Raw genomic sequence first — 57,671 nt, forward strand, 5'->3', positions numbered from 1 at the left:
TTATTCCTCTAACCACTCGTGCTTAGAATAGATTTTACCGTGATAAACATCACGTTTAATAAATAAATAATTACTTAACATCGCCGATAATTTAAATAAAAGGAAGTCCCGATGAAGATTAATCTAAGCTCAATGGTTACGGAAAGTCGCAACCCTGCCAGTTCTCAAATTGACACACTTTCAACGCTGGATATGCTCATGGTGATCAACAACGAGGATAAAAAAGTCCCTTTTGCGGTGGAGGAGAAACTTCCTGAAATAGCCAAGGCGGTTGATCTTATTGCCGAGGCTTTCGCAAATGGCGGCAGATTAATTTATTGCGGGGCAGGCACCTCTGGGCGATTAGGAATTTTAGATGCTAGTGAATGCCCACCCACTTATGGTACACCACGAGAAATGGTGGTCGGCCTAATTGCTGGCGGAAATACCGCTATCCTACAGGCGGTTGAAAATGCCGAAGATAGCCGTGAAATGGGTGAGCAAGACTTACGTAACCTTCACTTTAATGCCCGTGATGTGCTCGTAGGCATTGCAGCCAGCGGACGCACACCTTATGTCCTCGGAGCAATGGCTTATGCGCGCGGAGTGGGCGCGACCGTGGCAGCTATTTCCTGCAATCAGGATAGCGAAATGAGCCAAGCGGCAGATATTGCCATCGAGCCACTGGTCGGCCCGGAAGTTGTCACGGGTTCATCACGGATGAAAGCGGGCACCGCACAGAAATTAATTCTGAACATGTTGACGACAGGCGCCATGATCCGCAGCGGTAAGGTTTATAGCAACTTGATGGTCGATGTCGAGGCGACAAATGCCAAATTAGTCCAACGCCAGGTCGATATTGTTGTCCAGGCAACTGAGTGTTCCCCCGCTGAGGCGCAAGACGCGCTCAATGAATGCAACCGCCACTGCAAAACAGCCATTATGATGATATTAAGTGGTATGTCTGCCAAGGAGGCGGGTGCGATCCTAAACAAGAATAAAGGGTTTATCCGTAAAGCACGGCAGGAGATTAAAGTATAACTATGGCGAAAATAACCGGCTCTACGATAGAACAGATTTTACTCTTCATTGGTGGGAGTAAAAATATCATCGTCTGTGGAAACTGTATGACGAGGCTGCGTCTCACCTTAAGAGATCGTCAGCTTATACAGCATGAAGACCTGAAGAAAATTCCTGGGGTCATGGGGGTGGTCAATGGCGACGACCAACTGCAAATCATCCTTGGGCCGGGCAAAGCCCAGACTGCCAGCGAAATGATGAATAAGGTTCTGAGTGCTGAACCACCGCCAGACAGTGCTGATGATGTTGACCTGCAAGTGCTGGCAAGCCAAACAAAACAGCAGATGAAAGCGAAACAGAAGAGTGCCGTTCATAATTTTCTGACCAAATTTGCCACCATTTTTACCCCGCTTATTCCGGGCTTCATTGCCGCAGGGTTACTGCTGGGGATAGCGACGCTGCTTCAGCAAACCCTGATATTAGAAGGTGTAACGCCATCCTCGTGGTTAGTGGGACTGATTGCTTACATGAAAGTGTTCAGCATCGGTTTATTTACTTTCCTGAGTATCCTAATCGGTTTTAATACCCAGAAAGCCTTTGGCGGGACCGGAGTCAACGGCGCGATTATTGCGTCGTTATTTATTTTACGCTACGTGCCAGAGGGGACCGTCGGCTATTACGCCGGGATGGACAACTTCTTCGGCCTAGTCATTGATCCGCGTGGCAATATTATTGGCGTGCTGTTGGCCTGTATGGCGGGTGCATGGATTGAACGGCAAGTACGGCGTTTTATTCCTGATAATCTGGATATGATCCTAACATCGACAATCACTTTGCTGATTACAGGTGCAATGACCTTTGTGGTTATTATGCCTTTGGGTGGCGAACTGTTTAAGGGCATGTCTTGGCTATTTATGCATTTGAATGGTAACCCTTTCGGCACCGCAATTCTGGCAGGGTTGTTCCTAATTGCCGTGGTATTCGGTATCCATCAAGGATTTGTTCCGGTCTATTTTGCTTTAATGGATGCGCAAGGATTTAACTCATTATTCCCTATTCTGGCGATGGCGGGTGCCGGTCAAGTAGGGGCTGCACTGGCACTTTATGCGCGCTCGCCCAAAGGCTCTGTCCTGCGCACGCAAATTAAAGGTGCCATCTTCCCTGGGCTATTGGGGATTGGCGAGCCACTTATCTATGGTGTGACGTTACCGCGCTTGAAGCCCTTTATTACCGCCTGTGTGGGTGGAGCGGTCGGTGGCTTCTTTATTGGGCTTGTCGCTTGGCTGGGGCTTCCGGTTGGCCTGAATACGGTATTTGGTCCATCAGGTTTAGTGTCGATTCCGCTGATGACATCAGCACAGGGGATCTTTGCCGGGATGCTGGTTTATATCGCCGGCCTGCTGATTTCGTATATCGCTGGCTTTATTCTGACCTGGTTTTTTGGGCATAAAAATATCGATTTAAGCTAATTTTTTATCGCAAGATCCAGATAATCTGGCCCAGTACGACAGGGCCAGATTATTTATTTAATCAGCTAAAATCTGTGATTAACGGCTTTTATACAGGTTATATCCCAACTGTTGGGCAATCGAAGCCACCATTTTTTGCCCACGCACGCTATTGCCAACCGGATCTAGTGGTGGCGAGAATGCGGCAATTCCCATAACCCCTGGAACTACAGCTAAAATACCGCCACCGACACCACTTTTCCCCGGTAAACCGACGGTATATGCCCAATCGCCCGAACTGCCGTACAGCCCTTCCATTGTCATCTCAGCCAAAATATATGGCATGTTTGAGGCCGTTAGCACTTGCTTTTTAGTCACCGGATTGATGCCATTGGCCGCAAAAGTTGCTCCCATCGTTGCCAATTCAATCGTATTGAACAAGGTTGAGCACTGACGGGTATAGACGTCGCAAGCTTCCATCGGATCGCAATACATCGCTTGTGCAGAATAGAGTAGCCAGGCAATAGCACGATTATGAAAATTGGTGGTTTGTTCTGAATGGTTAACTTCATCTGAAAGTGAAATCGGCGCACCTGCAAGTTTCTGTTGGATATCCAGAATGCGCGCCCAACGATTTTCTCGATCACTGGCCTTAATCACACTGACCGTAGACATTGCGCCCGCATTAACCAATGGCGACAGTGGCTTGCCATTGTGTAACTCCAACGCGATGACCGAGTTAAACGGCAAGCCGGTAGGATCGGCACCAATCTTGTCCTGCACCTCTTGTGGGCCAATATCTTCTAAGGCCAACGCGAGAGAACACACTTTCGAAATAGACTCTAAGGCAAAGCGAAAATCAGCATCACCTTGCGAGATAATATCGCCATCGACAGTAACAATTGCCACCGCAGCAAGTTGGCTGGGAACACTGGCCAGATAGGGAATATAACTGGCATTCTCCCCCCCTGAAAGGGTGGAGTATTGCGAATAAGCATTCTTAACTGTTTGATTCAAATGAGCTAAGTCAATAGTCATAACACTGACTCCAACACTTAATGTCATTGAGCAGGGGGCTAAAGCCACCCTGCTTAGAGAAAGGAAGGAAATTAATTTTTTGGTATATCCGCTGCCGGGGATTTCGTGGCAACAGATGCCGTCACGTCACTGGTATGGGCTGCCGATAAATTTTGCAATCCAGGGTGTCCATTCTCTGCTTGCCAAGTAAAGGGGGCAAAATCACTGTTTTCATCACGCCAGTGAGGTTTGCGCACAAGGTAAATCAAGAATGGCAGGACAACAAAGAACAAGGTGGTGGCGATCAAAATGCCAACATATTCCGTTGGACTACCGACCGAGATTTGGCTGGGTGGAATAAAGCTAAAGACGAAAGCCAGAATAGAGCCAAGCAACCCGGCCCCACCAATAATCCACATCCCAATAGTGCCACCGGGAATATGGTACGGACGTGGCCGATTCGGCTGACTGTAACGCAGGTAAATTGCCGAACCAAACATCAGCATGTACATGATGAGATACAAAATAACGGTCAATTGGCTCATTATTTGATATGCCGCCTGTACCGAAGGTAAAACTACAAACAGAATGGCCAGCAGAGTCACCAATAATGCCTGTAACAATAGGATATGTGTCGCCATACCATTCTGATTAGTATGTTGCCACCAGCGCGGTAAATAACCCGCTTTAGCCACAACCAGCAAACCAGAAGATGGGCCTGCGACCCAGGTCACTACCCCCGCTAATACCCCAATAGCCAATGCAAAGGCGACAATCGGCCCCAACCATTCCAGACCAGCCCACTTAAACATCGCGTCATAAGCGACTAACAAGCTTTGCGTCAGGCTAATATCCGACTGAGGAATAATAAAGGCGATAGCCAGAGTCCCTAATACGAAAATAAGCACCGTTCCCACGGCTGATAACATAATGGCGAGCGGGTAATTTCTGTTGGGATTATCCACGTCCTTAACATGGATGGCATTCATCTCCATACCGGCATAGAACAAGAAAATACTGGCTGCCAGTACCACGTTATCGAAATTGGTAAAATCCGGTATGACCTGACCCCAGCTCAATTCAATTTGTGGTGCTCCACCGCCAAATAGATATGCAAATCCTAATACAATCAAAATGATCGCCGGAATAATAGTCCCTATAATACCGCCCCATTTTGAAACTTTGGCGAATGTCTCCACCCCTTTAAAGGCAATAAAGGTGGCTAACCAATAAATAAATAGCACTATTCCTAACACAAAGAATTTATTGGCAGATAGGGCCTCATCCCAGCGTTGTTCAGGGCCAATAAAAGCCAGTGAGACTGCGGCAAATGTCAGTGCGGTAGGGAACCAAACGGTGACCTCAATCCACAACATAAACATGGCAAGAAAGGCCAGACGTGGACCAAAGGCCTCGCCAACCCAGCGAAACACCCCACCTTTTTCAGGCCAACCAGTGGCCAATTCCGCCGCAACCAACGACACCGGAATTAAGAAAAATACCGCAGCAAAAAGGTAGTAGAAGATTGAACTCAAGCCATATTCAGCCTCAGCGGGTAATCCCCTGAGGCTAACGACAGCCACGATATTCATAATCGCCAATGTTGCGATACCTAGTTTTTTTACCGGGACGGCTTTCTTGGCGGTACTTGAGGCAGTATTTGACATAGTTTATCCACCTTATTCACGGCATGACGCCGCCTTGTTTTAAAGGCTCATAATCAGAATAAGAAACAACCGTCTTAGGTATGACTAAAACTATTCTGGCTAGCCTCGCCGCCAAGGGATGGATGTTCACTGAGGTATTTCAGTGATGATTTAAAATCGTCTAATAACAGTGCGGCAAAGTCCATTTCGAATCCACGACGGCACATAATGCGCATAACCACCACATCGGACATGCCACCACTCAGGGTAAATGCCGGGACTTGCCAGCCACGTAGTCTTAAACGTTCAGAAAGGTCATAGAGGGTATAGCCCGTTTTTGCGCCCTCTTTAACACGGAAACATATTGCAGGAATTCCCTCATAGGGGCCGCCACTACAATAAAACTCATATGGCCCCAGCGGAGCAATTTCTTTTGCCAGAAATTCCGCCACTTGATAACAGGCACTTTGTACCTTGGTATAACCTTCACGGCCTAGGCGAATAAATTCGTAATATTGGGAGATAACCTGCCCCGCCGGACGCGAGAAGTTAATAGCAAAGGTGCCGACCTGGCCGCCGAGATAATCAACATTAAATATCAATTCTTCAGGCAAAGCCGCAGCATCACGCCAAATAACCCAACCGCAACCTAAGGGGGCTAAACCGAATTTGTGTCCAGACGAACTGATTGATTTCACACGTGGTAAACGGAAATCCCACTCGATATCAGGCGCAACAAAGGGGGCTAAGAAGCCGCCACTCGCCGCATCGATATGCATATCGATATCAAGGCCTTTTTCTTTGTGCAACTTATCCAATGCATCATGCAGCGGTTTAGGGAACTCATAGTTGCCGGTATAAGTCACACCGAAAGTGGGCACTACGCCAATAGTGTTTTCGTCACAGGCATCCACCATACGCTGCGGATCCATAAATAATTGCCCTGGAGCCATTGGGATTTCGCGCATTTCTACATCCCAGTAACGAGCAAATTTATGCCAACAGACTTGTACCGGTCCACAGACAAAATTAGGCTTATTTGTCGGTTTTCCCGCCGCTTCCATTTTCTTGCGCCAGCGCCATTTCATGGCCATGCCGCCCAGCATGCAAGCTTCAGAAGAACCTATGGTATTCGTTCCAACTCCTCGTCCATCCTTTGACTTAGGTGCATTCCAGAGATCCGCCATCATGTTTACGCAGCGCAAATCTATCGCCGCCGACTGTGGATATTCCTCTTTATCAATCCAGTTTTTATTTATCGAAAGGTCCATCAGTTTGTGGACGTTATCGTCATCCCACGTCTGACAAAATGTCGCGAGGTTTTGTCGCGCATTACCATCGAGAAATAGCTCGTCACTGATGATTTGAAAAGCAATATCTTCGCGCATCTCTTCTTTAGGAAATTTTTTATCTTCCGTCATATTACGAATCGCTTGGGAACCAAAACGAGAATCCAGTAACGCCGAACGGTATTCATCCACAGATTTTCTAGTCATTTCCAGCCCCTATCCTAATTGAGGAAAAAATTTCAATTAAAAGTCAGTGAAATCAAATAACTATAAAAGGTAAGATTATTATTGAATTAATTTAGCCATTTAAAAAAAATGCCGGCACAGAACCATTATGATTTCACGTGATAATAAAAAGTTAGCACTGATAAGAAATTGTGCCACCATAAATATAAATATATCTTTTTTATAGACAGATGTTTTTCATATTATTTACTACCAAAGTCCATTTATTCGTCGCTGTATAACCAATAATTTTCGTTCAATCATTGACTAGTCATTTTCACTTGAGTGATTGTATTAATTGGAGAGATTATTAATATAAGTGACTGTGATCAAATACGTTATCCGTCGAAAACGTATTCAGAAAAGAGGGAATAATCTCACTGACTTTGCCTTAAAGCATCAATAGTGGCTGTCGGCATAGATATCACCGATTTTAGGCTATTTTCAATCCGTTCAATGATGGCCATTCTCGGCCCAGAAAGCCATCCATCGCAGCTGTAAAAACGCGCCTCAGCATTTGCCAGTGCCTCTTGGTTATCAAAGGCGCGCATCAGGTAATAAGCATCTGGATCATGGAGCGAATTTCCATAAGCAACAACGTCAATCCCCTCCCTGGCATGTAAGGGAATACTAATTTCTCGCATGATTTGATGAAATTCAGCGCCACTCCCCGGTTTCAACGTATATTGCAGGATTTCCAGTACACGGCAGTCCATTTCATTTCCCCTATAATTCCGCTTTTATTGGCATTTTAATAAAAATTTATCATCCCATTACCATGCTGTGTTTCCACCTCATGTACAAGAAATATTCCACTGTCTAATCATTTGAATATCATAAATTTTATTTATATATTAATGATGCAACCTATACTCATGAGAGTTATCGATAATTGAGTTCAGACAATACAGGAGTCATCGTCATGCTGAATATAGATCGGAAATACCTTATGGGCCTTGATGAAGGAACCTTAAAAAAACAACGACTTATTATGCAAGTCATTGCTATTTTACTGCTATTAGGTGGGATTTTTTGCCTGATTAACCCGCTGGCATCCGGTGCGGCCTTGAGCATGATCATCGGTATTCTACTGCTACTTAGCGGTATTGCGATGATAGTCGGGATGATAAGTAACCGTTCTCATAATCTCTGGCCAATGGCCACCGGTATTTTGCTGGGTGTGGCATATATAGTGATGGGATATGTATTCATTAGCAATCCTACTGTTGGGATGATAAGTCTAGCTATTGTGCTTGGTGTCCTGTTTGCCTTTGGTGGGGTGATGCGGCTAATCACCGGTTTTAGAACTTGGGGATTGCCTGGCGCATGGCTGCAAATTTTGCTGGGCGTGCTTGATCTGGTCATCACCTATTTGCTAGTTAGTGCTGGGCCATTAATGTCAATCACGATGGTAACGACATTGGTCGGAATTGAAATGTTATTCAGTTCATTTAGCTGCTTTATGGTCGCGAGCTTATATAAACGTAATTCATAACTCCCTACCCTGAGCGGTATCTCTGTTCACGGTACCGCTTACATGTAAATACTTTCATGTTATAACCCATTATTAACACTCACTCCGCCAACAATCACTGTGTTCTCAGAATAATGCTCTCATTTATTCTCTAAAAATAGCGATGGGCTATGTTAAATTCAGTCATGGTTATTAAAAAACCGATACTAAATAGTCGATTTAATTTATATTCCTATCAAACCTACTTCCGCTAATTTTGTTATTTACACTGAGCTATCGATTAATGGTGCTAGCAGATTTATAAAACTGCCGACTTAATTTAATACTACCATTCAGTTCTTTGTTATATTTCCGGCTTAGCTTAATACTATATTCTCCTATTGGTTTGGAATTCTTATGCCATGCTAGGTTCAGAGAAGGTATTTCCAGCAACAGAGAAAAAAGCCAGTAGCTCTTTAGCCCCTGCAATTTCAAGCATGAAGAGTATATAGTCAGGTTTTATCCTTCGATGAGATACGTTATGTCCCGTAGTCAACGCCTGCTTGATTTGATTCAAATTCTACGCCGCCATCGTTATCCGGTTACCGGCGCAGCGTTGGCGGATGAACTGGCTATCAGTGTGCGGACACTTTATCGCGATATTGCAACTCTACAGCAACAAGGGGCTGATATTACAGGTGAACCTGGATTGGGGTATGTGCTGCGCCCTGGCTTTATGCTACCGCCATTGATGTTTTCCGAAGAGGAGATTGAAGCTCTGGTTCTAGGATCACGCTGGGTCAGCCATCGTGGTGACTCACAGTTAAGTGCAGCGGCACATAATGCTTTGGCCAAAATTGCCGCAGTGTTACCTGCAGATTTACGCGATGAACTCGATGCCTCGACACTATTGATAGGCCCAGTGGGGCATATGCCTGATAGTGAGCTGGCACTGCCAACATTGCGCCGCGCCATCCGCAGCGAGCGGAAGGTTGATATTAGTTATCGGGATCTGAAAGGTGTTGAATCTAGCCGCCGTATCTGGCCATTTGCCATTGGTTTTTTTGAACAAGTGCGCGTGGTGATCGCCTGGTGTGAACTGCGCCAAACCATCCGTAATTTTCGTGCAGACCGCATCAGTGCCATCACTCTGACTGAACTGCGCTATCCCCAGCGCCGGCACTTGTTATTAAAACAGTGGCGTGAAGCCGAGGGTATAGAGGATCAATCGCTGTAGCTCGCATCACCAAAACTATCTCAATCTTAAAATCTATCGACATCTTAAAAACAAAAAATTTTAATCTCTCACCAATCACTACTGACAGAAACTGTCAGTAGGCCCCGTTAGGATAGAACTCAGCTAAGCAATATTAAGCGAACACACTGAGTATCCATCTGATTATATTGGGGTAAAACTATGACAGATCCAAATTTCATCATCTTATACGTTGATAGTCCGACCAAAAGTGCTGCATTTTATGGTGACCTCCTCGCCAAAGAACCGGTGGAGTTACACCCCACTTTTGCCATGTTTGCTCTGGATTCCGGCGTAATGCTGGGGCTCTGGTCCAAACATACCGTCGAACCGGCCGCGACAGCCAGCGGTGGGGGTGCTGAAGTGGCTTTTGCCTTGGCAGACAAAGCGGCGGTGCAATCTTTATATGATGACTGGCAACAGCGCGGGTTACCTATCCTACAAAGACCTTTACAGATGGATTTTGGCTATACCTTTGTGGCGTTAGACCCTGATGGCCACCGCCTGCGGGTATTTGGTGATTAATAGCCCATCATTCTGATAAACGGAGGGAATATGTCCTGCATAGATATTCTCTTCGTTCAATACTGCAAAATCTCTCTCCCTCTGCTCATGTCATATTCATGACGGCTATCACAATCAGCACATTGTGATTTCCCAAGCTGCACTGCAGCGTCTAAATTTGAATAAAAAATCTCATCCGACCACTTGGCTTAATCTCGTCAGGGCGGCAGAGAAATAACAATATTGGAGACTGCAATGTTAGCGTACCCTCACCTGCTCGCCCCCCTTGATCTTGGCTTTACCACCCTGAAAAATCGCGTCTTAATGGGGTCGATGCATACTGGATTGGAAGAATTACCAGATGGCCCACAGCGTTTGGCTGTGTTCTATGCCGAAAGAGCTGCTGGGGGTGTCGGCCTGATTGTCACCGGTGGCATCGCGCCTAATAACCAGGGTGTCGTCTATCAAGGTGCATCCGTGCTAAATGATGCGGCATCAGTACCGCACCATCAAATAGTCACTGACGCGGTACATCGTGCAGGCGGAAAAATCGCGCTGCAAATTCTTCATGCTGGCCGCTACAGCTATCAAAAACACCCCGTCGCCCCTTCAGCACTGCAAGCCCCCATCAACCCCTTTACCCCACAGGCATTAAGCGGCGATGAAGTGCTGCAAACCATTGCCGACTTTGCCCACTGTGCCCAACTGGCAAAACTTGCCGGCTACGATGGTGTCGAGATTATGGGTTCAGAAGGTTATCTGATTAATCAATTCCTGGCGGCCCGAACTAACCAGCGCCAGGACGAATGGGGTGGCGATTTTACCCACCGTATGCGCTTTGCGGTAGAGATTGTCCGGGCAGTTCGGCAAGCAACTGGGCCTGATTTTATCTTGATTTACCGCCTTTCTATGCTTGATCTGGTGGAAGAAGGCTCTAATTGGGATGAAATTGAACAGTTGGCACTGGCCATAGAACAGGCCGGGGCCACCTTGATTAACACTGGCATTGGCTGGCATGAGGCACGAATTCCGACCATCGCCACCATGGTGCCACGTGCCGGATTCAGTTGGGTGACCCGCAAATTGATGGGCAAAGTCCGTATACCGCTGATTACCACCAACCGGATTAATGACCCTACAGTCGCCGAGCAAGTATTGGCTGACGGCTGTGCGGATATGGTGTCGATGGCGCGTCCGTTTCTCGCCGATGCGGCATTTGTGCAAAAGGCAGCACAGAATCGGGCTGATGAAATCAACACCTGCATTGGCTGTAATCAAGCTTGTCTGGACCAGATTTTCGATGGCAAATTGACATCCTGCCTGGTTAATCCACGGGCTTGCCGTGAAACTGAAATGCCGATATTGCCGACTGAGTTTCCCAAACGATTAGCCGTGGTCGGCTCTGGTCCTGCTGGTTTGGCTTTTGCCATCACCGCTGCTAGCCGCGGCCATCAGGTGACACTATTTGATGCCGCCGCAGATATTGGTGGCCAATTTAATATTGCGAAACAGATCCCCGGTAAGGAAGAGTTCAACGAAACGCTGCGCTATTTCCGCCGTCAATTGGTGCTTCATGGTGTTAACCAACGGCTCAATACCTCCGTGCAGGCATCGCAACTGGCTGATTTTGATGAAGTGATCCTCGCATGCGGTATTCAACCCCGCTTACCGGACATCCAAGGTATTGAGCATCCGAAAGTGCTGACTTATCTGGATGTCCTACGCGATAAAAAACCAGTTGGTGAACGAGTCGCCATTATTGGTGCCGGCGGAATTGGCTTTGATACCGCGGAATATCTCAGTCAATCCGGTGATTCCAGTAGTCTGGACAGCTGCGCATTCAGCCGTGAATGGGGCATTGATCAACACTTGGCTCATCGTGGCGGTTTATCACCAGAAGGGCCAAAAGTGCATCCCTCACCACGGCAGATTTTTCTATTGCAGCGAAAAACCAGCAAGGTCGGAGAAGGCTTGGGTAAAACCACCGGCTGGATCCATCGCACCAGTTTGGCGATGCGCGGCGTGAAAATGCTCAACAGTGTCAGCTATGATGCGATTGATGATGAAGGATTGCATATCACGCGTGCAGAACAGGTCAGTTGCCTGCCCGTCGATACCATTATCATCTGTGCAGGTCAGGAGCCACGCAGAGAGCTGCATCAGCCACTACTGGCGATGGGCAAAACAGTGCATTTGATTGGTGGTGCTGATATTGCAGCCGAACTGGATGCACGTCGGGCAATTGATCAAGGGACGCGTCTGGCACTGATCATATAATTGATGATGGGAGAGACAGGGCTGGCAGAAACCACGCCCTGTCATTCATTGGGATTGCAGCAAGGTAGCAAGCTCTAACACCGCGGCAACCCCAAAGAGAAAGGATAATTAGAAATCGCTGTACGACATATCCAAACTCCCCGAACCACCCCCCTCAGAGCGAGATGACGCGGTTTTAACCGCTTTCAGCACCATAAACTTCTGGTTGGAATCGAGCGTCTCGCAGTTGCCAAACAGACGTTTGAGCTTATGGAAGTAGTCCAAATGGCGGTTCCCGACAATCATCAGTTCACCACCCACTTTCAGGCAGCGCTTGGCATCACAGAACATTTGCCAAGCCACATGGTCACTGACCGCATGCTGTTGATGGAATGGCGGGTTACATAGCACCAATTGCAGACTCTCACGTTCAACACCCGCCAGACCATGACTCACCATGAACTCACAGCGCGACAAATCTTGTGGGCGGTTATAAGTGATATTCAGCTCACTAGATGCTACTGCCATATATGACTCATCGACAAACAGCATTTCTGCCAGTGGGTTTTGCTCCAGCGCAATTAAACCCACCACACCATTACCGCAGCCCAAATCGGCTATTTTACCGGTCACATCATAGGGCAGGATTTCCATAAAGAAACGCGCGCCGATATCCAGATTATTACGCGAAAATACATTCGCGTGGTTATGGATAACATACTCGGTATTGGCCAGTGGCCAGTCAGTGGTTTGCGGGGCCTCTGTTGCTGGGATATCGGCCACTTCACAGTGAATCAGGCGCGCTTTTTTCCATGCCAGTGTGGTTTTGGTCGGCCCCAAAATTTTTTCAAACAATTGCAGAGTCGAATTATGCACATCACGGGATTTTGCACCGGCAATAATCACAGTGTCGGGTGCAACGACCCGGCGCAAAGCATGTAATTGATGCTCTAACAGTGCTAAGGCTTTAGGGATCTTAATCACCACCAGCTTAGGTGCTTGCGGCAAGGCATCCATACTGCTTAGCAATGTCACGGCGTCTTCATCCAGATGGTTTAAACGCAAATTGTGCGCCGTGGCCAATTGGCTCATATAGGAGTCACTGACACTAAATGGACGATGAGCGTGTAACGCACAAGCCAGCGTACCAAACTGATCATTAAATACCAGCACCGGACGGCCGTCGATTTCGCTTAAGTCAATGTTTTGTAGCAGATATTCATCTGCTGCTTCCCATGCCTGTAAGGTATTGGAATTTTCTTGAGGGGGAAAACGCTCAAGCTCAAGGCTTTGTGTCCCCAGTAAGAGTTGGCTCATCACCGCTCCTGAATAATAAATTTGGGCTGTTTATCCCCTAAAACGGGCGCTCAGTAAAATGTTTTTTTACTTAAAATGCCGTTTTATCGAAACCAAGGCAGATAAAAGGCGAGAAATGCTTGGAGTATGACAGGGAGAACGACCAGACAAACCGCTTAGGCATGTTTCATGAATTGCTTCTTTTCTCCCGGCACCAATCATTACCAAGCCTTATTTTCATGCTAACTCATTACTAATAATCTCTATTTTTGTTATCTCAACATAGAATAACTCGCTAGATAAATCTCGGTATTCGTTAATTCTTTATTATTACTTATTCGCAAAACAAATTAAATAACAAACCGTTTGTTATTTATATTTTGCTCCGGAATGTCAAAGCCACCAATATATTATCTTGATATCAAGTCTGCATTTTATAGCTGGAAGTAATAATAATCCGTAATTATAAAAACTTAGATATCAATTACCAGGAAGGTAAACCAAGAATGTCTATATCAAATCTTATACAACACTCTATTGACTCTCCCTCATTGCCTTATCGCCTGGCACCTTGCGCCAAAGCTATCAGTGTATTGTTATTGGTATTAAGCAGCCCTGCAGCATGGGCAAAGACTGATAACCAAAACCAACAAATACAGGAACAACAACCAAGACCATATGACGGTAGTTGGTATGAAATGGATCTAAGTAAGGCACCAGAAGAGCCGTTTATACGAGAAGAACATGATAGACCGCAACAACAACGACTGAAATCAACAGAGAAAAACACTAACCATTTGGCAGATATTCATGACAACGACCGACAAGAAGTGGGATATCCAAGCCCACCTCCAAGCCCATATCTACATGAAAGGCTCGCTCAGCCAGATTTGTCTGAAGCACAGGATCACGTTGAGCATGCAGAGACACTGCGACAGGCACTGGCACGGGTAGAGGAAGATAAATTGGTAAGTGGGGAACAGAAACGGGAATGGACTCAGAGAGTACAGAGGGAACGGGAATGGGCACAAAAGGAAAAAGAAAAGGCACAAAGGGAACGAGAAAAGACACAGGAAGGTGCACAGAAAGAGGCACGGAAACCGGGATGGCTATGGGCAGGGGCACAGGAAGAGATAGATGCGCCGAAAGAAGCAGAAGTAGGTAATGTACTCTATGCTGCGCCTGAGAGTGCCGCAGAGACGGTACGATCGGAGCGGGATAGCCTTGAACATGCACAGACACAACGACTGAAATCAACAGAGAAAAACACTAAACGTTTTGCAGATATGATTAAAGATGTATTCGATGGCAAACCATCTAAAGATGCATCAATGTTACTAACCGCTTTAAGCAATGATCTTGTACTAAGTACCACTAATGAAAAAGTCGACGATAAAGAAGATGCTTTACTCACTGGGCTAAATAGTCTTGTTACCGAAATTACTGATGTATCTAACTTAGCCTACCCCATAGTGGGTAATCTGTTCGCTGCTGAACCTGAGAGTACCGCAGAGGCAGCGGTTGAACCCAAAGCGGTTGAAAAAGCGCCTATCAGCTCTCAAAAAATAGCTCAGCCGCCGGCCCCTAGATTAGCCCCGCCCCCTAAACCCGCACCCATCATTAGCCATCATCCGCAAGCGGGTAACTATATTGCCAACCAACTCGCCACTCAGCAGATGTTTATGACTGATGACTTGCAATACCGTCTGGGTGAAAGGCTCTATACCGATCCCATCACCGGCGAAACCGACATCAGTAGCCTGTGGCTCAATACTACCGGTTCAAAAAACCGCTTTAGCTCGGGTCATGGTCAGTTGCATACAAAAAGTAGCCGCTATGCAGTCCAACTCGGAGGCACATTAAACAAATGGAGTAGCGGTGGTAATGATCAGGGGCTTTTGGGGCTGACTGCGGGTGTAGGTAAAGCCACAAACCATAGCCACTCCACATCATCTCATCATCAGGCGAATGGTTCAGTTGATGGTTATAACCTTGGTTTATATAGCATCTGGTATGCCGATAACCACAATAAAACCGGGCCTTATATTGACTTACTAGCACAATACAGCTGGTTCAATAACCACATTCAAGCCGCAAAAATCGCCACGGGTGCGAATTATAGGTCTTATCTGTTTACCACAGCATTGGAAACAGGCTACAAAGTTCAGTTGATCGAAACAGCAGATACTCGGTTCTTTATCCAACCTAAGGCAAAGGTGTCGTGGCAGCGCACTAGCGGGCTCCAGCATAATGAATCTGAAACCCAGGCTAGAGTTGACGAGAATAGCGCGGTGACAACCAAGTTGGGTATGCGTACAGCATGGGAGTTTGATATTGAAACCTTATCATCGACCAGAACCCTGCAAGTCAGCCCCTCATTTGAGGCTAACTGGATTTATAATCGTATGAATCCAGGGGTACAATTATCAAATATCTATATCACCCCAGAAAAGCTACAAAACAAAACAGAATTAGCGAGTGTCCATATTGCACCGCAAGGAACGCGTAATATTGCTGACCTCAAAGTGGGTATAGAAGCTAACATCAATAAAAATCTACTGGTGTGGACTCATATAGGCCATCAATTTGGCGGCCACAGCTACCGCGATACGCAAGCCACTCTAGGGGCTAATTATCGTTTCTAAACCAGCCATGACTGCGGTTACCCTCCTGCATTAAATCAAAACCCCCGATGTCAGTAGCAATGCTGACATTAGGGGTTTGTTTGAATCACCTGATATCTTCAAGTACGATAATGATTTTACCTAGAGCAAATACCCATGCCGGAACTGACCTATCTACAAGGTTATCCCGAACACTTACAGTCTCAAGTACAGCAACTGATTACCGAACAGCGGCTCGGGAATGTATTGCGCCAGCGCTATCCACAACCCCATGATTACAATACAGATAAAATGCTGTACCAATATACGGTTGATCTGAAGAATCAGTATCTGCGCAATGCTCAGCCACTCAGTAAAGTAGCCTATGACAGCAAAATCCAAGTGATGAAACATGCACTCGGCCTGCACACTGCGATTTCCAGAGTGCAGGGCGGAAAATTGAAAGCCAAAGCAGAAATTCGAGTCGCTACGGTATTTAAAAATGCACCCGAAGCTTTTTTAAAAATGATTGTGGTGCATGAATTGGCGCATTTGAAAGAGAAAGATCACAACAAAGCATTCTACAGTTTGTGCTGTCATATGGAGCCGCAATATCATCAGCTAGAGTTTGATACACGCCTCTATCTGACACACTTGGATCTGTTTGGCACCATTTACTAGCATCCAGCTTGTCTGCCCAATAGATTTCATCTTGCAGTAAGGCGACAAACAAGAAAGTCCCGATAAACCTGTTTAAGTGCGTGATTCGGGTCACCAATCTGCCGGGTAAGAAATCAATCCATGGCTCTGCGCGGCGTGATAATCTGGTAGTCCAACGTGTTTTTCTTCTGGGAATGGAGTTCACTATGATTCGCTTCGCTGTCATTGGCACCAATTGGATCACCGCGCGCTTTGTCGATGCTGCCCACGAAAGTGGCAAAATGAAACTGGTGGCTGTTTACTCTCGCAAATTGGAGCAAGCTGAACAGTTTGGCGAGGATTATAACGTTACTGAATGCTTTGATAATCTTGAAGCAATGGCAGCAAGTGATCAGATTGATGCGGTGTATATCGCCAGCCCGAACTCCTTACATTATCCCCAAGCTAAGCTGTTCCTCAGTCACAAAAAACACGTTATTTGCGAAAAATCGTTAGCTTCCAACTTGGCAGAGGTCGAAGCCTTGGTTGCCTGCGCCCGTGAACACCAAGTAGTGTTGTTCGAAGCCTTTAAAACAGCCTACCTGCCTAATTTTATGCAAATAAAGCAGTCACTGCCGCGAGTGGGTAAATTACGCAAAGCCTTTATCAACTTCTGTCAGTATTCTTCGCGTTATCAGCGCTATCTGAATGGTGAAAATCCCAATACGTTTAATCCGGCATTTTCTAATGGCTCGATAATGGATATCGGTTACTACTGTCTGGCCAGCGCCCTGGCTTTATGGGGGGAGCCAAAGTCCGTACTCGCGAGCGCGAGCTTACTGCCGAGTGGTGTTGACGCACATGGTACGGTTTGTCTGAATTATGGCGATTTTGATGTCGTTATCATCCACTCAAAAGTCAGTCAGTCCGATATTCCCAGTGAAATTCAGGGAGAGGATGGCTCACTGGTTATTGAAAGCATCTCTGAATGCCTCTCCGTGGCCTTCACACCACGCGGTAGTCATTCACAAGACCTGACGCAACCTCAGCATATTAATACTATGCTGTATGAAGCTGAGGTTTTTGCCAATCTGGTGGACAATAAACAGGTGGAACACGATGGTTTACAGCTCTCGTTGCTGACATCGCGTATTCAGACGGATATTCGTCGCCAGACCGGTGTTATTTTCCCGGCTGATACCCAGCCACTGGCTATATACCCAAAGTAATTGGCGTTGCAAGTCGGTAGCAAGTGAGCAAATCCTGATCAGCCAACCCAATTAAATGATTGAGTGACGAGTCTAACCGGGAGCAAATCTGAACACAGCTAATCCTCTGTATGGCTTTAAGTTAGAGAGGATAGTTAATATTTTGTTTCAGTGATTGACCCGCAGGCCGTTTTCAATTATTTTTGCGCGGCAAAGGGGAGTAACTTCATTGCCGGTTTGCCGTCATTACGGTGCGAAAGCACCCGGTTACCGGGCAACCTCATTAATGTTTCAGCACCTAATTTGGGCTTTTACATTAATAGAGTTGTAAGTGAGACCTTGCCGGAAGGCGAGGTTTGCTTGCAGCTCAATCATAGCGGCTGGCGTCTTCCGACGTTGGCCGTTTTGTTTTTATGAGGTTCCTTAATGATGAATACCGTGGGTACTCCCTTACTGTGGGGTAGTTTTGCTGTAGTGGTGACGATTATGCTCGCCATCGACTTACTGTTGCAGGGGCGCCGTGGCTCACAAACCATGACACTGCGTCAAGCCGCCTGTTGGTCACTGGTGTGGGTAAGCTTGTCTTTGCTGTTTAACGCCGGTTTCTGGTGGTATCTGGCCGAAACTGTCGGACGTGAAATTGCCGACAAACAAGCACTGGCCTTCCTTACCGGCTACCTAATTGAGAAAGCACTCGCTGTCGATAACGTCTTCGTCTGGTTGATGCTATTTAGCTACTTTGCTGTTCCTGCCAACTTGCAGCGCCGGGTGCTGATTTACGGTGTACTGGGTGCAATTGTACTGCGTACCATTATGATTTTTGCCGGCAGCTGGTTGGTGTCCCAATTTAGCTGGATCCTATACCTGTTTGGTGCCTTCCTCCTGTTTACCGGTATCAAAATGGCAATGGCAAAAGAGGACAATACGCCGATTGGCGACAAGCCGCTGGTACGTTGGATCCGCAATCATCTGCGCATGACCGACGAGTTGCATGGCGACCGCTTTACGGTACGCAAGAATGGCCTCCTCTATGCCACTCCGCTGGTATTAGTATTAATTTTGGTTGAATTGAGCGACGTGATTTTTGCCGTTGATAGTATTCCGGCCATCTTCGCGGTAACGACCGATCCGTTTATCGTTTTGACCTCTAACCTGTTTGCTATTTTAGGTCTGCGAGCCATGTATTTCCTATTAGCAAATGTCGCTGAGCGCTTCTCAATGTTGAAGTACGGTCTATCCGTTATTTTGGTCTTTATTGGTATCAAAATGATGATTATCGATCTATTCCATATCCCTATTGGTATTTCATTAGGAGTGGTGGCAGGTATTTTGGCTCTGACATTGATCATTAATGTCTGGGCAAATCATCGAGCGGACCGTCGTTTAGCAGCAGATAAGACTGCCAATAAATAGTTAGGTTAGCGGGACAATATAGTCTACGGGGTAGCCATTACCCCGTATTTATCTCGTCATACTTGCTATCAGCCAAATGTTATTACGATCACATAAATGTAAACAAAATGTTATGTAAATTTGATCTGCATTGTATTTTGCTGATTGCCTCTTTCCTGCTCAATAGATTCCCTTATACTGTCAAAGCAAACACACACAGTTACAAATAATATCAAGAGATTATCCAGTAGGCGTAATTGTTGTGGTCAGTTTGAACACGGACAGCGCGCAAGAACCGGAGCGTACACGTAGTACGTGAGGATTCTGAGCACTGCCCAAGTTCAAAATGGCAAATAAAATAGCCTTAATGGGTAAGCTCTTAGTTACAGGTGTGAGACACACACTGAGCCACGTTCCGGCTCATGCATTGATCAACTAAAAATAAAACAAGTTTAACTTGGGAAGAGGCGTCACTAGAAAACTATGGAAAAGACACAATCTGGTTTTATCGGATTTATTATCCGCGGCAGTTTGGTTAAACAGATCCTGGTCGGCTTGATTGCCGGGATTATTTTAGCCTTGGTCTCAACCCAAGCGGCACTGGCTGTCGGCTTGCTAGGCTCGTTATTCGTTGGCGCATTAAAAGCCGTTGCACCCGTTCTGGTTTTGATGTTGGTGATGTCCTCGATTGCCAACCATAGACAAGGCCAAAAAACCAGTATCCGCCCTATTTTGTTCTTGTATCTGTTGGGGACATTCTCTGCAGCACTGGTTGCCGTTGTGGTCAGCTTTATGTTTCCATCAACCTTGGTATTAGCCACCCTCAATGCGGATATCTCTCCGCCAACAGGGATTGTTGAAGTATTAAAAGGCTTGCTGAACAGTGTGATAGCGAACCCGATTAATGCACTACTTAATGCCAACTATATCGGGATTTTAGCTTGGGCTGTGGGGCTGGGTATTGCCTTGCGTCATGCCGCAGACACGACCAAATCCTTAATTACTGATATGTCAGATGCCGTTACCAAAGTGGTTCGCGTGGTCATCCGCTTCGCGCCACTGGGTATTTTCGGTCTGGTATCCTCCACCATGGCAGAAACTGGCTTTAGTGTATTGCTGGGCTATGTGCAACTGCTGGTGGTTCTGATTGGCTGTATGTTATTAGTCGCATTAGTGGTTAACCCACTGATTGTTTTCTGGAAAATTCGTCGTAACCCTTATCCGTTGGTGTTTGCCTGCTTGCGTGAAAGCGGCGTTACTGCCTTCTTTACCCGCAGTTCAGCAGCTAACATTCCGGTTAATATGGAAATGTGCAAGAAAATGAACTTGCACGAAGATACTTACTCAGTTTCTATTCCGTTGGGTGCCACCATTAACATGGCCGGTGCCGCGATAACCATTACCGTGCTGACACTGGCGGCGGTTCATACCTTAGGTATTGCTGTGGATCTGCCAACCGCCTTGCTGTTAAGTGTGGTTGCAGCAGTTTGTGCCTGTGGGGCATCTGGGGTTGCTGGTGGTTCGCTGCTGTTGATTCCGCTGGCTTGCGGCATGTTTGGTATTCCAAACGAAGTGGCAATGCAGGTGGTCGCTGTTGGTTTCATTATTGGCGTGTTGCAGGATTCTGCTGAAACTGCGCTGAACTCCTCAACTGACGTGCTCTTTACTGCCGCAGCCTGCCAGGCCGACGATGCCCGACTGGCAAATCCTGATCCGCTGGCGAACCGCAAAAACGCCTAAAGTTAATGGTCAGTCCAACTTGCGGGGGCTTCTGGCCCCCGTTTTTATTGGTTAACGTCTTCTTTCGCGACTTTCTTTTCGACCCTGAAAGGGTCTATCCCTTTTAATTGCAGGCGGCGGAAGCGGATAATATTAAAACCATTGAGTAGCAAGAAACTGCCCTCAATCAATGAACCCCCAATAGACCCCAACCAAACGTTATGGATAACCCAGCATACGGTGGATATCCACATCACACAGCGAGTTGTCAGCCCGGTGGTGCGAAACAGTGCCCAGGTACTGATTACCGTGCCAAAAATCGGCAATATTTCTACTGCGTGTTGCATGCGCCAGATCCCAAAACCCAGCGTCAGAATGATAAACACCATCATTGCAATATTACTGCGGGTTTTGGAGGCCACCAGATTACGCAGCGCATTAAGCATGGCACTGCTACCGGCGGCACTGGCTCCCATGAGAAAGAAATGGCAACCAATAATGGCGCTGTAGGCAGAAAGTTGAAGTCTAAAACGACGCTCATCACGGTTGAAGAACATGGTGATACCGACAAAAAATGCCAATACACCAATAGATTGAGCAAACCAATAGAAAGTCATGGTGGGTCCTGGTACGCACTGAGTCTTATATGATTAATAACACAAACGGCGCTTTATTCATAAAAAATAAAACACCGTTTCATATTAATCAAAAAACGTGACTTTTACAAGGTTACGCCACTTTTAAAGATCGCCAGCTCGCGGAAGTCATTCACTTCATTGCGTGCCGGTTTACCATTTGCAATCTCGACGATCAGCTCAACAAACTCCGTCAGCAGCGCGTCCATTGACGTGCCGTGAATCAGTTTGCCAGCATCGAAATCGATCCAATGGGGCTTTTTAGCGGCCAGTTCACTGTTAGTTGCCAGTTTCACTGTTGGTACAAAGCCGCCATAAGGTGTGCCGCGGCCAGTACTGAACAGCACCATATGGCAACCGGCACCGGCTAGAGCACTGGTTGCCACGGCATCATTACCTGGAGCACTGAGTAAATTCAGGCCGGGTCGTTGCAAGCGCTCACCATATTTCAGCACATCGACCACTTGGCTCTGACCCGCTTTTTGGGTACAGCCCAAAGATTTCTCTTCCAGCGTGGTGATACCACCCGCTTTATTGCCCGGTGAGGGGTTTTCATAAATCGGCTGATTGTGCGCAATAAAGTACTGTTTGAAATCATTGACCATACTAACGGTCTTTTCAAAGGTCGCTTCATCACGACAGCGGCTCATCAGGATCCTTTCTGCGCCGAACATTTCTGGTACTTCCGTCAGAACAGACGTCCCGCCATTGGCAATAACATAGTCGGAGAAACGCCCCAGTAGCGGATTAGCGGTAATACCTGATAAACCATCAGAGCCGCCACATTCCAGACCAAACTTCAACTCACTCAATTTGCCTGGAACTCGCTTGTCATTGCGCATCGTCTGATACAGAGCACGCAGATGCTCCAGACCCGCTTCAACTTCATCATCCTGCTGCTGACAGACCATAAAGTGCACGCGATCTTCATCTACTTTGCCCAACGTGGTCTGGAAAACGTCAACCTGATTGTTTTCACATCCCAGCCCGATCACCAGCACCGCGCCGGCATTAGGGTGGCGCACCATATTTTGCAGCATAGTGCGGGTATTTTCATGATCCTGACCCAGCTGTGAACAGCCAAATGGATGGCTGAACAGATAGACGCCATCAATGCCTTCAGCATCTTGTGTTTCTTTCAGGAAACGCTGCTGGATCTGCCGGGCAATACCATTGACGCAACCGACAGTCGGAATGATCCACAACTCATTGCGGATCCCAACGTCACCATTAGCGCGACGGTAGATTTGAACTTCACGATCAGCCATTTGCGGCGGCAAATCGCTAAACTCCGGCTGATACTGATACTCATCCAGATCGCTAAGATTGGTTTTGGCATTTTGCGAATGAATATGTTCGCCTGGCTGGATCAGAGTTAATGCATGGCCGATCGGCAAACCATACTTAACGATCATTTGCCCTGGTTCGATAGCCGTTAACGCAAATTTATGACCACGCACCACGGGCTGAGCCAACTTAACGCTAGACTCGCCGATTTCCAGAACTTCATCAGCGGCCAGGTCTTGCAGTGCGACAGCGACATTATCCAACGGGTGAATTTTTATAATACTTTGCATAGTTAAACCTTTAGCTGTATGTCGCGACGGCAGCTCTCATACCGCGATCAATGATAGTTTGCAGTTGCTCTGTTACTTGATTTGCCAGTTGCGGCACTGCGGTCAGATCCTGCCCCCAATGACCTGCATCAGACAGTACGCTGTTAACCAACTCAGCCAGCGCGATATCACCGTGTTTTACACCACTCCATAGTGTTGAAAAACGCTCCAGCCAATGGGCATCATCCTGCAGTGGATAGGTTTGACCATCACGCTCACCACGATAAAAGGCGATAAGTGCAGCCAGTGCAAAGGTCAGACGCGGTGGCAACTTGCCTTGCTGCTGCTGATAAGTCAGCAACTGAGGCAAAATACGAGTACGGAATTTTGTCATGCCATTCAAAGCAATAGATAACAACTGATGCTGAATAAACGGGTTGCGGAAGCGACTTAATACTGCCTGAGAGAATGACAACAGCTCGTCTTCAGGTAAATCCAAAACGGGAACAATCTCTTCAGTAATGGTTTTTTCTACAAAGCTGCTGATTTGTGCGTCGTCCATGGTCTGGCCGACAGTATCTAATCCAGATAGATAAGCGACCGGCACCAGTGCGGTGTGCGCGCCATTCAGAATGGCAACTTTACGTTCTTTATAGGGTTTGATGTCATCAACGATACGGACATTCAGATCTAATTTATCCAGACGAAGCTCTTGTGCCAGCTCTTTTGGCCCTTGAATAACAAACAGATAGAAATATTCGGCGGTATCCAGGAAGCTGTCTTGATAACCCAGTTCAGTTTGTAGCGCAGCAACTTCATCACGTGGGTAGCCCGTCACAATGCGGTCGACCAAGGTTGAACAGAAGGTGTTGTTTTCAGTCAACCACTGAGTGAATGCCGCTGGCAGTTGCCAATGGCTGGCATAACGCAGCACCAGTTCACGCAGTGCTTCGCCGTTATAATCGATCAGTTCACACGGCAGCAGCACCCAGCCTTTATCCGCAGCACCGTTAAAATGCTCAAAGCGTTCGAACAGCAACCGCGTCAATTTGGCCGGGAAAGAGCTTGGCGGCGCATCATTGAATTGGTCCGCTTCATTCCAAGCAATCCCCGCTTCAGTGGTGTTTGAGAACATAAAGCGAATATTGGCATCACGTGCCAGCGCCAGATATTCATCAAACTGGCGGTAGATATTAATTTCACGGTTCACAGAGCGGATCAGGCGGGATTCACGCACCGCTTCACCCTGCTCATTCAAACCACGGATCACCGCAGTATACAGACCATCCTGAGTACTGAGTGAAGGAGGGAAATCAGTATCGATCGGACGGATCACCACGATCCCGGCATTCAGGTCGGTATGCTCATTGAGTAAATCAATCTGCCAGTCGACAAAAGCACGCAGGAAGTTGCCTTCACCAAATTGAATGATTTTGTCAGGGTGGCTACAGCCAGGAAAGTCACGACGGTTCAGGGTTTGCATCAAGGTTCACCTCATAACGCATGCAGCCGTGGACCCATCATTACTGACAGTCCGTGCTTTGCAGACAATCCTTTCTTCGCAGAGAGGGCTTTACCGCAGCGCAGCCAAGCGTTAATTAAACAATAAGTTAAAGTTAAACAGAGCCGGTAACCGGCCCCGTTATTCGTTCTTTGGACATATCGCTAAATCGCTTTGGGCGATTACAGCTCGATGGCGAAATACTGCTTGGCATTATCAAAGCAGATGTTTTTCACCATGGATCCCAGCAACTCAATATCTGCCGGAGCCTCGCCGTCTTCGACCCAGCGACCAATCATCTGGCATAGAATGCGACGGAAGTATTCATGGCGGGTATAAGATAAGAAACTGCGGCTATCAGTCAGCATGCCGACAAAGCGGCTCAATAAGCCAAGCTGTGCCAACTGGGTCATTTGACGTTGCATGCCATCTTTTTGGTCGTTGAACCACCAGCCAGAACCAAACTGCATTTTCCCAGCAGCACCTTCGCCCTGGAAGTTACCGACCATGGTGCCGATCACTTCGTTATCACGTGGATTCAAGCAGTAAAGAATGGTTTTTGGCAGAGCATTACGCAGACCCTGAGCATCCAGTAGACGAGACAGAGGTTGTGCCAGCGGCTGGTCATTAATAGAGTCAAAGCCGATATCCGGCCCCACCAGATTGAACATGCGGCTGTTGTTGTTCCGCAGTGCACCGATGTGATACTGCTGCACCCATTCACGGCGGTGATATTCACCTGACAGGAAGAGCAACACTGCGGTTTTAAACTGAGCGGTCTCTTCAGCGCTTGGCTGATTACCAGCCAGACGACGCGCCAGAATAGCATCCAGAGTGGCTTCGTCGGCTTCACCGTAAACCACCACATCCAATGCGTGGTCAGAAACTTTACAACCGTGGGTGGCAAAGTGATCCATACGTTTGTTCAGGGCAGTACAGAGATCAGCAAAGCGGCTGATGGAGGTATCGGCGGCAGCTTCCAAACGTTGCATATAGTCGTTGAAACCCGCAGCTTCAATGTTGAAAGCTTTGTCCGGGCGCCAGCTTGGCAATACTTTAATATTGAAGCTACCGTCAGCAGCAATGGCTTTGTGATGGCGCAGGTCATCAATAGGATCGTCAGTGGTACCGACCATTTTGACATTCATCTGCTGCATGATGCCGCGCGCGGAGAAGTTGTCCTGAGCCAGCAATTCGTTACCGCGCTGCCAGATTTCTTCTGACGTTGCAGGGGATAGCAGCTTACCTGTAATACCAAATGGGCGACGCAGTTCAAGATGTGTCCAGTGATACAGCGGGTTGCCGATAGTATGAGGAACCGTGGCTGCCCAAGCTTCAAACTTTTCGCGGTCACTGGCATCCCCCGTACACAGACGCTCTGCAACACCATTAGTCCGCATAGCACGCCATTTGTAATGGTCACCTTTCAGCCAGATGTCATACAAGTTCTTAAAGCGGTAATTTTCTGCGATCTGTTCAGGGGGTAAATGGCAGTGATAATCATAGATCGGCTGATCTTTTGCATAGTCATGATACAGACGACGGGCGAATTCGGTGTCGAGTAAAAAGTCTTCGGTCAAAAACTGCGCCATATTGGGTTCCTCACTTGAGTACATCTTAGAGTACTGCTTTCTGTTATCGCGAAGTTATCACACCAATTTCATCTATCGTCCAGCATTTTTTTATAGATGGATATCGCAAAAATCTAACAAAAAGAACAAATACTCAACATTTATAGTCTATTTAGCCCCTTTCGGCACTAAGTCTGTCGGGTTCTATTATTCCCTAATTGAAAAGTGGTTTTTGTGATGTCACTCAACTTTTAAATCTGTATGACAAGTTATTGTTGCGTCGCCATCAGTCATCTCACCCGCAATGTTTAAACAAATGCGCTAATTTGGCTCAAATGGGATATCAAAGTGAGGCCGTACCAGCACTGCGGCCTCAAATAGCAAGGGCAAGGTCGTCGCTGATGGAACACATCGACAAATATCACTTACTACACACGGCTTAAGACCGAAGTGATATCGGGAGCAACAGCATTCTGAATACCCATCTCAGGGAGACAGGCTGTTGCGCCACTCGACCCAAAAAGGAGCATCAGGTACCACCGCATGCACAGCAATGTCGGATTGGACCAAATTGCGCCATGAAACGTGACGACAGGCTACGTTTCATGGCAGTAATCTTAGACTGGGAGAAAGTTATAAATGATGCGTAAAATTAAAGGCTTACGCTGGTACATGATCGCTTTGGTCACCGTCGGCACTATATTAGGTTACTTAACACGTAACGCTATTGCTGTTGCTGCACCAACGTTGCAAGAACAGTTACATATCACCACACAGCAATACTCTTACATTATTGCCGCTTATTCTGCTGCTTACACCATCATGCAACCGGTAGCCGGTTATGTTCTGGATGTCATGGGCACAAAAGTGGGCTATGCCATGTTTGCCATTATGTGGGCCATATTCTGTATGAGCACTGCATTGGCCAGTAGCTGGGGTGGTCTCGCTATCGCCCGTGGTGCGGTAGGTATGGCAGAGGCTGCTATGATCCCTGCGGGCCTGAAAGCCAGTAGTGAATGGTTCCCTGCGAAAGAGCGTTCCATTGCCGTTGGTTACTTCAACGTTGGTTCCTCTATCGGCGGCATGATTGCTCCACCATTGGTGGTATGGGCTATCGTGATGCACAGTTGGCAGATGGCATTTATCATCACTGGTGTGCTTAGCCTGATTTGGGCAATTGCCTGGTTAATCCTTTACAAACACCCGAAAGACCAGAAAAAACTGACTGATGAAGAACGTGAATACATCCTCAGTGGTCAAGAAGCACAGCACTCCACCGCTAACGCTAAAAAGATGTCTGCAATGCAGATTATCCGTAACCGTCAGTTCTGGGGGATTGCAATCCCACGTTTCCTGGCCGAGCCTGCCTGGGGGACATTCAACGCCTGGATCCCACTGTTCATGTTTAAAGCTTATGGCTTTAACCTGAAAGAGATCGCCATGTTTGCCTGGATGCCAATGCTGTTTGCCGACTTAGGCTGCATCTTGGGTGGTTATCTGCCACCGTTATTCCAGAAATACTTCAAAGTTAATCTGATTGTTTCCCGTAAGTTAGTGGTAACTATGGGTGGTCTGTTGATGATTGCACCTGGGACCATTGGTCTGTTCACCAGCCCTTATGCCGCTATCGCACTGCTTTGTGTTGGTGGCTTTGCGCACCAATCACTGTCTGGGGCACTGATTACCTTATCATCCGACGTTTTTGGTCGTAACGAAGTGGCAACAGCCAACGGCTTGACCGGTATGGCGGCCTGGACCGCCAGTACCATGTTCGCCCTAGTGGTCGGTGCTTTGGCAGATACCATGGGCTTCAGCCCGCTGTTCGCAGCACTGGCTGTATTTGACGTGTTGGCCGTCGTGGTCATCTGGACTGTTCTACAAAACCGCCCAGCCGTAGAACCGGTTATCAACCCGATTCAACAATCTCCGGCCGGACAGAATTAATCTGAATAGCCATTATTAACTCATCAGCCCGGTAATGATTTGCCGGGCTTTTTTTATCCATCCTCTTTGCACCTTATTTACCGCATTTTTTCCATCATAACTGTGATAGCAATGACTAGAACCCAATAGGGATAAGTGGTATAACAAGTCCAATTGTATCTCCTTCGGGATATCATGCCTTCCAGACAAAATGAGTCGCTAAATCTGCGACCTCAATTGATCCCAAGAGCCTTAATCATGGAATTCACAGAAACCAGACGGTTGTACCAGCAGTTAGCCGCAGAGTTAAAGCAGCGCATCGAAGCGGGTGTTTACCCGGTAGGCGATAAATTGCCTGCAGAACGCTACATTTCCGAAGAAATGAATGTCAGCCGAACCGTGGTCCGTGAAGCGATTATCATGTTGGAAGTGGAAGGTTACGTAGAAGTGCGCAAAGGATCCGGCATCCATGTGATGTCGAATAAGCAAAAGCACCTGGTGATGCCCAACCACGGCATTGAGTTCGCTACCGCGGGTCCTTTTGAGCTATTACAAGCGCGTCAGTTGATCGAGAGTAATATTGCTGAATTTGCTGCTACACAAGTGACTCGGCAGGATATTGTGCAATTAATTGAGATCCAAAAACATGCACGGCAAGAAGATCGTTTCCGCGACTCGCAGTGGGATCTGAAATTTCATGTGCAAGTTGCTTTAGCAACTCAAAATACCGCCATGGCCACGGTTGTCGAAAAGATGTGGAGCCAGCGGGTACATAACCCTTACTGGATCAAACTGCACGAACATATCGATGATATGTCGATCGAGAGCTGGTGCGAAGACCACGACAGGATCCTTGAAGCGCTGATGCGTAAAGATCCTTACGCCAGTAAACTTGCCATGTGGCAACATCTGGAAAACACCAAACAGATGCTATTCCGTGCCACTACAGATGATTTTGAGTTTAATGTGGACCGCTACCTATTCACTGAAAACCCGGTTGTTCATCTCGATATCCCCAGCGTAGCAAACAGACAGCAGGCGGACGAGGACACTAAGACGGACCCTTACCCTCTACAGCGATAATTCACAGGGAAGAGAAACCAGCGCTATTCTTTCTCTTCCCTGCAAGTTTATGCCGCTTTGTGGTCAGTAAATGTTGGGTTCTGTCAGCAAATGTCAGCATTAGGCCTTTTTTTAAACTAGCGCTTAAAAAACACTCAACTAGCCTCTATATTTCCCTGTTTCATATCTCGCTATTTTGCTAAAGTGGCAGCACTTTTTTATTCTGGTGATTGGGGAGCGAAACGCAAATACATGCGCTGGTTGTTTGCTCTGTTTATTGCAGTGTCGTGTTGGGTCGGTTCCGTTTCCGGCAGCCTACTATCGCCTATGCATTCACCCTCACCGGTCACCTTATTTGCACTTGACTGCCACTATTCCAGCCACACATCTTCATCCGTAAATGGGTTTTCGTCCTACCTGTATCTACAAAAGAAAAGTCTCTATTCGCAATTACGTTTGATGGGTGTCCCGGTCAAAAAAACTGCCATAAAGAATCGACTGGGTGCGACTAACTTTAGTGGATCGGTAAATCCTTCCTTGGCCAATAACAACTGGCTTAGCAACCCCTATCTGGCAATGTCTCGCAGTAGTAGGGCAGATGAAATCTACAAACAGCCGCGGCAATCACTGCCACTGCTGAAGTACTCCAACTGGATATTCCATGTATCGACACAGCAAAATCGTGTGGGTGGCTGGAAAGAGAGCAATACTCAATACAGCGGGATGCTTACCTACCACAATTTGGCGTGATAACGTCTTTGTTGAGTCATTGTCGAAGTCACTCAACAAGAAGTAAATTTACGGCTAGATATCAGCGAATTGGTTTGTTCTACGTGCCTTTTGGTACCTTTATCGAAACCATCGCTTAAACACGAAAAACCACCAGATACCGTTATTATCGTGTTTATATCCATAACGATGCATACAACAAACAATGACGTTTTAGGAATACCAGATGGATATCATTAAAGAACTCTTACATGCTCTATGGGCACAAGACTATGAGACGTTGGCGAACCCATCTCTAGTCTGGGCCATTTACATTCTACTGTTTGTGATACTTTTTCTGGAGAATGGTTTACTTCCAGCAGCCTTCTTACCTGGCGATAGTTTGCTGATTTTAGTCGGCGTATTGATTGCAAAAGGGGCGATGAGTTTCCCAGTAACACTGGTGGTATTAACGACCGCGGCCAGCCTTGGTTGCTGGGTCAGCTATATTCAGGGGCGATGGCTAGGGAATACAAAAATCGTGCAAGGATGGCTATCCCATCTACCAGCTCATTACCACCAACGTGCCCATAACTTGTTCCACCGTCACGGGCTATCCGCTTTGTTGGTTGGCCGTTTCCTGGCATTCGTACGCACATTGTTACCCACAATTGCCGGTCTTTCTGGCCTGAACAATGCTCGTTTTCAGTTTTTCAACTGGATGAGTGGCCTGCTTTGGGTCTTGATCCTGACCACTATGGGCTTTGCCTTTGGTAAGACCCCCGTATTCTTGAAATACGAAGATGAAGTTATGTTCGTCCTGATGTTGCTGCCGTTGGCACTCTTGGTGATTGGCCTGTTTGGTTCTTTATATGTGCTTTGGCGCAAAAAAAACGCGTCTCCCGTTGAAGATAAAAACAAAGGTAAACCAGAGTGATCAACCTCAGGGGCCGTTTTGGCCGCCCGGTCTGGCACTATCTTATTCTGCCAGTGACGGTTTTATTGCTGGCAGCGTTGCTGTTTACGCCTATCATCATGCGTACGGAGAGTGCGTTGAAAATTCGGCCTAATCAGCAAGGGCTGTCTTTACCCGATGGATTTTATCTCTACCAACATCTCGACCAGCGTGGGATTCGTATCAAAAGCATCACCCCAGAGAATGATAGCCTGGTGGTGAGCCTGGAATCACCAGAACAACAAACAGAAGCCATTGAAGTTTTGCAGGATATTCTGCCAAGTGGCTATGTGATTGTCTCGAGTGAGTCAAAAAAACGTCAGCGCTTATTGCCCGCGTTCAGAAATAACCTACAAAATGTAGGGTAATCTCCTCTGCGGGGAGTTATCTTCCCGCACTCATCCTTTCTTTATTACCCTTTTATTCTGCTGATATATGATTAATCTATAAAAAATCCCGTAGTAAACTTGGGTATCACATCATTCAGCGCTATGCTTAGTCATTCACGGCAGCCTATTTCCCCTGATTCTTGCTGTAAAAGGAAGCAATACTATGTTGTTACGTCGCTCTCTCCTGTTGGTGTTACCTATTATCGCTTTTTGTGGCGTCGCCCAAGCAAATGAATGCGACACCAAAGCTAAAGAAATCCAACAGCAGATTGATTATGCCAAACAGCATGGCAATACCCGCCGCGCCGCAGGTCTGGAAACCGCATTGAAAGAAGTGAAAAACAATTGCACCGTTGAAAGCCTGAAAGCTGAGCGGCAGGAAAAAATCAAAGAAAAGCAGCACAAAGTCACTGAGCGGAAACAAGAGCTAAAAGAAGCTCAGCAAAAAGGTGACGCTGACAAAATTACCAAGCAACAGAAAAAGTTAACGCAAGCACAAGCTGAGTTAAAACAAGCTCAGGCACAAAAGTAGCGACTCCCTATTTAAATACAGTTAAATACACAAACAGTGGATGATTTGGAATTTATTAGGATTATTAACCTATCAACTGCCAGAGAAATTCACTAGATTAGGTATTCACCTCAGTTATGTTAAGGAGCTATTACATGCCACAAGATAAAACCTCTGAACATTTGCGCGCTGAACTTAAGTCATTGGCTGATACTTTGGAAGAAGTACTGCAATCTTCGACCGATAAGCCGAAAGCTGAGCTAGATAAGCTACGAGCTAAGGCTGAAAGCGCGTTGAAAGACACACGCGAGCGTCTGAGTGAAACTAGCGATAGAATCGCTGCCCAAACCAAAGAGATTGCTGATAAAGCTGACACTTATGTCCATGATAACCCATGGCATGGCGTTGGTATCGGTGCCGCTATCGGCGTGGTGTTAGGCGTTCTGTTGTCTCGCCGCTAATTATGGCAGAACTCCCTCAAACTCAGGGCCCCGGTAAAGGGGTCCTCGATACGGTTCACCGCATCGCTACCATTGTCGTTGGCATGGTTGAAACCCGTGTCCGTCTGGCTGCGATTGAGCTGGAAGAAGAAAAAGCAACACTGATTCAGTTGCTGATGATGGCAGGGATCACTCTGCTGTTGACCGCTTTCGGTTTAATGAGCCTGTTGGTATTGGTGATATGGGCTATTGATCCTGCCTATCGTTTAATGGCGTTAGGATCGACAACGGCAGTGCTATTAGCACTGGCAATAATTGGTGTTATCTGGACTCTCACCAAAGCGCGCCGCTCCACTCTGCTAGGTTCAACCCGTAAGCAGTTGGAAACGGATCGCGAATTATTGGAGAAAGAGCGTTGAGCCGCCGTCAATTAGCACAGGAGAAAGCCGCATTGTTACGGGAGATCCAGCAGCAACGTCTGGATCTCGCTAACAGTGCTGCGCATTGGATTGAAGTCACCGCACCTTATGATCGTGGCTGGGCGAAAATCGTCGGTATGCGAAAATATTTGATGGTTGGCTCAAGCATTGTGGCGTTATATGGCATCCGCCACCCCAGTAAGTTAATCCGCTGGTCGCGTAGAGCGGTCAGTGTATGGGGCACTATCCAATTGTTTAAAAAAACTTTTTTACTACGTTAATGCCCACCAAGACTGTTCCGGTCACCGCTATAAACTGATAGTTAATACCGCCAGAATCTCACTCAGCCTGCTCTCTGCGGGTTCCCGCCATAAGCAGGCTTTTATCTTCTGTCACTTCAGTTTTTTTGATGAAAAACGACAGTTTTACTTGCTAACAACTTCTCAACTTCTCGACTAACATTCTCTCATCAACTCAGGATGTTTGCGGAAAAAATCTCCACAGACAACTACATACAGATATTTTTATATCCCATTAACGCCCGCAGATGCCAGGCATTAATACAAACAACTTTTTGGAGAAGTCGTCGATGAACAAATTACAAGATACTGGCCTGTTGGTAGCACGCATTCTGATGCCAATTCTGTTTATTGTTGCCGGTTACGGCAAAATGGGTGATGCCTATGCCGGTACCCAACAATATATGCAAGCCATGGGTGTCCCAGGCTTCTTCCTGCCACTGACTATTTTGTTGGAATTTGGCGGTGGTTTGGCAATTCTATTAGGTTTCCTGACCCGGACTACCGCGCTGTTCACTGCCGGTTTCACCATTTTGACCGCGTTGATCTTCCACACTAACTTTGCGGAAGGCGTTAACCAACTGATGTTCATGAAAAATCTGACCATCGCGGGCGGTTTCATTGTACTGGCTGTCGCAGGCCCAGGTGGTTTCAGTATCGACCGTCTGCTGGGTAAAAAGTGGTAAGTCTTTTTATATCTACTATAAATACTCAAAGTAAGTAGGGTGAGCCTCAAGGATGGGGCTCATTCATCCCGATGAGCTGACTCAGGTCAGTGACTCGGGTCAATGAGAGCTGCTAACAACGCTGCAGCTTCAAGTACGAAGGGGGTTTTATGGGACAACTCGTTGACGGCATCTGGAAAGACACTTGGTATGACACAAAATCTACCGGTGGTCATTTCAAGCGCAGTACCTCACAGTTCCGCAATTGGATAACTGCTGATGGTCAGGCTGGCCCACAGGGCAAAGCGGGTTTTAAAGCCGAGGCCCATCGTTACCATTTATATGTTTCTTTGGCCTGTCCATGGGCGCACCGCACTTTGCTTATGCGCACGCTGAAAGGTCTGGAATCACTGATCTCAGTTTCTGTCGTGCATCCACTGATGTTGGAAAATGGCTGGACGTTCGGTCATGATTTCCCTGCCGCCACTGGCGATTCGCTCTATCACCTCGATTATCTTTATCAGCTTTATCTCCGTGCTGATCCTCACTATAGCGGGCGCGTGACTGTTCCTGTGTTATGGGATAAACAGCAGCAAACTGTTGTAAGCAATGAGTCAGCCGACATCATTCGTATGTTCAATAGTGCTTTTGATGGTGTGGGGGCCAAAGCTGGCGATTATTATCCACCGGCATTGCGCCATGAAATTGATGATATCAATGGGTGGGTTTACGATCAGGTCAATAATGGTGTGTATAAAGCCGGTTTTGCCACCACACAAGCAGCCTATGACGAAGCCGTCACTATTTTGTTTGATGCCTTGGCTAACCTGGAACAGATTCTGGGTACACAGCGCTATCTGACCGGCAACCAACTGACAGAAGCTGATTTGCGTTTATGGACCACGCTGGTACGTTTTGATCCGGTGTATGTGACGCATTTCAAATGTGATAAGCGCCGTATCAGCGACTATCTCAATTTAACGGGTTTTCTGCGGGATATTTATCAGATGCCGGGTATTGCCGAGACGGTGGATTTCACTCATATCCGCCATCATTACTACCGCAGCCACGGCACGATCAATCCTTATGGGATTATCTCCATCGGCCCACAGCAAGACCTGCTGGAGCCGCATGGCAGAGATATCCGCTTTGCTTAATTAGGTTCCCAAACTAAGGCGCAGTAGCCGATCACTTATTCATATTGGCAAATAGCTTAGGAATTTCGCGTAAACACCACGATTTTGCCTCTCCCATACTGTCGCGACGCCACGCCATAATAATATCGGCTTCGCGACTGTATTCCGGCCCGACAACCCGCAAACGCCCGGCTTCAATGTCTTTCTCGACCATCTCATAAGGCATCGTCGCCACACCTAAACCGGCCAATAGCGCCCGCCGTTTGTCTTCGATGGTGCTGACAGTTAACCGCTGCTGTTTATCCAATAATTGCACTGTTAATACTGGCCGCTCACGGGCAGTATCGGCAACGGCAACACCACGGTATTTAACACGGGTTAGCTCCGAAAGAGGCTCTGGCTCCAAATGAATTGGGTGGTCGGGGCTGGCAACATAGACGCTGGTGACTTTGTACAGTTTACGGCTGTTAATCTCCGAAGATGCACGAAAATGCATATCTGGCGCAATCACGATATCCGCCCGCCCCTGTTCCAGCCTCTCCCATGCTCCGGCCAAAACTTCAGTAAAAATAGAAACCTGCGTATTCGCTTTCAATGCCAGCTTATCAACCAGAGGGAACAATTTCCAGGCTGGAGACAAGGCTTCACTGACGATGGTGATATGGGTTTCCCAGCCGCGGGCTAAAGCCTCGGCATCGGTGGTCAGCTTATCTGCGGCCTCCAGCAACACCCGCCCGCGATCCAATAGCATGCGGCCGACATTGGTAAACTTGGTGCGGTGCCCGGAACGATCGAATAGCACCACGTCCAGCTCTTCTTCAAGCTTTTGCATGGTGTAACTCAATGCCGAAGGTACCCGCCCTAATTCATCGGCTGCCGCCGCAAAACTGCCACGACGATCAATGGCATCCATCACTCTCAATGCTTCTAACGTTAGCGCCCGATCTTTACCCATCATGTTCTCAATCAGGAAATTTGAATATAGCGACCAGATTAACTGGCTAACAATCTGGCGTCCAGACGCTTACCATTTGTTTACACATTATACTCGTCATACTTCAAGCCGTAGGGGCGTTGGCTGCGCGTTCTCACCCCAGTCACTTACTCGAGTAAGTTCCAGGGGATTCGCACTCTTGCCGCCTACCTGCAACTCGAATTATTTAGAGTATATATCCACTAATTATGTACCCGATAGATTTCGGGTTGCAGGAAACCATTGTCATGATCACATGCAGAACAGCAAAACAGTGCGGGCAAGCTGACTTTGGTTGGCTTCAGGCGCGCTATACTTTTTCATTCGGCCACTATTTTGACCCGAAATTATTAGGCTACGCCTCGCTGCGCGTGTTAAATCAGGAAGTGCTGGCCCCCGGAGCATCATTCCAGCCACGCACTTACCCGCGGGTTGATATCTTGAACCTGATTTTACAAGGTGAAGCGGAGTATCGAGACAGCCAAGGTAACCATGTGCGCGGTAAAACCGGCGATGTGTTGCTATTTTCAACCCAATCTGGGGTCAGCTATAGCGAGCATAATCTGAGTACCGATAAGCCATTAACTCGCATTCAGCTATGGCTCAATGCCTGCCCTGAACAGGAAAGCCAACCTGCCCAGCGCATGTCACTGTGTACCCAGCCATTAAGGCTATTAGCATCCCCTGACGGTGAACAGGGCAGCTTGAAGTTGCGCCAGCAAGTGTGGATACATCATCTGGATTTAGCGGCGGGTGAGCAGTATACGATTGATTTGCATGGCCCAAGGGCTTATCTGCAATCTATTCACGGGACTGTCGCAGTGGAAGGCCCACAGGACAGTAACGCTCAGCGCCTAACCTGCGGTGATGGCGCTTTTGTGCAAGAAGAGCGGCATTTAGTGATTAAAGCTGAAACTCCACTGCGAGCATTACTGATTGATTTGCCTGCTTGATGAAATTCAGGGAGTATAAATTTTTATCTCCCTGATTAATATCATATTTTTACTATTTCAGTGACGCCATATCAATCACAAAGCGATATTTCACATCGCTTTTCAGCATCCGCTTATAAGCCTCTTCAATATCCTGAATATTAATCATTTCGATATCTGAAGCAATGCCGTGTTTAGCGCAGAAATCTAGCATTTCCTGTGTTTCAGCAATGCCACCGATACAGGAACCTGCCACCGAACGCCGCGCCAGAATCAGTGGCATGGTATTGATCATCGGGCTAAGATCCCCCAGATAACCGACAAACACCAGTGTGCCATCCACATTTAAGGTCGGCATATATGGATTAATATCATGTACATAAGGCACGGTATCGATAATCAAATCGAATTGCCCTTGCACTGCATCCATTTGCGCACTTTCGGTGGATAGCACAATGTGATGAGCGCCTAGACGACGAGCATCAGCTTCTTTACTGGGTGAGCGGGTAAAGAGCGTGACTTCAGCCCCCAGCGCATTCGCCAGCTTCAATGCCATATGGCCCAAGCCCCCCAGCCCGACTACCGCAACTTTGCTCCCTTTGCCCACTTTCCAGTGGCGCAGCGGTGACCAAGTGGTAATACCGGCACACAGCAGCGGCGCGGCAGCTTTGAGATCCAACCCAGCAGGCATTTTCAGCACAAAATCTTGTGATGCTACAATAGCTTGTGAATAGCCACCAAAGGTTGGCGTATGATCATGGCGGTCTACACCATTGTAGGTCTGCACATTACCTTCTTCGCAATACTGCTCCAGACCCCGTTGACAGGGTTGACACACGCGACAGGAATCCACCATGCAGCCAATCCCGGCGAAATCACCCACTTTGAATTTCGTGACATCTTTGCCAACAGCCGTGACTCGCCCCACCACTTCATGGCCGGGAACCAGCGGATAAGTGCTGAACCCCCAATCATTTCGCGCCTGATGTAAGTCAGAATGGCAAACACCACAATAGAGCACCTCCATCACCACATCATCCGGACGCGGGTCACGACGGGTAAATTCGAGTGGCGCGAGGGGAACTTGTGCTGACTTGGCAGCATAACCGAGAACTTTCATTGTCATGTTGTATCTCCGGTATTAGGACATTAAACCCAATAAATCTTAATGGTCAGATTGAATCTTCAAAATAGAGAGGGCAATTTGCTGGAACATCAAAGCTCTTGTTTAGTCGGACGGAATAATACTTCATTGATATCCATATCCTCTGGCTGACTGATGGCAAAGCCATTGAGGACGTATTAATAATATGCCCACTTTTCTGATCTTTCATATAAGGAAGTGCCGCAGTAATACCATAGAGAACCCTTTCGTTATTACTTCTGATACTGCTCATCGCTGACCTTTTCCATCCACTCAACCGGGCTGCCGTTGATAGATTCGGCGATAGCAATGTGCGTCATCGCAGTATCCGGTGTTGCACCATGCCAGTGCTTAACCCCCTCTGGGATCCAGATGATATCGCCTTGATTCATCTCTTTAATCTCGCTGCCCCACTCCTGAATCCAGCCGCGCCCTTGGGTAATCATCAAGGTCTGCCCCAATGGGTGGGTGTGCCAGGCGGTACGAGCGCCAGGCTCAAATGTCACCGTAGCCCCCCCGACACGGGCAGGCGGTATTGCCTGAAATGGCGCATCAATACGTACTTGACCAGTAAAGTAATTTTCGGGGCCTGGTTGAGAAGGTTGAGAGCCACTTTGGATAATTTTCACTTTGTCCTCCACATTGGCGAAAACCGCCGGACTTAACATGGACAAGATAACTGTAGACGCTGCGAGTAATTTCATCGTCATTCCTGCGCTAGGATTGGGCGGGAGCATCAGTATTTCGCTGGGCAAAAACGGCTTTAACCACTGGCACAGCAGACATGGCATTAGGCCAGCCCACATAAAAGGCCAGATGAGTCACCACCTCTGCGGCCTGCTGTTGGGTTAAACCATTGTCCATCGCTTTATTCAGATGGAAGGTCACTTGTGCCACCTGCCCCGTGGCAATCAATGCGCTAATGGTGATTAAGCTGCGATCCCGTGGTGCCAGTGCCGGGCGTAACCAAAGATCACGGAACAGCACATCAGTGGTATACATCACTAGCCCAGGGAACTGCTGGCTACCTACCGACTGCTCAACCGCATTGAGGCGCAACTGCTCGGCCGCTTGGTTAAGTGGCAGCAACTCAGCTTGCGCCGTTGGCAAAGAGGTTGTCGTAATATCCCGCTGTTGGAAGATATTCTGGGCGACAGTCACGGCTGACATGGCATTCCCCCAGCCGGAATAAAACGCCAGATGGGTAATAATTTCCGACAACTCACTGGCTTTCACGCCGTTATCCAATGCCAGATTGAATTGCTCGGCCATTAATGCCGTCTGATTACGGGCAATGATAGCCGCGACGGTAACCATGCTGCGATCGCGCGGTGAGAGCGCGGGCCGTTGCCAGAGATCCTCTTGCAATCGTTGGCGTTGATAGTTGGCTAATGCCGGAGAAACGCGGCTCAGCACCTCTGTGGTAGCAGCTTCGCCAGAACGGCCATTACCCGGTTCAGCCATTGCCGCGCCAGAAATTGCCATCGATAAAGAAAGTGCCGTCGTTGCTAAACATTTCATTGTTTTCCCCTCACGATAAATCTCGACTGAGTTTCGATGGGAAAAGTTACCGCCATTGCGTAGCGCGGACTAGATAGCAAAATACGAAAGGAGCTATGAGTAAAATTCATTAATCCAGCAACAGGGAGTGCGTGCTTATGACCAAACCAAGCAAAAAGCAGGTACCGTAATCTGGTGATGAAAACGGTATCTGCATAGAGCCGAGACAGATCACAGCCCAGTGAGTTTTTCCAATGCTTCAGGGTAGCGCTCGCCCGTTAACTTCACTTTTGCCGCCGCGTTATCCATTTCCTGAAGGTCAGCGGCCGTCAACTCAACATTGGCCGCAGCAATATTCTCTTCCAATCGATCTCGTTTGCGGGTGCCAGGGATCGGCACAATCCAAGGTTTCTTCGCTAATAGCCAGGCCAGCGCGATTTGCGCCGGTGTCGCGCCTTTTTGCTCGGCTACATCCTGAATCAAGGTAATCAACAACTGATTGGCCTTTAATGCCTCTGGCGTGAATCGTGGCAATGACCTGCGAAAATCATCACTGGCAAACTGGGTGGTTTCATTGAATTTGCCGGTCAGATAACCTTTTCCCAGAGGGCTATAAGGCACCAATCCAATTCCCAGTTCTTCTAGCATAGGAAGGATTTCCTGCTCAGGTTTGCGCCACCAGAGTGAATATTCACTCTGTAACGCAGTTACCGGCTCAATAGCATGGGCGCGGCGAATAGTCGCAGCTCCTGCCTCGGATAGTCCAAAGTGCTTAACTTTGCCTTCCTTAATTAAATCCTGCACTGCGCCAGCAACATCTTCGATAGGCACATTCGGATCAACCCGATGCTGATAAAACAGATCAATAACATCTGTTTTCAATCGTTTAAGCGAATCTTCCGCCACCTTTTTGATATGTTCAGGTCGGCTGTTCAAACCAACCCATTTTGACCCACCATTCGGATCTGCCTGGAAGCCAAATTTGGTGGCAATCACCACTTTATCGCGCAGCGGGGCCAGGGCTTCACCGAGCAGCTCTTCATTGGTGTAAGGCCCGTAAACCTCAGCGGTATCAAAGAATGTCACACCAAGATCCACCGCTTTGTGCAGCAGTGAAATCATTTCCTGTTTATCTGCTGCCGGGCCATAGCCAAAGCTCATTCCCATGCACCCTAAACCGATTGCCGACACAGTTAGATTGCTGCGACCGAGTGTACGTTTTTGCATTTCTCTACTCCTGTCTGTCACTACATGACATTCATAAACTGAATATCGGTTGCCGAGAAGGTAGCAAATGCTTGTGCCGAGAATTAGATGGATAAATGTGCATGAGTATATGAATTAAACTCATAAATTCAGTTAACCTTGGTGCTAATCGCCGCTACACAGCCAGGAACCCTGATGCTAAAAGAGAACTTTAATGATTTAATTTCATTCCTTGTGGTTGCCAGAGAACGTAGTTTTACCAAAGCTGCGGCCAAATTGGGGGTTTCCCAATCAGCGTTAAGCCACTCTATTCGCGGGTTAGAAGAGCGCCTTGAACTTCGTTTATTAACTCGCACCACCCGCAGTGTTGCGCCAACACAGGCAGGTGAAAAGCTAGCCAATAGCCTTGGGCCACGTTTTGCTGAAATTGAAAATGAGCTGGATGCATTGAGCGAAATGCGTGATCGCCCCGCTGGGAATATACGCATTACTGCTGGCGAACATGCGGTTGACTCCGTGCTCTGGCCGGTACTGAGATCGTTTCTTACCGAGTATGCGGATATCAATGTAGAAATTACTGTTGATAACACCTTAACCGACATTGTCGCAGGCCGCTTTGATGCAGGTATCCGCTTGGGAGAACAGGTCGCCAAGGATATGGTCGCCGTGCGGATTGGGCCGGATATGAGCATGGCAGTGGTCAGTTCACCGTCTTACTTGGCTAAATACGGCATTCCCACCATCCCGGCAGATTTACAAAATCATCGCTGCATCAATATGCGCCTGCCAACCATGGGTGGCCTTTATGCCTGGGAGTTTGAAAAAGAAGGGTGTCAGCTAAAAGTACGTGTTGATGGCCAGTTAACGTTCAACAGCTTACGCCAACGTATTGATGCCGCGACCATTGGTTTTGGTTTGACATTCGTACCAGAGGATTCAGTCAGAGCTGAAATTGCCAGCGGCAGTTTGGTTAGAGTACTGACCGAATGGTGTGAGCCTTTTCCAGGTTATTACCTTTATTACCCAAGCCGCAGACAGCATACCACTGCGTTCTCACTATTTATTGAAGCCTTGCGCTATCAGCATGAATGAAGCTATCCACAAGATGTGGTTAAGGATAGGGTTAAAGCTAGCTGTAGGAGGCATTAAAAGCTTAATAATGACGTCTTAATCGTTCATGTTCCTGCTGAATAAAGCGGCTATCCGATAAACGAAAGTCGAGGTAGAAAATACCATTGCGGTGAAGCGTATACGGGAGAGAACAAAAGTTGATGTATCCCATCATGTATCCCACTTAACGTGAAATGCAGACGGGATACACCAACTCGTTGTTTTTAAAGAAGAGTGGAGTTGACCGGTAAGGCAACTAGCCAAAAGAAAGGCCGTTTTCCGCTGCATTTACACGTAATTAAAGGTTAGCGTGTATCTCAGTTTGTATCCCATCATAGCAAGCTAATTGCTTAGATATACATAAAAAAATACCCTGCCAGCATAGCGCTCACAGGGGGCTGTTTGTACTCTTAGGTAACAGAGTCTTCGCTCCTACCGTTGGGGCTAATTTCTTTAGAAGTCTTAACTGTAATTTTAGCGCTTATACCGTAATGAGTTCACTAGCCTATCCCAAATTTCAATCATCTGAGCTTCACTATAACTCGTTTTTATATCATCATTACTTATCCCAATGGTTAACCATGGCTTGTTCGATGTCGCCCCGGCCTCATTGGCATAGAAAGTAAAGTCATAGGCAGGAATAACTTCATCCTCTCTGGTCACTGTATCTTCAAATTTTTGTTTACCACGAGATAACCATTCCTGTGATGGTATTCCGTCAGGCGATAGTTCGCCTTTTTTAATAGTGAACTGATTAGAGACCTTCATCGCCTCATCAATCTGAGCGCTTCGATTCAAAAGCGTGTCACTTGACCCAGAAAAAGTATTGTTGGTATATAACCCCAAAATAAAGTCATCATTCTTATAACTAAATGATACTTTTTCGCTATGCTTACTGCCATCATCCTTAATAAACCCATTCGGAATACACACACCGTTCCCTGTCGGAATATAATCATCCTTTCTACCGCTTAATCTTGATATCAGAGATTGCATTGCGGAAAGTTTAGCCTGTCTTGTATCGGTTTTAGCTTCGGTAAAGCCAGCTTCTAAATAGGATTTTTTTTCTTTTGCATATTTAGGTGATGACAAATCTAAAATATCGGTAGTGATGATAAATGCGACGTGATCTACATAAATATGAGCCTCTAACCTTCTAAAAGAATCTTGTGATCCTGGGCGATTGCTATCAAAAATAACGCCTTTTTCATCAGAGAGTCGAATCACTTCCTTTAGAACCGGTGAGTTTTCAGCGCTTGTATTCTGCTCTCGTAAAGCTTTCTCTCGCAATACAATTCGTTGCTTGAAGGCGGGAAAATAGAGCAATTTACTTTCGATTTTAAAGTCATCAATAAAAATCATGTTATGGAGCTGGTTATCAAATGATTGAGGAACATCAATCACATAACGGCCAATACATTGCGGTTTGGTTTGAGAAAATAAGCTGTCTATCACTGGATTGTCCTTATGAGAGAATGTCGATGCCATGACCGGAGAAAAATGAATCATGCCCATAATAATGAGAGGTAACACCGTAAGCTGTCGGGAGTTTTTCATGGGAAGGCTACCTCTTGCACCATTTTAACAATTGCTCTAAGGGTAAACTGAATCGCAGGTTTAGAATGTATGTCCTTTAAATTACTGACGTTATAGGCGCCCTGATGGTCAACATTGGTCGCAAGGACACTCTTGATACCGTTATAGTGGCGTATAATACTCAATGACTCTACAGGAACCGTGCCATCCCCCGGCGTCTTTGAAGAAATAAGCCGATAGACCTGAGAACGATTAAATTGCAACGGAATATCTCGATAATCATTCGGCAGTTTTTTATCACTCTCACGTATATCCTTAGGATATGTGACTGATGTTTTTCGCCATATTAACAAGCCGTCTGATTCAATTTTATTACCATAAAAGGCGTAGGTGTTGCGGTGATATCTTCCTTTTTCTAAGGTGGAGGTAAAAGGCTGGACTGTATCTTTTATCAGGGAAAAATACTCTTCCCAACGCACCTCACTAATAGCGTTATCTTTATCAATAATATTTGATTCATACAAACGCCACCATAGGGTTTTATTCAGGTAGATTTCAGTGAAGGGATCTTGATTTTTTGGTAGTTTTAAATCGCTGCCATCCACGTTACCGCTTTTAATGGTTAACCAGGGGGCACCGGAGATATATTTTTCTGAGGGCAGCAATTGGAGGGGAGCGGGTGCACGAGCTAATACCGGCATAAGTTCTTCAGCGGACTTTCCTAGCACAATACCCGCCATCCCTTCCTGTTTTGCCCCAATTTTCATTCGTCGATACGCAGCCGGAGAACCGAGGTCAGGAATAACCCCATGCACGATGCCCAATACTTTATTTTCACACCCATGAAAAGTTGCTTCTTCGGGCGGGTTCATCGCATACCGTGCAACCAGTCCCCCCATTGAGTGCGTCACGATAATGACTTTTTCTTGCCCCTCGGGAAATGGCATTCCGTGGCCGTGGTGATATCTATAGGTGTTAATGACTTTATCAATATATGTAACCAGCTCTCCAGCAGACGTTTTATTATCCTGAAGCCAGTTATAACCAAAGACATGAACCGGAAATAAAAACTTTTTAAAATGACTTAATTCGTCATCTGTCATCACTGATTCATTGGTGATCTCTGCACCTTTATCGTCAGCTAAACGTTTGTTCCTCAATTCACTTAATACACCATTTTTGCCATCGGTCTGTTTTGCCGCATTCATCATGACCTGCTGCCAATCATCCATCAGTGCGCCCTGAAAGACACTTAAAAACTCACCGTAGCTAAATGATAAAACTTCGCCCCAACCTCGTTCTTGCCGAGATTGAAACATTTTGCCATTAGCCGATTTTCCATCATCTGAATACTTAGAATAGATTTTTTTACTGACATTACCGCGGTTATCAACATTCGTCGTCTCTGGATTGAGCAGTTCTCGACGTTGATTACCATCTTTTCTAGCCCATTCTGCATACACACCGACTTCACTATCACCGCGCCAAATAGCTTTATCTTTTCCCTCTTGGCTAGACTTCAGATTTGACCCCATTACACCAGGGATAAATATGACGGGAATGACCTTAGTCGGCGGTTTGATAAAAATAGCTTTGGCATTCAATGAGCTATCCTGGCACAACACTTCATCCCAATATACTTTCCCATTATCGTCCCATTTAGGGAGGTGATAGGAAGTATGTTGGCACTCACCTGAGGCTAACGTTTTTTCATCTGACATCACGACATCCTTATCTCGGGTTATCCATAAGCCCAATAATTTAACGCAATTTACGACATGTTACTGTCCAGAAGACTCAAAAGCCTATTTGACGACGTTATCCAGCATATCTTTTATATTTCCCTTAGTAATTGATATCACCCGCGTTTTTTCGCCAAGTGCAAATTTTATAAATTTAAAATTCGCCTCATTATCTTTTTGCGTTTTAAGAGTCCATTTCTTTTTCTTAGCAGTAAATGCTACGAAATCACGCCAAGCCTCAACCAAAGTAAGTTGACTCTCGCTGTTGGAATCGTCAGCCGTTGGTACAGTAATATAAATAGGAACACTAGGTGTTAAAGGTGTTAAAGGTGTTAAAGGTGTTAAAGGTTTTAAAGACTGAACAATAGCGTCATAGTCTTTTAGGTTCTTGCTGAAGAAAGCGGTTCTGGCATCCTGCCACTGTTTGAGGAAATAATCATATTGTACAGAAGCTTCCATAAGCTGATTTGTCATCCCAGTAACATCAAATTGAGCACTGAAATAATCGGTTATATGATCATTGGTAAATGGCTTAGCTCCATTGTAAAAAGCACTCTCTAGGTGCTCTCCTGCGAACTCTGAGAATCCTTTAGCTAAATCTACAGGTATTGGCATATCTCCAGAGATAGACGCTTCCCTTGCCTCAAATTTAGTCCTACGGGCTTCTTCATAGATTTCAGTTTGAACTTCGAGTAGATATTCATCGATATCACTTTGTGTTAACTGTCTCATTTTTCTCACAATCGTCTGTAGCTGGCTATTTTCTATCCTACCAAGTTTCAGCAATGAAATGAAAAACATCTGTCTGGAAGTGAGAAATCTCGCCCTTTTTATCTCAGTACATGCCAAAGATGACTTAAAAAAGCGGCTATCCGATAAACGAAAGTAGAGGTAGAAAATACCATTGCGGTGAAGCGTATAAGGAAGAGAACAAAAGTTGATGTATCCCATCATGTATCCCACTTAACGTGAAATGCAGACGGGACACACCAACTCATTGTTTTTAAAGAGGAGTGGAGTTGACCGGTAAGCCGGGTTCTGTCGTGGACAATCATTCCTCTAGGCCAGCAATCACTCACTGGCTCAAGCAGCCTACCCGGGTTCAGTACGGGCCGTACCATGTGAACCCCTATTTGGCCTTGCTCCGGGTGGAGTTTACCGTGCCACGGACTGTTGCCAGCCGCGCGGTGCGCTCTTACCGCACCCTTTCACCCTTACCTGATCCCACTTACGTGGGCCATCGGCGGTTTGCTCTCTGTTGCACTTGTCGTAGGCTTGCGCCTCCCAGGCGTTACCTGGCACCCTGCCCTATGGAGCCCGGACTTTCCTCCCCTTCACCTGTCTCCCCCGAGAGGGACGGCAGCGAAGCGGCGACTGTCTAGTCAACTCCGCGGCGGATTATAGTCACATTACGGTTAAATGTCATCTTTCACCGACAACAAATATTTATCTCGGTGAATAATTGATTTTCACTTCAATACGCTGTGAGAATGTGAAGTTGATTACAGATAAGTTTAAAAAAATTATTTTAAGTCATATATATAGATAAGATTAATTAGCTAGCATTAAAGATAATGAGTGGCGCTATCGTGAAGGGTATCATTGGGGCGGGCACTATTGCGGCTGATAACATCACCTGAGGCTGGCTATCCGGCCTCAGGTGTTAGGGGCTTACTCTTCGTCGTCGCTCTGCTGTTGAAGGTCTTGTTCCAAAGCATACTTATAGAGTGCGTTCTTTTTCACACCATGGATTTCGGCAGCCAGTGCAGCCGCCTTTTTCAGCGGCAACTCTTTTTGCAGCAGGGCTAAAGTACGCAGTGCGGCGGCTGGTAATGCATCATCAGCCTGCACTTTGTGCCCTTCGACAATTAATACCATTTCACCACGGCGGCGGGTTTCTACTTCTTGAACCCAAGCCAGTAACTCACCCACTGGCGCACCGTGAATAGACTCCCAGGTTTTGGTTAGCTCTCTGGCCAGTACTACATAGCGTTGTGGGCCAAGTACGGTTACCATGTCCTTTAAACTTTCCAACAAGCGATGGGTTGATTCGTAGAAGATCAGTGTTCGAGGTTCCTCAATCAGCGCTTGCAGAGTATCCTTACGTCCTTTGGTTTTCGCAGGCAGAAAGCCTTCGTAGCAAAAACGATCTGAGGCAATACCGGCGGCAGACAGTGCAGTAATCGCCGCACAAGCGCCCGGTAATGGCACCACTCTGATGCCAGCTTCACGGCAACGGCGCACTAGATGGTAGCCCGGATCATTGATAAGGGGTGTTCCTGCATCTGAAACCAGTGCAATACTCTGGCCTTCTTGCAGTTTCGCCAGCAAATGATCGGCTTTTTGTTGTTCGTTATGGTCATGAAGTGCAAACAGGCGGGCGTTGATCGCAAAATGTTGTAACAGCAACCCTGTATGACGTGTATCTTCTGCCGCAATCAAATCAACGCCTTTCAGTACCTCTAACGCCCGGTGGGTAATATCCCCTAAATTGCCAATTGGGGTAGGTACCACATAAAGCGTAGATGCAGAAATCACTGCTCGATCTGGTTGATTCATTGTTTCATCCGAATTACCGATTTAATATTGAGCATCTTGAAAAAAACATCACTGGATACAGTATGCTTTCCTCAACATTCGTTCGTTCCAAAGCAGGGTTTATCCCTGTTGTTCTAGCTGCGTTGATACTGGCAGCTTGTTCAGGCAGAGATCCGCAGACGCCGCCACCGGTAAATATACAGGAAGAGGCAAGCGCTAACTCTGACTATTATCTACAACAGTTGCAACAGAGTGGTGATGATAACAAGGCTGACTGGCAATTACTTGCCATTCGTGCACTGTTACGTGAAGGGAAAATCCCTCAGGCAGCAGAACAGCTCGGCACACTACCAGCGAATCTAAGTGACGCCCAGCGCCAGGAACAGCAATTACTGACCGCTGAGCTGTTGGTGGCACAGAAAAATAACCCCGCCGCTGCCGATATTCTGGGTAAGCTGGACGCCACTCAGCTTTCAGCCAACCAACAGGTTCGTTTCTATCAGGCACAGATTGCTGCCAATCAGGGTAAAGCAACCTTGCCACTGATTCGCGCATTTATTGCTCAAGAGCCATTACTGAAAGATAAAGCACATCAAGATAATATTGATGGCACCTGGCAAGCCCTCGCCCAGCTCACACCACAAGAATTGAATAACATAGTGATTAATGCGGACGAAAATGTCCTGCAAGGCTGGCTGGATTTGCTGCATGTGTATCAAGATAACAAGCAAGATCCTGACCTACTGAAAGCCGGTATTAAAGATTGGCAAAATCGTTATCCGCAAAACCCGGCGGCCAAAAACCTGCCAACAGCATTAACTCAAATCAGTAACTTCAGCCAAGCCTCTACCGCGAAAATTGCTCTGCTGCTGCCATTGAGTGGCCCAGCAAAAGTGTTTGCCGATGCTATCCAGCAAGGCTTTATTGCGGCGCAAAATGGCCTTCCGGTGACACCAACTGCACCTGTGATACCTGATGCAACGGCAAGTACGGCTACCGATGGCAATGCCGCCCCAGTGACAGATGTTGCTCCAGTTGCAACCCCTGCACCTGTTGCAACCAGTCATGCACAGGTGAAAGTCTACGACACCACCAACCAACCGGTGGCAGCATTGTTGGCTCAAGCCCAGCAAGATGGTGCCACACTGGTGGTTGGCCCGCTGTTGAAGCCTGAGGTCGAGCAACTGAGTTCCACACCAAGCACCCTGAATATCCTGGCGCTGAATCAGCCAGAAGTCAGTAGCAACAGCCCAAATATCTGTTACTTCGCCCTGTCACCAGAAGATGAAGCCCGCGATGCTGCGCATCATTTGTGGAGTCAGGAAAAAAGAATGCCGCTGTTGCTGACACCGCGCGGTGCTTTTGGTGACCGCATCGCCAAGGCCTTTGCTGAAGAGTGGCAAAAGCAAGGCGGGCAAACAGTATTGCAGCAAAACTTCGGTTCAACGGCTGAGTTGAAACAAGCCATCAACAGTGGTGCAGGCATCCGCTTAACGGGTCAGCCTGTGGCTGTTTCGAGTGCTCCGGCTGCGGCACCGGCATCTGTGACTATCGCGGGCCTGACCATTCCAGCACCGCCAGTTGATGCGCCAGTCGTTTCAACCTCTGCCGGTGGTAACATTGATGCGGTGTATATCATTGCCACACCCGCTGAGCTGACACTAATTAAACCGATGATTGATATGGCCACCAGCACTCGCAGCAAACCGGCGCTGTTTGCCAGCTCACGGAGCTATCAAGCAGGTGCTGGCCCGGATTATCGCCTGGAGATGGAAGGCATTCAGTTTAGTGATATTCCATTGATGGCAGGGTCGAATCCAGCCCTGATGCAGCAAGCTGCGGCCAAATATGCCAACGACTATTCGCTGGTGCGTTTGTACGCCATGGGTATTGATGCTTGGGCGTTATCGAATCATTTTGCTGAAATGCGCCAAATTCCTGGTTTCCAGGTAAGCGGCACCACTGGCGACTTAACCGCATCGGCTGATTGTGTTATCACCCGTAAATTACCTTGGCTGCAATATCGTCAGGGTATGGTGGTACCGGCGGCGTAAAGTGATTAGGGTGATAGCCCTGCAAATTCAAAGATGAAGGGAATTTTCAAAGTCATTGGAGTTGCAGGTAGGCAGCAAATGAACACATCCCGATGAGCTTACTCAGGTAAGTGATTCGGGTGAGTGAATGTAGCTAACAACCCTGCAAATTCAAGGACGAAGGGAATATGAGCCAAAGGAACATTGGCACACACTATGAAAATCAGGCCCGCCGTTATCTTGAGCAGGCAGGTTTAATATTTCAGGCGGCCAATGTCACCTATCAAAGTGGTGAAATTGACCTTATTATGCGCGATGGTGCCACCTGGGTGTTTGTTGAGGTTCGCTTTCGGCGCAATGCCCTATTTGGAGGCGCTGCCGCCAGTGTCACCTACAGCAAGCAACAACGGTTACTCCGAGCTGCCGCTCTTTGGCTGGCACAGCGAGATGCCTGTTTTGCCACAACACCGTGCCGTTTTGATGTTTTTGCCATTACTGGCAGCCAGTTAGAATGGTTGCCGAACGCCTTCAATGCGGATTGATGATTTTTTTCCGGTTTAATACCGGGTTATTACTGAGTGGGTTAAATCAACGTGCTGGATAGAATCAAAGGTTGCTTTACAGAAAGTATTCAAACCCAGATTGCCGCGGCTGAGGCTCTGCCCGACGCCATATCCCGTGCAGCAATGACATTGGTTCAGTCACTGCTCAACGGCAATAAAATTCTCTGCTGCGGTAATGGGACTTCTGCGGCTAACGCGCAACACTTTGCTGCCAGTATGATAAACCGTTTCGAAACAGAACGGCCTAGTCTGCCCGCCATTGCTTTGAATGCTGATAATGTCGTACTCACCGCCATTGCTAATGACCGTTTGCATGATGAGGTCTATGCCAAACAGGTGCGTGCACTCGGTCATGCTGGCGATGTTTTGCTCGCTATTTCCACTCGTGGCAATAGCCGTGATATTGTGAAAGCGGTCGAAGCAGCAGTCACCCGCGATATGACCATTGTTGCCCTTACTGGCTACGATGGCGGTGAACTGGCTGGCTTGTTAGGTCAGCAGGATGTCGAAATCCGGATACCTTCGCACCGTAGCGCCCGGGTTCAAGAATTACACATGCTCACAGTGAATTGCTTGTGTGACTTAATTGATAACACTCTATTTCCTCATCAGGACGATTAAAGGAGCACGAATGAAGGTTGGTTATATTGTTGCCATGCTATTTAGCGCCCTGCTATTACAAGGCTGTGTTGGTGCCGTCGTTGTCGGCAGCGCGGCAGTCGCCACTAAATCCGCTACAGACCCACGCTCTGTTGGCACTCAGGTAGACGATGGCACACTCGAGGCCAGAGTCGTCAATGCACTGAGCAAAGATCAGCAGATAAAAAGCCAAACACGTTTTGTGGTCACCGCATATCAAGGGAAAGTTTTGCTGACTGGGCAATCGCCAACTGCTGAACTGTCTAACCGCGCCAAGCAAATTGCTGCGGGGGTTGATGGCGCCACGGAAGTGTATAACGAGATGCGCCTGGGTAAACCCGTCGATCTAGCAACCGCATCGATGGATACCTGGATCACCACCAAAGTCCGCTCACAGTTACTGACTGCAGACTCGGTGAAATCCTCCAATGTGAAAGTGACCACCGAGAATGGCGAAGTCTTCCTCTTGGGGCTAGTCACTCAGCAGGAAGGTCAATCTGCCGCGCAGATTGCCAGCCAGGTGAGTGGCGTGAAACACGTGACGACCGCATTTACTATCGTGAAATAAACTGACCGTAAAAATCGGCCAGTTTATGTGGATAGCATCAGATTTATTAAGGGATTAGAGCAATCTAAGCCCTTTTTTAATCGAGGGAATTCTCCTGAATGAACTCCTTTCCACCTAATTGGCGCATCTGGCGCAAAATCCACTGCTGGCGAGAAATAACATAATTTGACGGGGCATTAACCTTGAAACGATGTGGATTGGGCAGCACCGCAGCCAATAAAGCCGCTTCTGATGAACTCAATTTGCTGGCTGGTTTATTGAAGAAATGGCGAGATGCCGCCTCCACACCAAAAATACCGTCACCAAACTCGGCAATATTCAGATAAACCGTCAGGATACGCCGCTTGGTCCATACCAACTCAATACCGGCAGTCAAGCCCACTTCCAGTCCTTTACGTATCCAGCTTCGCCCGTCCCAAAGAAATAGATTCTTTGCCGTTTGTTGCGACAGCGTCGACGCACCGCGAATACGATTTTGATTGCGCTGATTATGAGATAATGCCGACTCAATGGCCCCCACATCAAATCCCCAATGCTCCGGGAACTTTTGATCTTCCGCCGCCATCACCGCCAGTGCCATATAAGGTGAAATTTCATCCATTGGCACCCAATCAGAATGTGCAATATAGGAGAAATCACCTGTCAGCCAGGCCCCAAGTTGCCTTTCAAGCATGACCATGGAAAACGGAACCGGTAGAAAAGCAAAAATCAAAATACCGGCCAACCAGAAAGCCACAATGCCAAGAACACCGCGTTTTCCCCAATACCAAAGCCAACCTAATCCACGCCTGACTGAAATCATTCGGTTAAATCCAGTACCTTCGCCACAAGTTTATCAATGCCTTTAGCGGCTTCAGAAATGGAACCAGCCAACATATAAGCAGGTGTAGTGACCACTTTATTTTCCTCATCAACCACCACATCATCGGCTGGACAAATCACATGTTCTCCACCCATAACTTCAATCGCATCAATGGTATCGGGATCGTTACCAATAGTCAGGCGAATTGGTTTGCCTAACAACTTAGGCAGCATCACTGGAGAAATACACATAAAACCAATTGGTTTACCAGACTTATGCATTGCTTGAGTTAACTGAGTTAAATCTGGATCTATCGTGCATTCAGAACCCTTAATTGCGAAATCACTGAGGTTCTTTGCCGCGCCGAAACCACCAGGGACAATAAGGGCATCCAACAGATCTGAATTAGCTGAAGAAAGAGGTTTTACCCACCCACGAGCAATACGCGCAGACTCAACTAAAACATTACGCTGTTCGGTTAATTCCTCACCAGTAAAATGATTAATAACATGCAGTTGCGGCTTGTCTGGTGCGAAGAATAAAACACGTGCTCCAGCACGATCCAATGCCAGCATTGTTAAGACAGACTCATGTATTTCTGTACCATCAAAAACACCACATCCACTTAGCACGACGCCCACAGTTTTCATCACACCTCTCCTTTGCCGACTCTGTCAATCGCTTAACCTGTTCTAGTGACAAAGACGTATCTCTATCACAAATTTTAATGAATCTTGTAACAAGAGCGCTTACATTTGCTATGTTGTTGCTTGTATGATGTATGGCAGAATCCTTAAAACCTGCGATTCCATTCGAAATCGAAATAATAGGCCCTAAGTAATTCGAGTTACACGAAGGCGGCAACTGAGCGAATCCCCAAAAACTTACATTGGTAAGTGACTGGGGTGAACGAATGAAGCCAACGAACATGCAACTTGAAACATGACGGGTATCGCAGGTTAACGATTTCCCTGGTGTTGGCGCAGTATTAGCGCACCCCGGCCTCGGTCGGGGTTATTTTTTTTCAGCTTCCGCAGCCCACTCACGTAGCACCTGAACATCATTACGCCATTCTGATTTTAATTCATCGACCCAATCTTGCACGTTGTCCCACCAAGCTGGCAGTGTCGGTGTCTGAATTTGCTGTGCAAGCTGTTGGATATGACGCAAACCAACCGAACCCGCGGCCCCTTTAATCTTATGCGCCTCTTCAGTAATGCCCTTTTGATCCCGCGCAGTCATATTTGAATCCAATACCGCCAAATAACCCGGCATCATTTGTTCAAACATTTCCAGGCTTTGATGAATCAATTGTGGGCCAACCAAATCGATATATTGTTCCAGCATCGCAGTATCAAGTAACGATTCATGGGTTTGCATCACTTTATGTTCCTGTTTTTTAGCGGAGGAAGAGGGCTTCTGATCCCAGAATTGCTTAATCATGGCCGTGAGTGCAGGCACAGACAACGGCTTGCTCAGCACGTCATCCATCCCAGCATCTAAATATTCTTTTTTGTCCTTAAGGACGTTGGCGGTCAGTGCCACCAATGGCGGCAGTGATTGATTATCGTAGTTCGCCCGAATCTGGCGGGCGATATCCAAGCCGCTCATATCGGGTAACTGAATATCCAGCAGCACTAAATCAAAATCATCGGGCTTGAACATCGCCAGAGCATCGTGGCCATTCATTGCCACCTCAACACTGTTACCCAGTTTCTCCAACACAGAGCGCGCCACGATGACGTTCAACTCGATATCTTCCACCAGCAAAACATGAAGGGCGGGCAGTGGCATGTCGTCGCCTGATGGCGTGGTAGAAACCGCATGCACGGCTGGCGCCTTGATGGTCAGGGTAAAGCATGAACCCGCCCCTTGGGTGCTTTTCACCGTGATATCCCCCCCCATACTTTGGGCCAAACGCTTAGACACTGCCAGACCAATACCGGTCCCCGTTGCCGGACGCCCACCGTTGCTGTCTTTAACCTGATAATACATGGCAAAAATCTTGTCCTGCTCATCTTCAGGAATCCCCATACCAGAGTCTTCCACTTCAAAAATCAGGCGGTCACTTCCTTCACGTCGCACCCGCACCACAATTTTACCTTGCTGAGTAAATTTCACCGCGTTGCCGATCAAATTCCACAGAATCTGGCGCAAGCGGGTGCCATCAGTAATAATCTTCTCTGGCAATGGCAACTGGGGCTCCATAATAAACTTCAGCCCTTTTGGCTGGACCAGCAAGCCAGAGAGGTTTTCCAGATCTGCCATAAAACCTGTAAAATCAATCGGTTGATTATCCAACTGAACTTTACGACGTTCTAGCTTATCCATCTCAATGATATCGTTAAAAATATTCCCAAGGGTGATGGCACTGACGTGAATGGTTTTCAGGTATTTCAGTTGTTCGCTGTCTAATTCAGTGTCTAACAGGATGCGGCTTAGGCCTACAATGCCATTAAGTGGCGTACGCAACTCGTGGCTGATTGTTGAGATGAAAGTGGTCTTATCCCTACTGGCATTCTCCAGCGCGTCCTGATAGCGCTTACGCTCGGTTATATCGCGGCCAAACCCCATCAAACCATGCCGCTTGCCGACGCGATCATAAAACGGCACTTTGCGCAGTTCAAAACAGGCTTTCCGGCCATCGGGATAAACCAGCCACTGTTCATAGGTCAGAGAAACGTTGTGGCGGAAAACTTTTTCATCCGTCTCCATGACTTTTTCAGCAATATCAGGTGCATAGACATCTTTCGGGGTCAGCCCGACCAACTGTTTCTCACTTTTACCAGTCAACAACTCCATTGCTCGGTTGCAGCCAGAAAACTCATTGGCTTCATTACGGTAATAAACCAGATCCGGGGAAGCATCCAAAAAAGATCGTAATAAGGCGGACTGCTGCCCTAGCTCTACCTGAGCCTGCTCACGGTGACCCATTTCTTCTTTTAGCTTGTCGACCACTTGCAGGTGAGCTTTCTCCGCTTTCTCACGTTCAACAATTTCCTGATTAAGTTGAGCAATATTTTCAGTCAGTTGATTATTCAGCTCCAAATCGCGATGACGCATGACTTCAAGTTTATCAACCAAGCGCGACAAGCGCTGACGCGACTCTTCCAACTGCTCAACCACGACCGACAAGAAATACACGGCCCACGGAGTTATCAGAAGACCGAAGAAAATTGAGCGCACTAAATCGAGAGTTTCAACCGAGCCACTCAAGACGAATGTCACCGCCATCTGAACCACCATGGCCAGCAACACCAGCACAGACGCCAATAGCAGTGAGAAGCGAACCAGCCCTAACTTAACCATTAAATCAACGTAATACTGGGCTAATACCCTGATTTGCTTCATAGCAACCCCTGTCTGTGTTTCCGGATATACCCAAAGTAGTTGAAGTTGCAGCTACCCCCCGTAATTTCAAGTACGAAGGATATAAATCATACCGTAAAACCAGAAAGAGATAAGGCGAGTTACCAAGAAGTGTGGAAAAGATTGCAAATCAAATAGTTTTAGAAGAATAAGTGCTCTATTGAGGTTGATAGTGATAGATATCCCCAATGGCAGACCCCTGTACTCCATATTTGAGTAAGTAATCATTCAGCTTATTCATGCCAGTCCATCGATTTTCACACCATAGTGGCGCAAGCAACGTTGGCCGACGGGCACTTGCCGAGATGCGGTGATAAACAATGTCAGCGGGCGTGTGGCGAATCATTTCACCGGCAGTGACGACATACTCCTCCAGCGCCAGCTCTGGTAAACGTCCGGCCCGCCAGGCTTTTGCCATGGTACTGCCCTCAACGATATGCAATGGGTGCAGTTTTAGGCCGTCAACACCGGTCGCGACAACTTTCTCCAACGTTTCCATGCCCTGCGCCTGATCTTCTCCAGGTAGCCCGACAATTAAATGGCAGCAGACTTTCAAGCCCCTGGCGCGCGCCCGGCGTGCTGTCTGTTGATAGCAAGCAAAGTCATGGCCACGATTAATACGTTTGAGGGTTTTATCATTCGCGGTCTGTAGCCCCAGCTCAAGCCAAACTTCATAACCTTGCTGATGATAGCCACTGAGTAAATCCAGCACAGCATCCGGCACACAATCAGGCCGGGTTCCAACACATAAACCCACAATGTCGGCTTCGGCCAAAGCCTGCTCATACATTACCGCCAAGGCATTCACTTCTGCATAAGTACTGGTATAGGCCTGAAAGTAAGCCAGGTAGCGTTTGGCTCGATTGGTTTTCTTGGCCTGCGCAGCGAGTTGCTGAGCAATACTCTGCTGCTGCATCTGTTCATCAGCAAAAGAGGCCACCTGACAAAAAGTACAACCGCCACGCCCCAGTGTTCCATCACGGTTAGGGCAGCTAAACCCGCCGTGTAGCGTGAGCTTATGAATTTTTTCACCGTAGCGGTGCTGTAAATCCGCACCAAACATATTGACTAATTGCTGCAACTGCATAATCTTATCGCTGCCTGTCAAAAAAATATTTATTACCCAAAGTCGTTGGAGTTACAGCAAACGAGCAAATACCGCTGAGCTGACTTAAGTCAGTGATTCGGGTGAGTAAGAGCCGCTAACACCGCTGTAGCTTCAAGAAAGAAGGGTAAGCCTACCCGCCAATGATGTTATGCGCGATGACAGAGATCAACTCCCATGCCCTTGGGTGCAACTTCGCATAACCATTCATTATAAATGCAAATAAAATCACTTGACCGATGATTAAATTTTCTTATTTCCACCAACCTATTAGCGCTTCTATTACAATTCAGTGAAAAATAGTTTTAAACACCAATAAATATAATAAACCCAGCACATAACTCTAACATCCCCGTCAGCGCTAGCATGGTGCAGAGATTTGTCGATTGCACCATAGTGAGACAGCTCACATTTTAGCGTCTATCCTATGAAGTATCTAATAGGGCAAAAATGCCGATAAAATTATATATTTCATAATGATAGGCATCATTATTAGCTTAAGGATCGTTCTTAAGCCTATATTTGACCTGAGTATTCTTTCTCGCTAAGTTGGAGGTCCGCTGGAAGCTTTCTAGACGGGCAAACGTCTAGTCATAATTATGCAGTTATTTAAGACACCCTCTTAAAACAAGTCATATACCACTTGTGAGACCCGTCACGAGAGGTCATTGGCGGAGGGCGGAAAAGCAGATTTGCCGCGAAATACGCGCCTGTCAGCCCACCCGTCACCGTGAATTGTCCCTCGCAGTAGGTTGTGAGAGTCACGCAGAGCCTGGGGAGGTTCACTGATATGTTGTACGATAAATCCCAAGAGAAGGACAATTGCGGTTTTGGCCTCATCGCCCACATAGAAGGCGAACCAAGCCATAAAGTCGTGCGTACCGCAATACACGCACTGGCCCGCATGCAGCACCGTGGAGCAATACTCGCCGATGGTAAAACCGGCGATGGTTGTGGCCTGCTGTTACAAAAACCGGATCGCTTTTTCCGGATGGTCGCTGAAGAACGCGGATGGCGTTTGGCCAAAAACTATGCCGTCGGCATGATGTTTCTCAGTCAGGATGAAGAACTCGCCAAGGCAAGCCGCCGCATTGTAGAAGAAGAGTTGCAAAACGAAACGCTGTCGATCATCGGCTGGCGTGAAGTGCCGACGAACCCTGATGTTCTTGGTGAAATCGCTCTCTCCTCCCTG

Annotated in this window: 51 protein-coding genes and 1 other RNA gene (1 of these 52 cut by a window edge); 29 read left to right on the forward strand and 23 right to left on the reverse strand. The window is 47.2% G+C overall.

Annotation, left to right across the window (positions count from 1 at the left end; genetic code table 11):
* Positions 1–111 precede the first annotated feature (111 nt).
* A complete protein-coding gene (murQ, locus tag DJ58_RS11635; protein WP_032911238.1) occupies positions 112–1,020 on the forward strand; it encodes an N-acetylmuramic acid 6-phosphate etherase in 909 nt (302 codons plus the stop codon).
* Between the two features lie 2 nt (positions 1,021–1,022).
* On the forward strand, positions 1,023–2,468 hold the full coding sequence (gene murP / locus DJ58_RS11630; protein WP_004709810.1) for a PTS N-acetylmuramic acid transporter subunit IIBC: 1,446 nt from the start codon (positions 1,023–1,025) through the stop codon (positions 2,466–2,468).
* A gap of 78 nt (positions 2,469–2,546) precedes the next feature.
* Here the strand turns inward: murP and glsA are convergent, their stop codons facing one another.
* The 4 genes from glsA to DJ58_RS11610 form a co-directional block, all read right to left on the reverse strand.
* On the reverse strand, positions 2,547–3,485 hold the full coding sequence (gene glsA / locus DJ58_RS11625; RefSeq protein ID WP_032911239.1) for a glutaminase A: 939 nt from the start codon (positions 3,483–3,485) through the stop codon (positions 2,547–2,549).
* A 71-nt stretch (positions 3,486–3,556) separates the two neighbouring features.
* A complete protein-coding gene (gadC, locus tag DJ58_RS11620) occupies positions 3,557–5,131 on the reverse strand; it encodes a glutamine/gamma-aminobutyrate antiporter GadC (RefSeq protein ID WP_004709814.1) in 1,575 nt (524 codons plus the stop codon).
* Between the two features lie 74 nt (positions 5,132–5,205).
* The gene (gene gad / locus DJ58_RS11615) at positions 5,206–6,606 is read right to left on the reverse strand and encodes a glutamate decarboxylase (protein WP_032911241.1); all 1,401 of its coding nucleotides are present in this window, start codon (positions 6,604–6,606) and stop codon (positions 5,206–5,208) included.
* A 395-nt stretch (positions 6,607–7,001) separates the two neighbouring features.
* Positions 7,002–7,340 (reverse strand): NIPSNAP family protein, encoded by a 339-nt coding sequence (locus DJ58_RS11610; RefSeq protein ID WP_004709817.1) that lies wholly within the window; start codon positions 7,338–7,340, stop codon positions 7,002–7,004.
* 206 nt (positions 7,341–7,546) lie between these two features.
* Here DJ58_RS11610 and DJ58_RS11605 point away from each other — a divergent pair, with 206 nt between their 5' ends.
* The 4 genes from DJ58_RS11605 to DJ58_RS11590 all read left to right on the forward strand — a co-directional run bounded on the left by DJ58_RS11605 (position 7,547) and on the right by DJ58_RS11590 (position 12,113).
* Positions 7,547–8,119, forward strand: coding sequence for an HdeD family acid-resistance protein (locus tag DJ58_RS11605; protein WP_032911242.1), 573 nt, complete (start codon positions 7,547–7,549; stop codon positions 8,117–8,119).
* Between the two features lie 499 nt (positions 8,120–8,618).
* Positions 8,619–9,314 carry a helix-turn-helix transcriptional regulator gene (locus DJ58_RS11600; RefSeq protein ID WP_004709821.1) on the forward strand — a complete coding sequence of 232 codons (696 nt, stop codon included), beginning with the start codon at positions 8,619–8,621 and terminating at the stop codon, positions 9,312–9,314.
* A 180-nt stretch (positions 9,315–9,494) separates the two neighbouring features.
* Entirely contained in the window at positions 9,495–9,857 is a 363-nt protein-coding gene (locus tag DJ58_RS11595) for a VOC family protein (protein ID WP_032911243.1), read from the forward strand.
* A gap of 234 nt (positions 9,858–10,091) precedes the next feature.
* Positions 10,092–12,113, forward strand: a complete 2,022-nt coding sequence (locus DJ58_RS11590; RefSeq protein WP_004709825.1) for an NADPH-dependent 2,4-dienoyl-CoA reductase — start codon at positions 10,092–10,094, stop codon at positions 12,111–12,113.
* A gap of 108 nt (positions 12,114–12,221) precedes the next feature.
* On the opposite strand, the gene rlmG is transcribed toward DJ58_RS11590, so the two are convergent.
* Positions 12,222–13,409: a 23S rRNA (guanine(1835)-N(2))-methyltransferase RlmG gene (gene rlmG, locus DJ58_RS11585; protein WP_032911244.1), complete on the reverse strand. Its 1,188-nt coding sequence runs from the start codon at positions 13,407–13,409 to the stop codon at positions 12,222–12,224.
* Positions 13,410–13,894: 485 nt separating this feature from the next.
* Here rlmG and DJ58_RS23890 point away from each other — a divergent pair, with 485 nt between their 5' ends.
* From DJ58_RS23890 to sstT, 5 genes are all read left to right on the forward strand, one after another.
* Positions 13,895–16,033 carry an autotransporter family protein gene (locus DJ58_RS23890; RefSeq protein WP_004709829.1) on the forward strand — a complete coding sequence of 713 codons (2,139 nt, stop codon included), beginning with the start codon at positions 13,895–13,897 and terminating at the stop codon, positions 16,031–16,033.
* A gap of 135 nt (positions 16,034–16,168) precedes the next feature.
* A complete protein-coding gene (locus tag DJ58_RS11580) occupies positions 16,169–16,672 on the forward strand; it encodes a M48 metallopeptidase family protein (RefSeq protein ID WP_004709831.1) in 504 nt (167 codons plus the stop codon).
* Between the two features lie 185 nt (positions 16,673–16,857).
* On the forward strand, positions 16,858–17,859 hold the full coding sequence (locus DJ58_RS11575) for a Gfo/Idh/MocA family protein (protein ID WP_004709833.1): 1,002 nt from the start codon (positions 16,858–16,860) through the stop codon (positions 17,857–17,859).
* A 405-nt stretch (positions 17,860–18,264) separates the two neighbouring features.
* Positions 18,265–19,251 carry a TerC family protein gene (locus DJ58_RS11570; protein WP_004709835.1) on the forward strand — a complete coding sequence of 329 codons (987 nt, stop codon included), beginning with the start codon at positions 18,265–18,267 and terminating at the stop codon, positions 19,249–19,251.
* A gap of 462 nt (positions 19,252–19,713) precedes the next feature.
* Positions 19,714–20,970 (forward strand): serine/threonine transporter SstT, encoded by a 1,257-nt coding sequence (gene sstT / locus DJ58_RS11565; protein WP_004709836.1) that lies wholly within the window; start codon positions 19,714–19,716, stop codon positions 20,968–20,970.
* Positions 20,971–21,014: 44 nt separating this feature from the next.
* On the opposite strand, the gene DJ58_RS11560 is transcribed toward sstT, so the two are convergent.
* The 4 genes from DJ58_RS11560 to uxaC all read right to left on the reverse strand — a co-directional run bounded on the left by DJ58_RS11560 (position 21,015) and on the right by uxaC (position 26,233).
* A complete protein-coding gene (locus DJ58_RS11560) occupies positions 21,015–21,566 on the reverse strand; it encodes a YgjV family protein (protein WP_004709839.1) in 552 nt (183 codons plus the stop codon).
* A gap of 104 nt (positions 21,567–21,670) precedes the next feature.
* The gene (locus tag DJ58_RS11555) at positions 21,671–23,161 is read right to left on the reverse strand and encodes a UxaA family hydrolase (RefSeq protein ID WP_004709840.1); all 1,491 of its coding nucleotides are present in this window, start codon (positions 23,159–23,161) and stop codon (positions 21,671–21,673) included.
* Positions 23,162–23,171: 10 nt separating this feature from the next.
* Entirely contained in the window at positions 23,172–24,623 is a 1,452-nt protein-coding gene (locus DJ58_RS11550) for a tagaturonate reductase (RefSeq protein WP_004709842.1), read from the reverse strand.
* Between the two features lie 200 nt (positions 24,624–24,823).
* Positions 24,824–26,233, reverse strand: coding sequence for a glucuronate isomerase (gene uxaC / locus DJ58_RS11545; protein ID WP_004709844.1), 1,410 nt, complete (start codon positions 26,231–26,233; stop codon positions 24,824–24,826).
* Positions 26,234–26,851: 618 nt separating this feature from the next.
* On the opposite strand from uxaC, the gene DJ58_RS11540 reads away from it, so the two are divergent.
* The 11 genes from DJ58_RS11540 (at position 26,852) to DJ58_RS11490 (ending at position 34,740) form a co-directional block, all read left to right on the forward strand.
* Positions 26,852–28,156 (forward strand): MFS transporter, encoded by a 1,305-nt coding sequence (locus DJ58_RS11540; protein ID WP_004709845.1) that lies wholly within the window; start codon positions 26,852–26,854, stop codon positions 28,154–28,156.
* A gap of 237 nt (positions 28,157–28,393) precedes the next feature.
* Positions 28,394–29,218: a transcriptional regulator ExuR gene (exuR, locus tag DJ58_RS11535; RefSeq protein ID WP_050130390.1), complete on the forward strand. Its 825-nt coding sequence runs from the start codon at positions 28,394–28,396 to the stop codon at positions 29,216–29,218.
* A 231-nt stretch (positions 29,219–29,449) separates the two neighbouring features.
* Positions 29,450–29,947: a hypothetical protein gene (locus DJ58_RS11530; protein ID WP_032911247.1), complete on the forward strand. Its 498-nt coding sequence runs from the start codon at positions 29,450–29,452 to the stop codon at positions 29,945–29,947.
* 205 nt (positions 29,948–30,152) lie between these two features.
* Complete coding sequence (locus DJ58_RS11525) at positions 30,153–30,842, forward strand: DedA family protein (RefSeq protein WP_004709849.1); 690 nt, start codon at positions 30,153–30,155, stop codon at positions 30,840–30,842.
* The gene (mzrA, locus tag DJ58_RS11520) at positions 30,839–31,228 is read left to right on the forward strand and encodes an EnvZ/OmpR regulon moderator MzrA (protein ID WP_032911249.1); all 390 of its coding nucleotides are present in this window, start codon (positions 30,839–30,841) and stop codon (positions 31,226–31,228) included. Before DJ58_RS11525 ends, mzrA begins: the two co-directional genes overlap by 4 nt.
* Before the next feature lie 184 nt (positions 31,229–31,412).
* Complete coding sequence (locus DJ58_RS11515; RefSeq protein WP_032911251.1) at positions 31,413–31,781, forward strand: DUF1090 domain-containing protein; 369 nt, start codon at positions 31,413–31,415, stop codon at positions 31,779–31,781.
* A gap of 134 nt (positions 31,782–31,915) precedes the next feature.
* Entirely contained in the window at positions 31,916–32,221 is a 306-nt protein-coding gene (locus tag DJ58_RS11510; protein WP_004709853.1) for an ElaB/YgaM/YqjD family protein, read from the forward strand.
* A gap of 2 nt (positions 32,222–32,223) precedes the next feature.
* A complete protein-coding gene (locus DJ58_RS11505) occupies positions 32,224–32,619 on the forward strand; it encodes a phage holin family protein (protein ID WP_004709854.1) in 396 nt (131 codons plus the stop codon).
* On the forward strand, positions 32,616–32,900 hold the full coding sequence (locus tag DJ58_RS11500) for a YqjK-like family protein (protein WP_032911253.1): 285 nt from the start codon (positions 32,616–32,618) through the stop codon (positions 32,898–32,900). Before DJ58_RS11505 ends, DJ58_RS11500 begins: the two co-directional genes overlap by 4 nt.
* Positions 32,901–33,208: 308 nt before the next feature.
* The gene (locus DJ58_RS11495) at positions 33,209–33,604 is read left to right on the forward strand and encodes a DoxX family protein (RefSeq protein ID WP_004709857.1); all 396 of its coding nucleotides are present in this window, start codon (positions 33,209–33,211) and stop codon (positions 33,602–33,604) included.
* 149 nt (positions 33,605–33,753) lie between these two features.
* Positions 33,754–34,740, forward strand: coding sequence for a glutathione S-transferase family protein (locus tag DJ58_RS11490; protein ID WP_004709859.1), 987 nt, complete (start codon positions 33,754–33,756; stop codon positions 34,738–34,740).
* Between the two features lie 31 nt (positions 34,741–34,771).
* Here DJ58_RS11490 and DJ58_RS11485 read toward each other — a convergent pair whose 3' ends face one another.
* Complete coding sequence (locus DJ58_RS11485) at positions 34,772–35,674, reverse strand: LysR family transcriptional regulator (protein WP_004709860.1); 903 nt, start codon at positions 35,672–35,674, stop codon at positions 34,772–34,774.
* A gap of 266 nt (positions 35,675–35,940) precedes the next feature.
* Between DJ58_RS11485 and DJ58_RS11480 the strand changes: the two genes are divergently transcribed.
* On the forward strand, positions 35,941–36,645 hold the full coding sequence (locus tag DJ58_RS11480) for a pirin family protein (protein ID WP_032911255.1): 705 nt from the start codon (positions 35,941–35,943) through the stop codon (positions 36,643–36,645).
* A gap of 52 nt (positions 36,646–36,697) precedes the next feature.
* On the opposite strand, the gene DJ58_RS11475 is transcribed toward DJ58_RS11480, so the two are convergent.
* The 4 genes from DJ58_RS11475 to DJ58_RS11460 form a co-directional block, all read right to left on the reverse strand.
* The gene (locus tag DJ58_RS11475; protein ID WP_032911257.1) at positions 36,698–37,750 is read right to left on the reverse strand and encodes an NAD(P)-dependent alcohol dehydrogenase; all 1,053 of its coding nucleotides are present in this window, start codon (positions 37,748–37,750) and stop codon (positions 36,698–36,700) included.
* Between the two features lie 251 nt (positions 37,751–38,001).
* A complete protein-coding gene (locus DJ58_RS11470; RefSeq protein ID WP_050413900.1) occupies positions 38,002–38,472 on the reverse strand; it encodes a (R)-mandelonitrile lyase in 471 nt (156 codons plus the stop codon).
* Positions 38,473–38,485: 13 nt separating this feature from the next.
* Positions 38,486–39,289 (reverse strand): carboxymuconolactone decarboxylase family protein, encoded by an 804-nt coding sequence (locus tag DJ58_RS11465; RefSeq protein WP_004709869.1) that lies wholly within the window; start codon positions 39,287–39,289, stop codon positions 38,486–38,488.
* Positions 39,290–39,499: 210 nt separating this feature from the next.
* Positions 39,500–40,495, reverse strand: a complete 996-nt coding sequence (locus tag DJ58_RS11460; RefSeq protein ID WP_032911259.1) for an aldo/keto reductase — start codon at positions 40,493–40,495, stop codon at positions 39,500–39,502.
* Between the two features lie 174 nt (positions 40,496–40,669).
* Between DJ58_RS11460 and DJ58_RS11455 the strand changes: the two genes are divergently transcribed.
* Positions 40,670–41,566, forward strand: a complete 897-nt coding sequence (locus DJ58_RS11455; protein ID WP_032911261.1) for a LysR family transcriptional regulator — start codon at positions 40,670–40,672, stop codon at positions 41,564–41,566.
* A 492-nt stretch (positions 41,567–42,058) separates the two neighbouring features.
* Here the strand turns inward: DJ58_RS11455 and DJ58_RS11450 are convergent, their stop codons facing one another.
* The 5 genes from DJ58_RS11450 to rsmI form a co-directional block, all read right to left on the reverse strand.
* Positions 42,059–43,141 carry a T6SS immunity protein Tli4 family protein gene (locus DJ58_RS11450; RefSeq protein ID WP_032913241.1) on the reverse strand — a complete coding sequence of 361 codons (1,083 nt, stop codon included), beginning with the start codon at positions 43,139–43,141 and terminating at the stop codon, positions 42,059–42,061.
* The gene (locus DJ58_RS11445) at positions 43,138–44,841 is read right to left on the reverse strand and encodes a lipase family alpha/beta hydrolase (protein WP_032913242.1); all 1,704 of its coding nucleotides are present in this window, start codon (positions 44,839–44,841) and stop codon (positions 43,138–43,140) included. Before DJ58_RS11445 ends, DJ58_RS11450 begins: the two co-directional genes overlap by 4 nt.
* An 84-nt stretch (positions 44,842–44,925) precedes the next feature.
* Positions 44,926–45,816, reverse strand: coding sequence for a hypothetical protein (locus DJ58_RS0121825; protein ID WP_004710877.1), 891 nt, complete (start codon positions 45,814–45,816; stop codon positions 44,926–44,928).
* A gap of 57 nt (positions 45,817–45,873) precedes the next feature.
* Positions 45,874–46,252, reverse strand: an RNA gene (rnpB, locus tag DJ58_RS22270) — RNase P RNA component class A.
* A 281-nt stretch (positions 46,253–46,533) separates the two neighbouring features.
* Entirely contained in the window at positions 46,534–47,421 is an 888-nt protein-coding gene (rsmI, locus tag DJ58_RS11440; RefSeq protein WP_032911536.1) for a 16S rRNA (cytidine(1402)-2'-O)-methyltransferase, read from the reverse strand.
* A 62-nt stretch (positions 47,422–47,483) separates the two neighbouring features.
* Between rsmI and DJ58_RS11435 the strand changes: the two genes are divergently transcribed.
* The 4 genes from DJ58_RS11435 (at position 47,484) to dolP (ending at position 51,203) form a co-directional block, all read left to right on the forward strand.
* A complete protein-coding gene (locus tag DJ58_RS11435) occupies positions 47,484–49,454 on the forward strand; it encodes a penicillin-binding protein activator (RefSeq protein ID WP_032911572.1) in 1,971 nt (656 codons plus the stop codon).
* A gap of 167 nt (positions 49,455–49,621) precedes the next feature.
* Positions 49,622–49,975 (forward strand): YraN family protein, encoded by a 354-nt coding sequence (locus DJ58_RS11430; protein WP_004710881.1) that lies wholly within the window; start codon positions 49,622–49,624, stop codon positions 49,973–49,975.
* 51 nt (positions 49,976–50,026) lie between these two features.
* Positions 50,027–50,617: a DnaA initiator-associating protein DiaA gene (diaA, locus tag DJ58_RS11425; RefSeq protein WP_004710884.1), complete on the forward strand. Its 591-nt coding sequence runs from the start codon at positions 50,027–50,029 to the stop codon at positions 50,615–50,617.
* Positions 50,618–50,627: 10 nt separating this feature from the next.
* Positions 50,628–51,203 (forward strand): division/outer membrane stress-associated lipid-binding lipoprotein, encoded by a 576-nt coding sequence (gene dolP / locus DJ58_RS11420; protein ID WP_004710885.1) that lies wholly within the window; start codon positions 50,628–50,630, stop codon positions 51,201–51,203.
* Positions 51,204–51,279: 76 nt separating this feature from the next.
* On the opposite strand, the gene mtgA is transcribed toward dolP, so the two are convergent.
* The 4 genes from mtgA to mnmL all read right to left on the reverse strand — a co-directional run bounded on the left by mtgA (position 51,280) and on the right by mnmL (position 56,461).
* Positions 51,280–52,005, reverse strand: a complete 726-nt coding sequence (gene mtgA / locus DJ58_RS11415; protein ID WP_032911537.1) for a monofunctional biosynthetic peptidoglycan transglycosylase — start codon at positions 52,003–52,005, stop codon at positions 51,280–51,282.
* Positions 52,002–52,655, reverse strand: a complete 654-nt coding sequence (elbB, locus tag DJ58_RS11410; protein ID WP_032911539.1) for an isoprenoid biosynthesis glyoxalase ElbB — start codon at positions 52,653–52,655, stop codon at positions 52,002–52,004. The genes mtgA and elbB overlap by 4 nt, the downstream gene beginning before the upstream one ends.
* 364 nt (positions 52,656–53,019) lie before the next feature.
* Positions 53,020–55,356 carry an aerobic respiration two-component sensor histidine kinase ArcB gene (gene arcB, locus DJ58_RS11405; RefSeq protein ID WP_004710889.1) on the reverse strand — a complete coding sequence of 779 codons (2,337 nt, stop codon included), beginning with the start codon at positions 55,354–55,356 and terminating at the stop codon, positions 53,020–53,022.
* Between the two features lie 175 nt (positions 55,357–55,531).
* Entirely contained in the window at positions 55,532–56,461 is a 930-nt protein-coding gene (gene mnmL, locus DJ58_RS11400) for a tRNA modification radical SAM protein MnmL/YtqA (RefSeq protein ID WP_004710892.1), read from the reverse strand.
* 808 nt (positions 56,462–57,269) lie between these two features.
* Between mnmL and gltB the strand changes: the two genes are divergently transcribed.
* Positions 57,270–57,671: the 5' end (the start) of a glutamate synthase large subunit gene (gene gltB, locus DJ58_RS11395; protein WP_032911541.1), read on the forward strand. It continues 4,059 nt past the right edge of the window; the window shows 402 of its 4,461 coding nt (coding positions 1–402); it begins with the start codon at positions 57,270–57,272; its stop codon lies off the right edge, out of view.

Source organism: Yersinia frederiksenii ATCC 33641, assembly GCF_000754805.1.
In the GTDB taxonomy this organism is placed as follows: Bacteria; Pseudomonadota; Gammaproteobacteria; order Enterobacterales; family Enterobacteriaceae; genus Yersinia; species Yersinia frederiksenii.

Excerpts from the sequence above, each read along its gene's own strand:
- DJ58_RS11485 (WP_004709860.1), bottom strand. The coding sequence starts at position 35,674 with ATGGGTAAAGATCGGGCGCTAACGTTAGAAGCATTGAGAGTGATGGAT.
- DJ58_RS11575 (WP_004709833.1), top strand. The coding sequence starts at position 16,858 with ATGATTCGCTTCGCTGTCATTGGCACCAATTGGATCACCGCGCGCTTT.
- DJ58_RS11515 (WP_032911251.1), top strand. The coding sequence starts at position 31,413 with ATGTTGTTACGTCGCTCTCTCCTGTTGGTGTTACCTATTATCGCTTTT.
- glsA (WP_032911239.1), bottom strand. The coding sequence starts at position 3,485 with ATGACTATTGACTTAGCTCATTTGAATCAAACAGTTAAGAATGCTTAT.
- DJ58_RS11590 (WP_004709825.1), top strand. The coding sequence starts at position 10,092 with ATGTTAGCGTACCCTCACCTGCTCGCCCCCCTTGATCTTGGCTTTACC.
- DJ58_RS11580 (WP_004709831.1), top strand. The coding sequence starts at position 16,169 with ATGCCGGAACTGACCTATCTACAAGGTTATCCCGAACACTTACAGTCT.
- elbB (WP_032911539.1), bottom strand. The coding sequence starts at position 52,655 with ATGAAAACTGTGGGCGTCGTGCTAAGTGGATGTGGTGTTTTTGATGGT.
- DJ58_RS11435 (WP_032911572.1), top strand. The coding sequence starts at position 47,484 with ATGCTTTCCTCAACATTCGTTCGTTCCAAAGCAGGGTTTATCCCTGTT.
- murP (WP_004709810.1), top strand. The coding sequence starts at position 1,023 with ATGGCGAAAATAACCGGCTCTACGATAGAACAGATTTTACTCTTCATT.
- DJ58_RS11530 (WP_032911247.1), top strand. The coding sequence starts at position 29,450 with ATGCGCTGGTTGTTTGCTCTGTTTATTGCAGTGTCGTGTTGGGTCGGT.
- DJ58_RS11475 (WP_032911257.1), bottom strand. The coding sequence starts at position 37,750 with ATGACAATGAAAGTTCTCGGTTATGCTGCCAAGTCAGCACAAGTTCCC.
- rsmI (WP_032911536.1), bottom strand. The coding sequence starts at position 47,421 with ATGAATCAACCAGATCGAGCAGTGATTTCTGCATCTACGCTTTATGTG.
- sstT (WP_004709836.1), top strand. The coding sequence starts at position 19,714 with ATGGAAAAGACACAATCTGGTTTTATCGGATTTATTATCCGCGGCAGT.
- DJ58_RS11490 (WP_004709859.1), top strand. The coding sequence starts at position 33,754 with ATGGGACAACTCGTTGACGGCATCTGGAAAGACACTTGGTATGACACA.
- DJ58_RS11430 (WP_004710881.1), top strand. The coding sequence starts at position 49,622 with ATGAGCCAAAGGAACATTGGCACACACTATGAAAATCAGGCCCGCCGT.
- DJ58_RS11550 (WP_004709842.1), bottom strand. The coding sequence starts at position 24,623 with ATGCAAACCCTGAACCGTCGTGACTTTCCTGGCTGTAGCCACCCTGAC.
- DJ58_RS11560 (WP_004709839.1), bottom strand. The coding sequence starts at position 21,566 with ATGACTTTCTATTGGTTTGCTCAATCTATTGGTGTATTGGCATTTTTT.
- gad (WP_032911241.1), bottom strand. The coding sequence starts at position 6,606 with ATGACTAGAAAATCTGTGGATGAATACCGTTCGGCGTTACTGGATTCT.
- exuR (WP_050130390.1), top strand. The coding sequence starts at position 28,394 with ATGGAATTCACAGAAACCAGACGGTTGTACCAGCAGTTAGCCGCAGAG.
- DJ58_RS11525 (WP_004709849.1), top strand. The coding sequence starts at position 30,153 with ATGGATATCATTAAAGAACTCTTACATGCTCTATGGGCACAAGACTAT.
- DJ58_RS11460 (WP_032911259.1), bottom strand. The coding sequence starts at position 40,495 with ATGCAAAAACGTACACTCGGTCGCAGCAATCTAACTGTGTCGGCAATC.
- DJ58_RS23890 (WP_004709829.1), top strand. The coding sequence starts at position 13,895 with ATGTCTATATCAAATCTTATACAACACTCTATTGACTCTCCCTCATTG.
- DJ58_RS11495 (WP_004709857.1), top strand. The coding sequence starts at position 33,209 with ATGAACAAATTACAAGATACTGGCCTGTTGGTAGCACGCATTCTGATG.
- DJ58_RS11605 (WP_032911242.1), top strand. The coding sequence starts at position 7,547 with ATGCTGAATATAGATCGGAAATACCTTATGGGCCTTGATGAAGGAACC.
- gadC (WP_004709814.1), bottom strand. The coding sequence starts at position 5,131 with ATGTCAAATACTGCCTCAAGTACCGCCAAGAAAGCCGTCCCGGTAAAA.
- DJ58_RS0121825 (WP_004710877.1), bottom strand. The coding sequence starts at position 45,816 with ATGATGGGATACATCAACTTTTGTTCTCTTCCTTATACGCTTCACCGC.
- DJ58_RS11465 (WP_004709869.1), bottom strand. The coding sequence starts at position 39,289 with ATGAAATGTTTAGCAACGACGGCACTTTCTTTATCGATGGCAATTTCT.
- DJ58_RS11600 (WP_004709821.1), top strand. The coding sequence starts at position 8,619 with ATGTCCCGTAGTCAACGCCTGCTTGATTTGATTCAAATTCTACGCCGC.
- DJ58_RS11610 (WP_004709817.1), bottom strand. The coding sequence starts at position 7,340 with ATGGACTGCCGTGTACTGGAAATCCTGCAATATACGTTGAAACCGGGG.
- DJ58_RS11445 (WP_032913242.1), bottom strand. The coding sequence starts at position 44,841 with ATGTCAGATGAAAAAACGTTAGCCTCAGGTGAGTGCCAACATACTTCC.
- rlmG (WP_032911244.1), bottom strand. The coding sequence starts at position 13,409 with ATGAGCCAACTCTTACTGGGGACACAAAGCCTTGAGCTTGAGCGTTTT.
- uxaC (WP_004709844.1), bottom strand. The coding sequence starts at position 26,233 with ATGGCGCAGTTTTTGACCGAAGACTTTTTACTCGACACCGAATTCGCC.
- DJ58_RS11450 (WP_032913241.1), bottom strand. The coding sequence starts at position 43,141 with ATGAAAAACTCCCGACAGCTTACGGTGTTACCTCTCATTATTATGGGC.
- arcB (WP_004710889.1), bottom strand. The coding sequence starts at position 55,356 with ATGAAGCAAATCAGGGTATTAGCCCAGTATTACGTTGATTTAATGGTT.
- DJ58_RS11455 (WP_032911261.1), top strand. The coding sequence starts at position 40,670 with ATGCTAAAAGAGAACTTTAATGATTTAATTTCATTCCTTGTGGTTGCC.
- DJ58_RS11505 (WP_004709854.1), top strand. The coding sequence starts at position 32,224 with ATGGCAGAACTCCCTCAAACTCAGGGCCCCGGTAAAGGGGTCCTCGAT.
- DJ58_RS11510 (WP_004709853.1), top strand. The coding sequence starts at position 31,916 with ATGCCACAAGATAAAACCTCTGAACATTTGCGCGCTGAACTTAAGTCA.
- mnmL (WP_004710892.1), bottom strand. The coding sequence starts at position 56,461 with ATGCAGTTGCAGCAATTAGTCAATATGTTTGGTGCGGATTTACAGCAC.
- DJ58_RS11480 (WP_032911255.1), top strand. The coding sequence starts at position 35,941 with ATGATCACATGCAGAACAGCAAAACAGTGCGGGCAAGCTGACTTTGGT.
- murQ (WP_032911238.1), top strand. The coding sequence starts at position 112 with ATGAAGATTAATCTAAGCTCAATGGTTACGGAAAGTCGCAACCCTGCC.
- DJ58_RS11540 (WP_004709845.1), top strand. The coding sequence starts at position 26,852 with ATGATGCGTAAAATTAAAGGCTTACGCTGGTACATGATCGCTTTGGTC.
- DJ58_RS11470 (WP_050413900.1), bottom strand. The coding sequence starts at position 38,472 with ATGAAATTACTCGCAGCGTCTACAGTTATCTTGTCCATGTTAAGTCCG.
- dolP (WP_004710885.1), top strand. The coding sequence starts at position 50,628 with ATGAAGGTTGGTTATATTGTTGCCATGCTATTTAGCGCCCTGCTATTA.
- DJ58_RS11570 (WP_004709835.1), top strand. The coding sequence starts at position 18,265 with ATGATGAATACCGTGGGTACTCCCTTACTGTGGGGTAGTTTTGCTGTA.
- DJ58_RS11595 (WP_032911243.1), top strand. The coding sequence starts at position 9,495 with ATGACAGATCCAAATTTCATCATCTTATACGTTGATAGTCCGACCAAA.
- mtgA (WP_032911537.1), bottom strand. The coding sequence starts at position 52,005 with ATGATTTCAGTCAGGCGTGGATTAGGTTGGCTTTGGTATTGGGGAAAA.
- DJ58_RS11555 (WP_004709840.1), bottom strand. The coding sequence starts at position 23,161 with ATGCAAAGTATTATAAAAATTCACCCGTTGGATAATGTCGCTGTCGCA.